A 56,659-nucleotide genomic window follows, 5' to 3' on the forward strand; every position below is an offset into this window, starting at 1 on the left:
AAGCGGCCGTAGATCTCGGCGTGCCGGGCCTCGTCCATGGTCTGGGTGGCGGAGAAGAACTTCGCGTCCATGTCCGGCGCCGACTCCACGATCCGCGCCGCGCACACCATGGCGCCCTGCTCCCCGTGCAGGAACTGGCTGAACTGCCAGGAGGCGTGGTGTCGGCGCAGCTCGGCCCGGTCGCGCTCGGACATCTTCGCCCAGTACCGGCTGTCGTACACGGACATGGCCTCGTCCGGCGTCCCGAGCGCGTCGCACGGATCGACCTCCAGGTCCCAGTCGATGCGCTTGGCCCCGTCCCACTGCTTGTCCTTGCCTTTCTGGTAGAGGGCGAGCAGCCGTTCGCGGCCGTCGTCGTACTCCCAGCTGAACCGGGCCGCGCCGAAGGCGGGCACCTCCCAGTGCGAGGCGCCCGGGTCGTCGGCGTACAGGTCGAAGGTCGGCATGCACGGCAGGCTCTCACACAGGGGCGCCGCATGATCACCCCAGACCTGTGCCGGGGCAGCGGGGTCCCTGGGGCTTCGCCAGGAAGCACCGGAGTTGTGGCCAAAGGCTGATCTCCGGTGGGGAGTCCCTGCGGCCGTCGGTCGCTTGCAGGAGTGTCCGGTGCACCGACCACCGCATCGGCGCGGCCAGATGAACGTGTAGCGGCGCGGCAGCAAAGCGCCGCTGAGATTGATCTTGTACGAGCTCCTGGAGGGCGCCCCGCCCTTCACGCACCCTTGTATGCGGGTGGCCAATGACCGCACGGCCTTCAGTCATCGCGGCCGGAGGAAGAAATGCTTTCGCCGTTGGGACTTGGTCCCGGCATGATCTGACCGTGCACGAGGACAAGGACCATCGCAGGCGAACGCGGTACACGCTGTCTGAGACGGAACACGGGCAGGCCTGGGGCGTTTGTGCCGAGGTGGAAGGGCTGTTCGGTGAACCCCAGCGCGGGACCTATGAGCTGTTCGGCTGGGTTCCACAAGCAGAAGTGAGCGGCTGGGTCGCCAACCGAGTGTGGCTGGTGCCGGATGACGATCCACTCGAACATTGGCTGTTGCAGGACGCGGAGAGCCTGGGCCAGGTCCTTGGGACAGACAGTCTCGTACTGACTGGTCTGGACGACTACGAAGGTCCACCTGAGGGACACAGGGGGCGCGTTCGGGTGCACGACGGGCGCCGCTGGCTGGGCTCCTGCCGGGAATTCACCCGCATCCTGCCGCTCAAACAGTCGGCGCCCCCGCTCGTCTTGCGGGGGCTTGCCCAGGGAGATCAGCTGCGGGCGGCACTGTTGAAGGGCACCCGGCGGGCGCTGGACCTGGAGCAAGCCGCTCTGGAGATACGGGACGACCAGGGCGAGCCGCTCACCGAACGCCTGTTGTGGGGCAGAGTCAGCGCCTGGCGCCCATCCTCCTACGGGACGGATCTGATCGACCTGGAGCTCGACGGAGCGTTCTTCACGCCCGTTCCGCAATACGTGCAGTCCATCTGGGAGCGATGGCTCGCTGGTCCACCGGACAACCAGGGTGCCTGGGCCGACCTCGACACCCGGCGCCGCTGGGCATGGCTCGACCTCGTCCGGGAGCGGGCCTGCCGACGCACCCACCGTGACCCGTCGCCTGGTCACGCCTATGAACTGGACGGTCAGCACATCACCGACGAACCGGGCCTCTACCTGGCGCTCGGCGAGGCCGTGAACGGGCCGGGTGGCTACTTCGGCGGCTGCCTCGCAGCCCTTGACGACTGCCTAGGCGGGACCTTCGGCTACACCGCACCCGCAACCCTGATCTGGCGGAACGCCGCGACCGCACACGCACACCTGTCCCACACTCTGACACCGGACGGCGAGCCCTACGACCTCTTCGCCGAGGTCCTCGAGGTCTTGGCCGAGGGTGGCATGCACGTCACCCTGGTGTGAGTAGCGGGTCGGTCGCGAGACAGTTGCCACGACGGTTCCGCACTATTGCGCGCCGTGTCATTGTCGGAGATGTCGTACGGTCCGCGGGTGTTGAGCAGCAGAAGCTGCAACAGATCGTGCGCCGCGGCAGCACCAACTCGGTGCGCTACCGGCGCGCGATGATGCTGCTGGCTCGGCCGGCGGGAACCGGGTGCCGGTGATCGCCCAGCTGGTCCAGGCCGAAAGGACACCGCCCGGGATGTGATCCACCGGTTTGACGAGATCGGCCTGGCCTGCCTGGACCCTAATTCGTTGGTAGCGGCACCGGCGCGGCTTCTTGGAGCACTGCCGGACTGTTCGAGTACGGGACTGTGACGCCTTCCTGGACCCAGGCTGATTGAGAAGCCGTATCTCAACCGAACTGGATCGTGTGATTCCTGCTGGTCAGGCATGGGTTCGCTCGGAGTGAGGGAAGCATGCGGCGTCTTGTGTCCGCTTGATGGTCGAGGGGTGCGCGGTGGCGTCGGTGCTGGGAATGTTGGAGGAGCGGGAGGCGGCTGCCCGGTTCCGGGTGGAAGGGCTGCGGGAGGAAGTCGCGCGGCTGGCTGGGGTGTTGGAGGCCGCGGAGATCGAGCTGGACCGGCGGGTGATCGCGCGGGAGGAGCTGGTCGAGGCCCTGGCTGTCTCTGCGGCTGAGTCCACTGCCGTGACCGGGGCCGGGGCGGAGCGGGAACACGTGTCCTCTCCTGTGCCGGGCTCGACGGTGCCGCCCTGGCGGGACGGGTTGCCGGTGACGGTGCTGGCGCCGGACTATCAGCGGCTTCTGGGTGTGCTGGGGGAGGGGCGATCAGCGGGCAGAGGGCCTCTGAAGGCCAGGGAGATCGCGGTGGAGCTGGGCTTGGAGACAACGCCGGCGAAGGTCGAGTGGCTGCGCTCGAAGGCCAGGCGTCTGGCGGAGCGCGGGTGGCTGGTGCAGGAGTCGTCAGGGACGTTCAGCGCTGTCCGGCGGTCCGTGGCCTTGCCAGACGCCGGCCCATCCGCGTGATCATCGACCATCGGATCGTCGCTTCGCTGGTAGCGGGCAGAGTTTCGTAATCCCTCGCCAGGCGGCGGGAGTTCATCAGCCATGCGAATGTGCGCTCTGCCACCCAGCGCCTGGGCAGCACCACGAATCCCTTCATGTCGTCGGTGCGCTTGACGATCTGCAGGGTGAGGGCGAGTTTCTGCCGGCACCAGTCGACGAGGTCGCCGGTGTAGCCGCCGTCGGCCCAGACGAGGGTGATGTCGCGGTGCAGGCGGCGCAGCCGGGTCAGCAGTCCCGCGGCGGCGTCCCGGTCGCCGATGTTCGCGGCGGTGACCGCGACGACCAGGAGCAGGCCGAGGCAGTCGGTCACGATGTGCCGCTTGCGGCCCGGCACCTTCTTCCCGCCGTCGTAGCCGCGTGAGGCGGCCGGCACCGTCGCGGCGGCCCGTACCGACTGCGCGTCGATGATTCCGGCCGTGGGCTCGGCCTCACGGCCCTCGCGCTCACGCACCCGACCGCGTAGCCGGTCATGGAACTCGGTGGTCAGCCCGTGCTCGCGCCAGCGGCGGAAGAAGGCGTAAACACGGCCCCAATCGGGGAAGTCTGCGGGCATCGCTCGCCAGGAGATCCCGCCCGCGACCAGATACCGGACCGCGTCCAACATCTGACGGTGGCAGTAGCCCTCGGGCTGTCCGCCCCGCCCCTGAAGCCAGGCCGGCACCGGCAGCAACGGCCGGATGGCCGCCCACTCCGCGTCCGTCATGTCCGACGGATAGCGGCGGACCCGGTCCGGATGATCGGCCGCATTCCCGTACACGTGCGCGAGGCAATCACACGATCGGGAGCCGAAGTTGAGAACAGCGGGCGTAAGCGCGTACAACTGCGACAACAGGGCCTCCTGGTACTGCTCGGTTCGGTTCGCACCTCCGAGCTACCAAGGGGCCCTGCCTTCATGCGCCGACCGCCAGAAGATCACCCCGGCGAGAAACCTGTTCGACCTGCACGTTCCATGATCGGTTGAGATACGGCTTCTATAGGAGCTTCTGTGAGGATTGATCATGGCACCGCTCGGCGCCTGACCCACCGAATGACTGACGCCTCGGCTGTCCTTTTCTGGAACCGTCGGCCAGCCGGGCGGTGCCGTCATGCACGCGGCCGGTCGGGCATCTGTGACCTCATAGGAGCCCGGCCAAAGGTCCCACCACAGTCTTGTCCAGCCGCCCGGCCGGCCCGTGCGATCCCTCGCGCATCGCACGGAAGGACAGCAGGACCCAGCATGTCAGACCAGATCTCGGTGGTCGGCGGCGTGGACACCCACACCGACTTCCACCAGGCCGCAGTGATCGACTCCATCGGCCGCCACCTCGCCACAGCGGCATTCCCCACCACCCCCGACGGATACCGCCGCTTGCTGGAGTGGCTGCGTACGCACGGAGAGGTCCTGGCCGTCGGCGTCGAAGGGACCGGCGCCTACGGCTCCGAACTGGCCAGGTTCCTGCGGGCGAACGAGGTCACCGTCGTGGACGTGGACCGGCCCGATCGCAAGGCCCGGCGGGCCAACGGCAAGTCCGACCCCGTCGATGCCTACGCAGCCGCGACCGCCGTCCTGTCCGGCCGCGCGAGCGGCCGGCCGAAGACCCGCGACGGCATCGTCGAGGCCATCCGGTCCCTACGCGTGGTCCGCCGCTCGGCCATCAAGTCCCGCACCCAGACGATCAACCAGATCCGCACCCTCATCGTCTCCGCCCCCGCCGAAGTACGTGAACGCCTGCGCGGTTTGCCCACCTACCAGCTGATCGCGCAGCTTGCCCGCTCCCGCCCCGGCATCGACCTCGCCGACCCGACCTGCGCGGTCCGGACCGCGCTGCGGCGTCTTGCCCGTCGGTATCAGCACCTCACCGAGGAGATAGTCGAGGCCGATGCCGAGCTCGAACCCCTGGTCGCGCAGGCCGCCCCCGGTCTGGTCGAGTTGGTCGGTATCGGCACCGAGACGGCCGCCCAGCTCCTGATCACGGCCGGCGACAATCCCGACCGGCTGAAGTCCGAAGCCTCCTTCGCCCACCTCTGCGGAGCATCACCGATCTCCGCCAGCTCGGGGCGGACCAACCGGCACCGCCTCAACCGCGGAGGAGACCGCCAGGCCAATCATGCACTCCACACGATCGCCCTCGTGCGGATGCGCTACGACCCTCGCACACGGCTCTACGTCGCGCGGCGCACGGCCGAAGGCATGTCAAAGAAGGACATCTTCCGCTGCCTCAAACGCTTCATCGCGCGCGACGTCTACAAGTATCTGACCAGCACGAACATCCCACAGAACCAACTCCTACAGACCGCTTGACGATCTATAGGAGCTTCCAGCTCGGACCCAAGCTTGGAAGGTAGGACAAGCTCAGCTTGCCGTTTAACCTCGGCGAGCGGGTTGCCTGTGCGTGAGGAGGACTTGTTGGTCTATGAGTTGTCGGGGCAGTCAGCCTCGGTCCAGGTCGCGACGAGATCACGGCAGACGATGGTGAATGAGCCGTTCCAGAACGCGATCTCGTGACTGCAACCGTTCTGGTGGGGCAGAACCTCGTCGAGGATTACTGTCCCGACGGTCGACCAGTCGTTGTCCCCGATGCTTCCGCCATCGAAGCTGGAGACCCCTGTGTAGCTGATGACAAGGTCTTCGTCGTGCTTCCAGCAGTTGTGCCTGAACTCGATCTCCATCTGCTGGTCATCAGCTCCGAGACCGCGGATGTGCTGGACCTCCAGGTCCTTCACACACCGCTTGCTGGAGAAGTCGTAGTGTTCTGGGGCAGTCGCGAAGCCCCGGGCCCCGACCGGCAGATCGTCAGCCAGCGAGGGCAGATGGTCCAGGTATCGAGCCGGGGATATGACGCCTGACAGGTTGCCGACCTGTGCGTCCAGGTTGATGTACTCCATCGTCCTTCATCCCTCCTCGCGGCTCAGCTGGCCGACGAATCGTCGCACGATCTCCATGCTGCCGGCCCGGAGATTCACGCTGCTGCACTCGGTTCTGAGCTGCGTCGGGGTTTGGCGCCGACCTTGTGGTGTGCGGGTCGCGTATAGAACTCGCCAGCGGCGAGGACGCGTCCGACGTCGTACCGGGTGGCGGGCTGTCGGTTCTTCGACCCGGGCGGCCTGCCGGGTCCGGGGCGGGTCGGTGTCGGTGCACCGGCTGGGGTGCCGGTCTTTGCACGCATGTTCCTGAACCCGCGACGGACCCGGGCAGGGGTGAGTCTGTTCGGTTCCGCCGGCCGCTCCCACGGCCGGCGCAGATCCCGCGTGAGCGGGCGGGCGAGGCGGAGCTGAGCGTGCGCACAGCTCGAACAGGGCGTCGCTCCGCGCGGTCAGGCACGCGTATAACTCCGACCGGAACTCCGCCACCACCGTGAACGCGTCTCGTTGAACCTCATTCTCGACCAGTCCCACGATCCCGGCCTCCGTGCTGCGTTGTCACTCAGCACAGGATCGGCCCGCGACCCCTCACACATCTGGTGAACTGGGGAAACACCGAACAAGTTCGAGCCCCGTTCGACGGCGGACCTTAAACGGCAAGCTCAGCGGCGGGATGTGCCGCAGGTGCCGGATCGTCGTCGCCGAGACCGAGGTCGACACCGCCCGGATCGCGATGAAGGACGGTGACCAGCTGTGGTTCGCCCGCCCGCACGCTGCCGCACTGGCCGTCGGACGCCTCATCTCCGGCAGCGCAGCGCTCCAAGGCCGCTTCGCCCTCAAACGCCGCCAAGCCTGCGCCCGCGCTACCTCCGCACGCCGACTGTCCGAGCACCTCCTTGACCCCGCCCAGCTGGAACTCTTCCCTGCCCCGCCCCGGGACTGGACCCGCCTGGACACCACCAGGCAGCCCACCCCCCCCGACGGCAGACAGCCTGGTCGCCGACTTCACCGCATCCATGCGCGGCCGCGGCTGGAACACCGACTTCTTCCGCGGCAGCATCAGAACCCTGCGCATCATCACGGGACACCTCGGTGCCGACCTTCCCGTCCACGAGAGCGACATCCGGGCCCTGGCCTCCACGAGAGCCGACATCCAAGGCGCCCGAGTCATCAACTACCTACGCCTACGCCTCCCGCTCGTCGCCCAATCGCCCAGCGACCCGTGCATCGCACGCGCCCGGCACCACGCCACCGCCATCAGCCACCCGCCTTCTCCACAGCGGTGCACACCTTCATCGACGTACTCCTCGGCCAGGGCAGCACCACCAGCCGAGCCCGCAGCCCCAAACGGTCGAGAACTACGTGGCCGCCATCCTGGACACCCTCGAAGCATGGACCGCCGACGGGCTCACCGACCCCCGCGAGATCACCAAGAAGCACATCGAAGACGTCCTGGAACCACTCTGCGGCGACCAAGCCCGCCGCCTGCACACCTCACTGCGCTCCTTCTTCAGTGCCGTTTCTCAATCTCCGGTATGGACCTTTGAGCGGGTCTGGGCTGGGGTGTGTCCGGGCCAACGGGGATGATCTCCTCAGGCGGGTGGTTTCGATGTGGTCGGCGGCGGTGTTGCTGCCCGCGTTACCCGGTCGCAGCAGGCAAGCGACCGGCTCACCTGTGCCCTCGCGGCCGTGGTCGACGAACCCGAACAGCGGATGATGCCGAAGGTCTCCTTCCAGGTCGCGGTGGCGTCCTGCTTCTCGGAGTGGGCCAGGACCAGCACGTGGTCGACGTCCACGATCACGTTGTCGCCCGCGTCCGGGGCCGCTTTGCGGGCCAACCGCCAGACACGGTCGCGGGTTTCGGCCCGTGCACGCCGGATCGCCGAAAGCGCACGCGGCCCGGTGCCGGCCAATGTATCGATTAGGCGGGAGACGGTCGGGTCGGAGGCCAATGGGCGGAATACGCCCGGCTCTGCCCGAAGCATCGCAACGTCGGCCAGACAGTCCCCGCCCAGCGCGACCGTGAGCGCCACATCCAGCAGGATCTTGCCAGGATCGTGCACCGCACGGTGCTTGCGCCACGGCAACAGCACCTCTGATAGCGCCTTATCCAGTCCGGTCCGGCGGATGGTCTCAAACAGCAGCACGGCCCCGGCCTGGGACACCACGGTCCGACCGTTGCCCTCGACGCCGACAGGTCGGTACGACTCGAAGCGCTTCTTCACCTGGAAAGTGCTCGCGACCGGCAGGACCTGCGACGACCCCTACCGTCGCAGGTCAGGAGCACTCTCGCTTATTTGATCAGGCCTCGGACAGGTTGCCTTGCGACAGCGCGAGGTCAGTCTTCGATGTGGATGTTGACTTCTCGCCCGTGGAGGGGGGTCAGATCCACATCTTCGTTGATCATGTAGTCGATTTTCAGCGTGCGCAGGTTGGGCAGGTGGGCGACATCCTCGAAGGAGTGGATGTTGAACCAGTCCTCCTCACCGCCCCACCACGGGTCGAGCTGGTGGTAGATCCGGTCGGACGGTGCCACCCACAGGGTGGTGACATGTTGCAGCTCTTCTGCGGTGAGCGGTAGTTCGGCGAAGTACCGCAGCACTTCGGGAATGGGTCCGTCCTCCCCGCTGGGATCGAGGATCTCCCGTTCGGGCCAGCTTTGGGCGAAGGCTCTCACGTCGAAGGCGGGTGACAGCACGTCCTGCTCATACATCAACTCATTGATGACGGCCAACTTGAAATTGAGGTCGCGGAAAGGGACACCGCTGTCTGCCGGTGCGGTCGTTCGGGCCGGGGGGCGGTGGCTCTCGGTCAGAGCCCTGGCCAGTTCGGTCATCGTCGGCGTCGTCCGGGCCAAGTCGACCAGCATCTGGGGGATCAGCCGCCGGGCCGGAGCGCGACGCAACGTTCCGATCAGGTCCAGCCCACCGTCCTCGAACTCGAGCAGTGAGTCCCGTACAAACATGTCCAGTTGGGCATCGGACCAGTGCGTCGCCCGGGGCCGCACTTGCTCGCAGAGGTCGCCGAGGCTGACGCAGCTTTTCCTCAGCAGTAGTTCTCCAAAGGTGGAGGCGGAGCGGTCCTGTATGTTCCCCCTCACCACGGCGGTGTCGATCAGGCGCGCCAGAACCACCGGTGGCCGTGGGTGGTGAAGTTCAGCGAGACGGACGAAGTGGTCCAGGTCGGTGGCAGTGGACACCAGTTGGGGCAGCATGTCGATGATCGAGGCAAGTGACTCCTCATCCCGACCGGCATGGTTGACCGCCACACGGACGAGGGCGTCTGTGTGCCGGGTTCGCTCACGTGCGCTGTCGTCTGTTTCGGGCCGGGCGTCCGTCGCGGTGGCCAGGGTGCCCAGCAGGTCGACGATCCCGGTGAGATGTGGGCGCAGCAAGGGAGCGTAAGAGCCGCGTTCCGGGTCGTTGAGCATCGTCGCAATCAGCCGTGCGAAAGAGGCGGATTCCCCGGGATCATTGAGGTTGTATCCGCACAGCATGTCCACCATGGCGCCGTACCAGGAAGCGGCAGAATCCGGTGTCCTGCGCACTGCCGTGCGCCAGGCACGGTTCAAGGCGTGATGAAGTGAAGCCGCCTTACGCGGCGGCGGTTCGGCGGCAGCGGCATCCAGGCTGGCCAGGAGGGCCGGCAGGCACGCGTTGCCGAACCGCTCGACTGTTTCGCCCAGCTGGCGGGCACTGTTCAGCCGCACCGCAGGGTCGCGGTCACGGAGCCGGTCGCTCAGCATCTCGATCACAGATTGCATGACGTGGACAGTACGGCAGTGCACCGGCATCACCACCGGATGGAGGAGCGTCCGCCTACCCGCGACCATGGGCTCCGCAGGGCATCGCTAGCACCACATCCAGCAGGAATCTTGCCGTGATCGTGCACCGCCCGCAGCTTGCACCACGGTGCCAGGGCCTACGATATCGCCTGATCCAGCCCTGACTTGCGGATGGTCTCCACCAACAGCACAGCCCCGGCCTCACCGACCATCCCAGGGCCGCCACCCTCCACGAGGAGAAGCGGGTAGGAACCGATACGCCTCTTCACCTGGGAAGTCCCTCTCACCGGTACGGGGACAAGGACCTCAACAGTCCTCATTCTCACTGGTCAGAGGCGCTCTCTGCTTACGCGATCAGCAGTCGGACAGGTCACTTCGTGAAAGCGCGAGGTTAAGAACCCGCGCCGATTGGGGCGTTGGGGACCCCCGGTTAGGAGGATCGGTGTGGCGGTCTCGGTGATCATGGAGTTGCGACGCTGTGTGATCATCGAGGAGACCCGTGCCCGTCCTGCCGTCATGGCTGGCCGAACCGCTGTGGGAGCAGTTCGCTGCGCTGTTGCCCGAGCGGCCGGCCTACGACCCGACTCATCCTCTGGGCTGCCACCGCCGGCGGGCATGGACCACCCACCGCTGGCACACCCGGCCCCACCGCCGCCCCTGAACCGCGAATTCGGCACGCCCCAGCCGCCAGCCTCAACCGGCAGACATCCAGGGCATGTCGGGCTGGCCCCCGGTCAGCAACCCACCAGCACCGCCACCTCCCAGCCGAACCCACCACCAGTCGGCCGTCCGGGGTGACCGCTACTGCGTGGACCGGTGCCGGGAACACCATCTCCGGCCCGAACTGCTGGCCCGAGTGCAGATCCCACACCCGCATCTCCCCCTCAGTATCCCCAGAAACGGCAATCGGTCGGCCGCCGCTCGCGCCGACTGCGACCGCAACCACCCTGCCCTCGTGGCCGGTGAAGCGTGGACCCACAGGCTCGCCTGTAGCCAGATCCCACACCTGCGTGGCCCCATCCGGATAGCCGGTGACGGCTACCTCACGGCCATCCACCACCCCACAGCCACCCCATCCAGCCCGTCGCCGCTTCCAGTGACAGCAATGGGTTGACCACCCACGACACCTACCGCCACGACCTCCACCTGCCTGGCCCTGGTACGCAGGCAGGAGGACGGCGGGAGGGTGGTTGCGGGCCGCTGCGCTGGTGTGGGGGTGCGTTGGCAGGCTGCGCGCACGACTGACCATGCCAGACGGCGCGAACGTCCCGCCCGGATCGGGCAGTTCAGGGGGCTCATGGCACGAAGCGTCCACTTTCGACCGCCACCCGATCACCCTTTCGTGTGCTTTTCGTTGATTTCATAAAGGTGTCGAGGTAGAGGGCCGAAAACGCCAACGGAGACAGCCAATGAGATTGGGGGGCCAATGCCGAAGAACTCTCCGTCGGGGGACGGGGCTCCGGTGGCTGAACGCCCGTACTTTGAACTGTGCGTGGGGAGCCTCCGCGTGACGCTCCAGCGTCCGTTGAGGCCGCCGGTCGCGCTGCTCACCGCTGTGTCGATGGTCGGTGGAGCGATCGGAGGGAGTGCATGGATCGGTCGTTAGAGCCAGTTCGGTTGGTCGTTCACACGGTCGGGAACGGCCCAGAGCAGTCCTGATCGTGGTCGGCCCTATCACGGCTGTGATCGGTAGGGGAGGGCTCATCCCTGACTGATATGCCGCAAGGTGCCCAACTCCTCCCAGAGCCAGGCCCTCTACGCAGCCGCAGCCGCCAAGGCCCTTGAGGAGGCTACCGATGTCGGGCGCGGCGGGCAGTTGCTGCGTCTGCAGGGGGCGAACGGCGGCGCCAGGCCACCCCAGTGGCTAGACGAACTACAGGAACGTCAACGTGCTCGTGGAGTCGACGATCACCGCAAGCCCGCGGCTCACATCCCGCGGCCGACGCGCCGGGTTCGCCAAGGTCACGCGGGCCCCATGGGCTGAACTGCACGGCTGCACAAGACTATTCATCGGAAATCAGGGCCGCGGCCACGCCTTGAGCCCTGGAACGATGTCTGGGACTGGTCGCAGCGCTGGCTGGCCGGCAGCCGCTGAGACTGCCGGCGTGCCCGTACCTGTGGGCGCGTGGGCACCTTCGCCATACGCCGACACCGGTCGGTGGTGCGGTCCTGTGGTCGGTGGGTGTGCGGTCCTGTGGTCGGGGCTGTGGTTCGGTGTTGGTGTCTGCAGTTGCGGGGGTGTTGGGCGGGTGCTTACAGGAGCGCGTGGAGGTGGTCGAGGAGGTAGCGGACGAGGCCGGTGATGATGGCGCCGAGCGCGATGCCGGGCAGGTCCGGGTGCTGGCGGTGGGTGGTGTGGAGCGTGCGGGTGCGGGTGCGGGTGCGGGGCATGGTGGTGTCCTGACTGTGTGTCGGGTAGAGGTAGCCGGGCCCGGCGTGTGTCCACCATGCGGGCGTGTCGGCGGTCCTGGACGAGTTGCGATGGCTTGTCAAACGGGGGGCGGGTTGGGCGCAGTTCAGGGACACGGGCCAGGACGCGCGGGCACCATGGTGCGATGAAACGCGACCGGCCGGGGCGGGAGGAGGGCAGGCCTGTCGCGGGGAAGAGGCTGATTGCCCGTCCGGTTGTGCCGCCGGGGCCTTTGCGCGTGCTGAAGGACGTGGTCTACGAGGCGTACGTCGCGGCGGGTGCGCCCACTTTGGACGTGATGGCCCAGGTGATCGGGGCGGACGATGCGCTGGCTGCCTGCCCTTCTAGGGACACGATCCACCGCATCATCGGCGAGCCGGCCCTGCCCGCGAAGCAGGCGGATGTCGTGGCGGTCCTGCGCACGCTGGTGGGCATGGCGGGTGGCGAGGCTGGAGAGGCGGGCCGTCAGGCGGCTGCGCTGTGGACGCAGGCCCAGCTGGTCGAGCCGCTCGGCCGCCCGGTCAGGGACCTCGACCCGTACCACTTGGAGGTTCATCCTGCGATCGCGGTGCGCGGCAGCGAGGGATTGCCGGCCTATGTGGAACGCGGGCACGACCTCGAACTGCGCGGCCTTCTCGCGCGGGCGGTGCAGGGGGAGAGCCGGCTGGTGCTGCTGGTGGGGACGTCGTCGTCGGGAAAGACGCGGGCCTGCTTCGAGGCCCTGTGGCAGCTGCCGGACGACTGGCGCCTGTGGCATCCCTACGATCCCGACCGGCCCCGGGCCTGCCTGGCCCACCTGGCGCGCGTCGGCCCGCGGACGGTGGTGTGGCTGAATGAGGCGCACCACTATCTGCTGCACCCCGAGCACGGCGAGGCGATCGCTGCCGGGCTGCGGACGCTGCTGGAGGACACATCCCGGGCACCGGTCCTGGTGCTGGGCACCATCTGGCCGGGCCCCGGGTATTTCGATGACCTGCGCAGAACCCCGCATCCCGGTGTGATCGCGGCAGAGGGCCAAGGACGGCTGGCCGTGCCCCCAAGGGAGCGGGATCCGTTCGGGCAGGCCCGGATCCTGCTGGCCGGGCGCGACCTGCAGGTACCCACCGCCTTCACCGCGGCCGAGATCGAGGAAAGCAGGCAGTCACCCGACCCGCGCCTGGCGGCGGCCGCCCACAGCGCCCGGGACGGTCTGATCACCCAGTACCTGGCCGCCGGGTTCGAGCTGGTGGCCCTCTACAACGAAGCAACCGCCGGCCCCAGGGCCCTGCTGGATGCCGCGATCGACGCCCGCCTCCTGGGCCACCCGCCCAGCCTGCCCCTCGCGTTCCTTGCAGCGGCGGCTGAGGCCTACCTCACGGACACCGAATGGGAACTGCTCCCGGACAACTGGTGCGAACAGGCACTGGCGCAACTGACCGCGCCGGTCAAGGGAGTGCACGGTCCGCTGCACCGCCAAAAGCGCCCCCGCGGCGCAGCCGGACCCCTCGTGCCGGCAGCCGGCCCGGCCTACCGGCTGGCCGACTTCCTCGTCGACCACTTCAGGCTCGCCCGCCGCGCTGCGCCGGTGCCTGCCCTGTTCTGGCAGGCCGCCGTGCGGCACTGCGCGGACGACGCCGCACGCAACCTCGCCTCGGCGGCAGCCTCCCGGTCACTGACGCAGACCGCCTGCCGGCTGTGGGCGAAAGCAGGCGAACACCGGAAGATCGCCCGCCAGCTCATCGACACGGACCGCCTCGACGAAGCCATGCCCTGGCTGGAGCGGGCCCACATGCTGGGAGACAACGCGGCCGCCCGGTCGGCCGCCGAAGAACTGATGCGCGCCGGACGGCTGGATGAGGTTCCGCACTGGTTTCACCAACTTGAGGGCCTCGCCCCGGTACAGGCCATGCGGTGGACCGGCGCCGTCATGGCCGAGGCGGGCCGGATCGACGCAGCTCTCAACTGGTTCGAGCGCGCGGCGGCGGCAGGAGACACCAGCTGTTTCCTTGCCGCGTCCGAGGTACTGGCCGACCACGGACGCCTGGCGGATGCCCTCATCTGGTGCGAACGAGCCATCGCAGCCGGCGACAGCCACGGATACGAGGCAGCGGTCGAATCGCTGATCGACGCCGGGCGCTTCGACGACGCCCGTGACTGGATCAAGCGAGCCGAACAGGCTGGCCACACCGCAGACTTCGCACCCATCCGGGAAGCGCTGGCGAACGCCCACGTGGCCCGCAACCGTCCCGCCTCCCCGGCACAGTCCGCCGAAGCCCTAGACGCCGCCGACCGAATGCCGACCGGCGACGCGCCAGGGCGGGCACGTCCCTACGGTGAGCTGTCCGCATGGGCGGCAGGCGCCGCCGCACGCACGGAAGCCCTGCCGATGGCCGAGGCCAGACGGCTGGCAGCGGAAGGCGAACTGGACAAGGCACTGGCGATGGCCGGGGAAGCGGCCGCGCAGGGGGAAGCCCATGCCTTGTACTGGGCAGCCCAGCGCCTGGCGGACACCGGCCGCTGGAAGGAGGCGTTTTCGTGGTGCTCACGGGCTGTCGCAGCGGGAAGTGAACTGGCCGCGCACCTGGCCATCGTCAGTCTCGAGGAGCTCGGGCGTACCAAGGAGGCCGAACAACTCGAGCGCTACGGATGGGACACCACAGGGGACATCGCAGCCCCGTGGAGGCTGGACGTCGACCCGCCGCCCGGGAGCACCCCGATCTGACTAAACCGCGCCCCTGCGGGCCGGTTGGCCTGCCAGGTAGGCGGCCTTGGCCCTCTGCAACCTGAGGGACAACTCGCGGGCCGTTGATCACCCCGCACCAGGAGACAACACGGTCCATCTGGACGTCTCGATCAAGAGGTCCAGCGGCTCGCTGCAGAGTGGAGTACGTGTTGCGCCTGCCGCGGCACCCCTGGGTCATGTCCCGCCGCGTGGTGTGGTCACTGGCCGAGCTGATTGGGTTCCGGCTGGAGGTAGCGGGCGGTCGTCCTCAGCCGGTTCGGCGGTGAGGAGTTCGGCCATGGACCCTTCGGAGAGGTAGCGGCGGTCGAAGACCTGTCATTCGTCGTGGAGTTCGGCCAGGACGGCGGCGGCGAGTCGGTCGAGGGCGGCGGGGTTGGGGAAGACCTGGACGACGTCGGCCCGCCACAGCGTTGAACGCACGGTCCCGACCGACGGCGTCGTGATGGTGGCCCGCCAACGCCTGCGCGTCGGACGCACCTACGCGGGCCGGATCGTCACTATCTACGTCGAGGACACCCATTTATGCATCACCTACGAAGGCGCCGAGATCCATAGCCCGGAAGATAGATAAGAACATGGGCCAGGCGCCAGGGAAGATGGGAAGGCGATCCTGGCTCGGTTGGGGACTACCGTTGTCCGGCGAACTGCGATTCTGGCCCGGATTGCTCAGCTTGATGCTGAGATCGAGGCGGGTGTGGACTGCTCATCGACGACCTGCTCAAGAGGCACTGGGGGTGTCTCGTCGATCAGGTAGCTGTTGTTCTGATCCGTGGCCGATCCTTGCTGGTGGATGCCTTTCGTGGCCAACTGCTTTGTTAGCGTTGCCCCTTGAGTGAGGGGGAAGACAGCACGTGACATCGACTGCGTTTTGTATCGGCGGGGACCTGAAAGTACGGCGGTTGGGGTTCGGGGCTATGCACTTGCCGACGGAACTGGGCCCGGCCCGCGAGACCTCTCTCGCGGTCGCCCGGCGGGCCGTCGAGTTGGGTGTCACGCTGATCGACACCGCGTATCTCTATGGCGGGGGAGCCAATGAGGAACTCCTGGCTGAGGCCCTGCACCCCTACCCGGATGGACTGCTGATCACCACGAAGGTTGGCGTTGCTCGATCGGGCTCCTCAGGCGAGTGGAAGCTCGACGGGCGGCCCGCCGTGCTGCGGGAGCAGGTCGAGCAGGCGCTCCGCCGACTGCGTGTTGAGCGGATCGAGCTTCTTCAACTGCACCGCATCGATCCCGAAACGCCGCTCGCCGACCAGGCCGGCATGCTGCGGGACCTGCAGGCCGAGGGCAAGATCGGCCGGATCGGACTGTCCGAGGTCACCGTCGACGAACTCAACCAGGCACGGAAGATCGTCGACGTGGCGAGCGTGCAGAACCGATACAACCTGCTCGACCGCGAGCACGAGCCCGTGCTCGCGGCCTGCGAAGTGGCAGGAATCGCGTTCCTGCCGTGGCGACCCGTCGCCTGGGGAAAGTCGGGGGCGAGGGCCGAGGTCGCCTCCGTGGCGACCGAGCTCGACGCCACCCCCACGCAGGTCGCGCTCGCCTGGCTCCTCGGCCACTCACCCGTCATCCTCCCGATCCCTGGCACCGCCCGGATCGATCACCTGGAGGAGAACCTCGTTGCGGAGCGTCTCGAAATGACCTCGGTGCACCGCGATCGCCTCGACCGTCTGCCCGAAGTAGCATAGGGCTCCGCCGTTTCGGTCATGACCGAAGCCAGCAATCGACGAGATGCGCCTCCAGTGGCTTGTCGCCGCCGGGATGGCCGGGGACTTCAAGACGCTTGAGCAAACCCAGGAGCCAGGATGAGGCCGCGGTTCGGCTGCCCGACGTCGTCACGGCGCTGGAGGAACTCATGGACGCTCTGCGCACCGCCCGCGGCAGCACCTGAGATTCGCGGCGCACTGTCCCTGGAACCGATCTCATCACGGACGATCGAACGGCTTGACGCCCTCCCGAACCCCGGCTGACCAGCAAATCCACCCATCCCGACTAGCCTGGACCACCCCTCCGGAGCGATGGAACCCGGCGCCCACCCGACGCGACAGCCGTGCCCTCACCCCGCCCAACAAGCCGAAACGGCCCGCCAGATGAACCAACGAGCCGTCACGAAAGATCGAGTCAGTCAGGTCGTGTACATCACCACTCCGCGCTTGGAATGCGCTGCCTTCGCATAGAAGGCAGTGAGTCCCTTGAGTTCGGCAGCGATGATTCCCGGACCTTCATCTGGTGCGATCAGCTCAAGTTCGTAGACTTCGTGCTCGTCAACCAGCTCTTCGAAGTTTGCTTCTCTGACAGCGGTTTCAATAGTCCTCATGTCAACTGCGGTGAGATGGGCGGCGAGCTCGGTGGCCTGGCTGTGTCAGTTTCTGCGGGCTCTGGTCCACTTCGTGTGGTCCGGTGACGCTCGGTCACGCCAACAGGATTCGTTTGCGTAGGAGTTCGAATCCTGCGCGGCTGAACATTTGGCGCTTGAGCATCTTAAAAGTTACGTGGAATCTGCCGGGGTGATCATGTCTCTCCGGTGCAACCACGGACTTGGGAGATGTGTTGAGCGGCACGACGGTGCTGATGGAGAAGTGGCCGGTACTCGGCCGGCACGAGCAGGCGGCGACCTGGCTGACGGTCTGGGCGGATCTCGGACGTGCCCCCCCGCACGATCGATGCCTACGCCCGCGGGCTGGCCGAGTACCTGCTGATGTGCGAACGGGAGAACGTCGACCCGGCCACCGCGAACCGGGCGCATATAGCCGCCTACGTAAGGGAATTGACATCTCGGCCTAACCGTCGAGGGCCCAATGTGGTCTCGATCGACTCGGGGGCAGGGCTGGCCAACGCCACCATCCAGCAGCGACTGGTGCCCGTCCGCCTGTTCTACGACTTCCTCATGGAGGAAGGCATGCGGGAGTCTTACCCGGTCGGCCGGGGCCGCTACACCCCTGGGCGCCAGCGGGGCGGGCAGCAGCGCGGGCTGGTGCCGCGGCTGACGAAGCTGCCGTGGATCCCCAGTGAACAGCAGTGGCTGGGGATCCTGCAGGTCGCGCGCAAGGAGCCGGTCCGCAATCGGGTGATGCTGGCCCTGGCCTACGATTCCGCGTTGCGGCGAGAGGAGCTGTGCTCGCTGCGGACCGATGACCTCGATCCGGCCCACCGGACGCTGAGGGTGCGGGCGGAGACGACGAAGAACCGGCTGGAGCGAGTGGTGCCGTACTCGGCGTCGACCGGCGTGCTGATGTCGGCCTACCTCGCCCACCGGGCCACGGTCAGCCGGGCCACGGGGCCGCTGTTCCTGTCGGAGTCCCGGCGCAACCACGGGCAGCCGCTGACCTTGTGGACCTGGTCGAAGGTGGTCCGCCGGATCGCTCTGGAGGCCGGGGTCCCGCGGTTCTCGACCCACACCACCCTTCACCTGTGTCTGACCGATCTGGCCCGGATGGGCTGGGAGTTGCATGCGATCGCGACCTTCGCCGGCCACCGCAACACCGATTCCACGCTCCAGTACATCCACCTGTCCGGCCGGGACCTGGCCGACAAGCTGGCCCGCGGCATGAAGCACATCCATGCCTGGCGCATACAGATGCTCACGTCTGCGGACGGCACGACGGCGGAGGTGTCGCGGTGACCGCACCACTGCCGGCCATCGCCGCCGAGGACGGGGCCGGACGCTGGTCCTGGCCGATTTCTCCGCCCCGCGACGACGGCGCGGTGGCAGTGCGACCTGCTGATCCGCTACTTCACCCTCACCTCGGCCGACGAGGCGTTCCTGCGGAAGTTCCGCCGATCCCAGAACGTGCTCGGCGCCGCCGTGCAGCTGTCCGCTCTGCCCTGGCTGGGCTTCGTCCCCGACGACGTGCCCGCCGCGTCGCCTGCGGCAGGCGTCGACCTTGGCGACGTTCACGCCGAACGTGTACGGATTACTCGATACCGGCCGCCAGTTCAGCGGCCAGGCGGCGTTGGTGGCCTGCGATCCGGCTGATCCGGTTGGCGGTCAATACCCCGACCATGTTCCCCTGGCGGTAGTAAACGACCTCAAGGCGCCGAGGCTGCACGTCGTCCTGGCGGGCAAGGAAGAGCACCTGCTCGACAACCGCCTCCAGGCGCTCGCCGCCGACGTGAAGGGCATCGCCATCGCGGTGTGGGTGAACACCCTGCCCCGGCTCCAGCGCGGCGAGCCCTGGTACGAGATCGGCGTCGACGACCCGGACCGGCGCCGCCAGCGCTAACCCGAGCCCGTCAGCCGCTGACGCCGCGCACGACGCCGGGCAAGCCCTGCGCGCGAGGGGCTTGCCCGGGGCCCGGCTACACCAGGGCGGGGTGGGCGTGATGACCGCGTCGACCGACGCCATCGTGTAGAGCGCGACGTCGACGGCCCGGCCCGGGAGGTGCCGAAACGGACCTCGATCGATTCGGCGGGCCTGATCCACTTCTTCGGCAGCATCGGCGTCCGGTCGGGCAGTAACGGCTCGATTCACGCCCACTGCGCGTCAGCCAACGGCACACACGAACAACGACCGACGGGGCTGGCCGGAACGGTGCTGCTCGTCAGGCCGTCGGCTCGCTGGGGAGCCGCCACAGGTCCCGCACGAGCGCGTACGAGGCACTGAGGAAGATCACAGCTCCAGCCCCGATCCAGAGAGCCGACGCCCCAGAACGGTACTCGCGAACGGCAAGAGCGAGCAGCAAGGTGCTGACAAGAACGCCGAAGACCGAGATCAGAGCGCTGATGCGGTTAGTCACATGGACATCATCGACGACAACCTCGGGCGGCGGGAGTGATCCAAACGAATCGCCCTAGAGCGTGTTTGAGATATCGATCAACGTGGCTCAGGTCTTGATCGACATTTCGAGCACCGCATAGCGTCAGGATGGTGGAAACAACGCACCGGCCCGCCGCCCGGGTCATCTGTCTGGACGCTGCCCATCGCCTGCTTCTTTTGCACTGGCGTGATCCGTTCGACGGGACGTGGCTCTGGGAGCCACCCGGTGGCGGTATCGAGTCTGGCGAGACGCCGCTGGTGGCGGCACGACGAGAACTGGCCGAGGAAACCGGACTCGACCCGGCTGCGGTGCTTGACCGGTCGGTGCTCGTCGACCGTGATGTTCAGTGGAACGGCAAGCGGTACATCGGGACGGAGCACTTCTTCGTTGCGCAGTTCGCCGACGAGCAACCATCGCTCGTCCGGACCGGCTTGCTCCCCGATGAGCAGGTCAACCTGGACACGCACGTCTGGATCGAATGGTCGGATCTGAGCTCGCTGCCAGACCCGGTTGAGCCGCCACAGTTGCTGGCCGTGCTCGGCACCCTGGTGCCAGACGGTCCGTGGCGTGATCGGGATCGTGCATGACAGGCGGTCACAGCGCCTGCCGTATGAGGGTGAGTTGGACGGTCGACTCGTAGCGGACAGCGAGCTTGTCGTACCTGGTCGCGACGCCTCGTGCCTGCTTCAGAAGGCCGATCCGGCACTCGACTTTGTGTCTGCGCTTGTACATTTCGCGGTCGAATCCAGGCGGGCGGCCGCCGAGGGAACCACGCCGGACTCGGTGTCCGGCCTGGTCCTGCTTCTCTGGGATGGTGTGCGCGATCCCGCGTTTGCGCAGGTAGGAGCGGATCTGGCGGGACGAGTACGCCCGGTCGGCAAGTACATGTTCTGGCCGAGTGCGGGGGCGTCCACCGCCGATCCGGGGGACACGGATTCGATCCATCACCTGCTCGAAGACGGGTGCGTCGCCCCGCTGGCCGGCGGTGATGACGGCTGCGAGGACGTGGAAGGAGGCGTCGACGGCGAGGTGAATCTTGGTGGTCAGCCCGCCGCGCGAGCGCCCCAGGCCGTGGTCGTTCGGCTCGGCCGCGAGGCCGTTCGGACGCGTCCGGCCCGGATCGTCAGCCCCTTTTTGCGGGCCCGGCGGCATGCTGGTGGGCCCGGCAAACAGTGGAGTCGACCGAGACTTCCCACTCGATGACCCCCTCGGCATCCGCCTTGACCTGCAACTTCTTCAGGACACGGGTCCAGGTCCCATCGATCTGCCAGCGTCGGAACACCGCATACGCGGTCTCCCAGGGGCCGTATCGCTCGGGCACGTCCCGCCAAGGCGAGCCGGTCCGGGCCCGCCACCAGATCCCGTCGAACACCTGCCGCCGATCCCTCGGAGGCCGGCCCATCTTCGGTATCGGCGGCAAGACCGCTTCCAGCCGCTTCCACTGCGCATCCGTCAGATCGCCACGAGACATCTGAAGATCGTTTCATGACCTTGATCAACATCTCAAACACGTCCTAGCCCCACTGCTCGTGGAGCACCTGCCTGACCGGCTCGATACCCGCGCCGGCGAGAACGCCCGGATCGTCGAGGATGAAGCCGCCTGCCGCTACCTGCAGCGCCTCGCCGCTCTACACGCGGGCCTTGTCCAGGCCGCCGTCGGCAGCGACCGCTACGAGGTGCGGCGCGCCGTCGAGATCGGCCACCACCAGCTGTTCGACTCCGCAGACCTGCTCCAGCGCCACGACACCCGCTCGGCCTCCAGCGAGCTCATCGCCCGGGAACGGCTGATGCTTCAACTCGCCGTCCAGACCGGACAGATCGTCACGCCCATGCAGGGCGACGCGGCGGCTGCCCGGCACGACCGGTTCGGCGGGCAGCCGCCGCTGGGTCCCTATCCGCCCGGGCCCCGCCCGCGGCCCCAGCTCTCAGCCGAGCACACGACCCCCGACCTGCCGACGAAGGAGGAAACGAACATGCCCCAGGACGGTTCCGAGCAGCCCACCCGCGAGGTGTACCTGCTCTTCGCGCACGAGGCCTACTACCCGGCCGCCGCCCAGGAGATCAACACCTCCCTCGTAGCCGCAGCCTCCCTGCTGCACCCCCGTGTCCGGCAGCCCGACGGCGCCCGCATCTACGAACGCCTCACCCGCGGCCGCCGGCCCGGCGAGATCGTGCCGCTTGCCACGCTCACCCACGAACTGGACGGCGGCACGCGCTGGCCGGAGGTCGGCGACTGGGAGGCGGTCACCGCGGATCTGCTCCAGCTCATCCAGGACCACGAATGCGACGCCCTCAGCCTGGGCCTGCCGGACATCGCTCGTGCCCTGGTGTGCTCCGGCCCGCACGGCGAGGTCCGGGTCTACAACCCGGTGGCCGAGCGGTATCGGGCGTACGGGCCCGCCGACCGGATCGAGGTCCTGGTCGAGGTCGGCCGACAACTGGCCTGGGCGGAAGCAGGGTGCGCATTGTGGCCGGGCGACGTCCTGCTGGCTACCGCTAGTCCCGTAGAAGGCACGTGATGTTCGGCTGGAGGCCAACGGCGGCGCATCATGCACACCAAAGCGTCTCTCCCCTCAGCTTGAGTCTTAACTTCGAATCCCGTCGAGGTGCGTCCCGGCTTGGGGTCCTGGCCGAGCCACAAGTCTGGATCGGGGCCCTGGGGTGGGTTGGCAAGGTGGGCCAGCGAGCACCCCAGCGGCCCCCTACTGACGGAGGATCGGAAAGTGAGCTGTGGGAGCCAGCCCGCTGTGTCACCGTCTGTGCCGTTAACGGCATGAGGGGGGCAAGTGATCAACGAATCGACGAGGCAGGCCCGGCTACGGCTCGCACGGCAGCGTCCGGGCGTCAGTAGGGTTCGGTCGCGTGGGCTTGCCGAGGCGCCCGACGAAGCGCCGCAGGGGACTTGGCAGCGCATCCGGGCAGTCAGGTGGGCGCACTTCATCACCGTGACCGGCACGGCACTGGCTGCCCTTGCGGCGATCGGCGGGCTGTGGGCGACAGCTGTCGCGACCTACTGGAGCCAACAGACGGCCAAGAACGATTTGGAACAGTCGAGGGAGGATAGCGAGCAGGAAAAGCGCAGTCAGGCCAGCCACATCACGTTCTGGATCTCGCGGGGCGGGCAACCGCAGCTTCACGTCGTCAACAGGTCACCGGACGCCGTCACGAACCTGCGTCTTTGGCAAGGCACAGACTCAGTTGAGTTCAGATTCTTCCTACCGGACGTGCCTCCGTGTACCGAATTCATTCTCACTCCTCAGGAGACCACCTCGGTGGATGGGAAGCGCTTCAGTCCCTCAGACCTTGAGAGCCTCTTCACGGAGCTGTACTTCGTTGACCGGTCGGGAACTGGCTGGGAGAGGAGCCCGAGGAAGCTCAGCCCGAGGAAGCCCATGGAAGACAGCAAGGCTGGATTTCATCAGCTGGCCAGCCGCGTGGAATACCCGGACAGCTGGCAATCAACCAAGCCGACAAAGCTATGCACTGAGGGGTGATCGCGCGCCGCCGCCCAAGAGCCAACACTGGCTGGCTTCCTGCGCGACGTGCTGTCCGCGCGAGCGCTCAGGAAACGGCGATGGCCGGTGCCGCGAAGCCGTGCGGCTTCGCGGCGGAGAGGTGGCTGGCCTCTCCATACCGGCCATCGTGCGGCGTCTGGCCCGCCGGGAGTTCGTCGATCCCTTAAACCAGAGGCCGCGGTCTTACGGTATCCCGCTCGTGACGCGGGTCGGCGCGCTGCAGTCAGGGCGCCGAGGACCGGCGGGCGGCAAGATCCTCGAGGCGGGAGCGTCTCCAGCGCTGCTGGCGCGGACGTCCGGCGCTGCCCCGGCGGTACTCGAACCCGTCGGGCTGCTCGAGATCGGGCAGGAGTCCGTGTCCGAGCGCGCTGATGAAGCTGTCGGCATCCTTGTATCCGAGGATCCGGGCCGCTTCGGCGGCGCCGGCCAAGTCCTCGTTCTCGTCCTGGTCGGCAGCCGGCAGGACACCGCGCTGTCGGGCGGCGGCGACGGCGGTGGCCCGGCGCCACTTCTTACGGGCACGGCCGCGACTGCCTTCCTCCTTCTCCAGGGTGTCCGGCTCGGGCAGTTCCGGGATGCGCCCCTGATAGAGGGCGCTGGAGAACGAAGCGACACTGCCGTAGCCGAACAGACTCGCAACTTCGGCGGTACCGAGCAGCTCGTCGGGGTCCCCGTCGGCCGACACCGGGGGCAGCGCGGAGGCCGGGGCGGAGCCGCGCCGGCCCTTGCCGGGCCGGTTGCTGGCCCAGGCGACGATCGTGCCGCGGCGCCACATCGGGACGTCGACGTCCTCGTCGGGCTCGGGGAAGTATTCGGGCCTGTCGCGGAAGTAGGCGTCGATGGTGGAGGTACGGGTGTAGCCGAGGAGCTTGGCCACTTCCCGCTTGGTCAGCAGCTCGTCCTGGTCGGCCTCGAGTACCGCGGCCGGCAGCGTGCGCTTCTTCGGGGCGCGCTTGGCGAAGAACGCCGCGACCTCGTCGTGGCGCCAGAACCGCTTGCGGCCCTCCGTGTGCGCGACCGCGGGGAAACCGCTGTCCGGGTCGTTGCTCCACTCGCTGATCCGGGGCTTGCTCGTGCCGAACTCGGACACGATCTGCGCGGTGTCCACGAGCCGCTCGGCGGGAGACATCGAAACCCCTTTGGAAGGATCGGCAAGGCTGGCGCCCGGTCCGAGCGCGACAGGTTCGATAATGCCAAAGCTGATGGGTTCGTGTCCAGCCCAGCGCGAGAGACGGCTACAGAAAGTCCTCGCCAAGAAGGCAGACACCGAAGAGCGCGGCGCGTTCTTCCAGCTCCGTGTAGGCCATGGCGGCCGGCGCGGCATCCCAGGTCGCGAACGCGAGCGCGGAGACCGCCTCGCCGCGTGTCATCCCCTGCTCCCACGGCGTACCCAGGGCAGCGCACCGCTCGGCGAGCTGGGCGTCGGACAGGCTCGCGGCCTCCTGGCGGATGCCGGACTGAACGTCGGCGACGCCCTCGCACCAGGCGCGGTGGCCCCTGGCGAGAAGGTCCTGCAGCGCGTCCCGGTCACTCAGGTCCTGTGCGCTGGCGGCGAGGTCGAGAAGCAGGGCGGTGGGGTTGGTGTCCATGGTCATCTCCTTCATCCACTGTAAGGGGACGTGTGCCGGGCCGGGTCCGAACAGATCGGCCCGGCACACGCGGGTGTCAGCTGTGGGCGGTGCAGCCGTCGCACAGCGCACGGCCGTTGTGTCGGGCCATCTCGGGTTCTTTGCGGGGGTCCTTCTTGAGCGTCTCCCGGACCTGCTCCTGCAGGGCGGTGAACTCTGGGCCGTCGTCCGGGCAGACGACGCCGGGGGCGGGTGCCCCGCAGGTGTTGACGTGGCGGATCAGGTCGGTGATGCGCCAGTCCGCGCGGAAGCTGTCGCCACGCACCTGCTCAACCTCGGCGTACAGGTCAGCCAGCCGCGGCCGCCGGCCGACAGAGAGCAGCACGTCAGTGCGGGAGGCGAAGACACACAGCGAGCACGAGAGTCGTTGACCGGACTACCGAAGGACACGCCAGACATGAGCGCATCCCCTGCCTGGCTCAGTCGGTAGACAAGCATCCGAATGACGAAGGAACGCAACGGAGTTGAACGAGCAATCCCGTGATGTCCGCGCCATCCAGCTACCGCGGTTGGGGCGGGTGGCTGCGGATCCAGGTGTTGTGCCCTGGCCGGTCTTCGATCACGAAGAATCTCCGCCTCAAGCGCACCCCCACCGATGGACGGCCGCGACTGTTTGACCTTGGCATGCCCGTCTTCACCGACTCCTCGTCGAGGAAGATGAAGTCCTCCTGATGGATCCCAGAGGGCGCAGCCAGGAGGCCTGTGGCCACTGTGGGCGGCGGGAGGCCGCCAGTGCCTCGTCTAGATCATGGCGGCCGGCCAGGGTGTGAGGGTGTTCGGGGCCGAGGACGCGGGTGCGGTCGTTGAGAGTCTGCCTCAGCAGGCGCACCGCTTCGGCGTGCTCGCCCGCTCGGGACAGGGCGAGTCCTAGGCGGTTGCGGCTGGTCAACGTGTCGGGGTGTTCGGGGCCGAGGGCGCGGGTGCGGTCGTCGAGGGTCTGCCTCAGCAGGCGCACCGCTTCGGCGTGCTCGCCCATTCGGGACAGGGCGAGTCCTAGGCGGTTGCGGCTGGTCAACGTGTTGGGGTGTTCGGGGCCGAGGACGCGGGTGCGGTCGTCGAGGGTCTGCCTCAGCAGGCGCACCGCTTCGGCGTGCTCGCCCGCTCCGGACAATGCATTGCCAAGGTTGTGGCGGCTGAGCAGGGTGTGGGGGTGATTAGGGCCCAAGACATGAGTGCGATCACGGAGGGTCTGCTGGTGTAGGCGCACCGCTTCCGCGTGGTCGCCAATCTCGTCCAGCGCGAGCCCGAGACTGTTCTGGCTGGCCAGGGTGTGCGGGTGTTCGGGGCCGAGGACGCGGGTGCGGTCCTCGAGAGTCTGCCGCAGCAGGTCAACCGCCTCCGCATGGTCACCCATTGCGTCCAACGCGCATGCTAGGTCGTTGCGGCTGGTCAAGGCATCCGGATGATCAGGGCCCAGGACACGAGTCCGGTCGTGGATGCTCCGCCGCAGCAGACGCACGGCCTCCGCGTGGTCGCCCATCCCGAACGTGGCATTGGCGAGGTTGTTGCGGCTGGTCAGGGTGTCGGGGTGATCGGGGCCCAGGAGGCGGATATCGGCACCGAGGACACGCTGGTGCAGCACACGGGCTTGGGCGAAGGCACCGGCGTCCTGTAGCACCATTGCGAGGGCGTTGAGAGTGGAGCGGATTGCCGCAAACTCGGGCGGGCCGGGGTGGTCGAGTAATAGCGGAAGGTGGGGAGCGAGCAGAACCGCAGCAGGCCAAGCAGGGTGACCGGCCTGGCATACGTCTTGAGCGGCCACAGTCAACCGCTCTGCAAGTGCGCGGTGCCATGTTCTGAGGCTGCTGGTCTCCGTTCTGAGGGCGAGGGCGTTGATGTCCCGGATCAGCGGGTGCAGCACCACTTGTGCCGGACCGCTCGCGGCTGCGAGGCCAGTGATGTCAGAGGCGGAGGGGAGGCCAAGAAGACCGTAGCGGTACAGACCGGCGAACGCTGCTTCCAGCTCCACCGGCGTGACCTCCCGCCCCGTCACAGCGGACAGCAAGTCTGGGGTGATGAGAGCCAGCGGGACGGGGGCCTCGGCCAACAACGCCAGTAGCCGTAGCAGGGGGCGGGCCATGGCAGTGCCCTCTCGTGCCAGCTGATCCAAGGAAACCTCCCAGGTGTGCCTCACCACGGTCCGGGCGACCTGCACGTCAGAGGCACCTGGGTGCTCTGCTCCCAGCAACTGGGGAAGTTCCTGCTCCAGCGCCTCGCGATAGCTGGCGAAGGTGCGGTGTCGGCTGGTCGGCCCGGCGAGGTAGGTGCCAACTGTGCGCAGCGCCAGTGGCAGGCCACCCAAGCGAGATGCCAGATCCCGGGCCTGATCAGGCGTTCCTGCCCCGGGGGCGGTATCCAGGAGGACCTGCCCCGCAGGATGTGTCGGCAGCGGTTTCAGCTGCAGCAGTTCCGCGCAGGGTCCCCAAGTCTGCTCGCTCGTGTCCCGGCTTGTAACCACCAGCAGCCCTCCGCCGTGTGGGCGCATCCAGCCGCGGTAGTCGGCCAACCGCTCCTGCGCCGGTCCGATCTCCTGCGGTGCGTCGGCGTTGTCCACTACCACCAGCCAACGTCGTTCTCGACTTAGCTGCTGCCAGACCACGTCCGGAAGGCTCGCCTGGCCCACCCTTGCTGCTTCCAACTCGACCTCAGGGAGCCCGCAGGCCAGCGCGACCTGCACCATCTGCTGCGTCAGCTCTGCGGAGTTGCGCCAGTGGACCCAGAAGACCTTCCAACCCGCCGCCTCAGCGCGGTAAGCAATCTGCGCGGCCAGTGTTGTCTTGCCCAGTCCGCCGGCCCCACACAGCACCGCGAACCGACCCCGGGGACGACGCAGCATTTCCAGTAGGACCGTCAGCTCCTCCTTACGCCCCCTTACGCGCTCGACATGTGGGGGACGCAAGGAGGAAGACGCGCCTCCGGCCCGCTGGCGGACCTGCACCAGCAGCTGCGACGTGCCCACGGCGGCGTCGAGCCGCCGCTCCCACAGCAACAATCCGACGCTGGCCACCGCCAGCACCGCAAAGATCGGCCAGATCACCCACGGACGCGCCGCCCAGTCAGGCACTGCAGCGCTGGCGTAATTGGTCACCGGCCCCAGCACCGCCGCCAATAACGCAGTCACTGCCGTGACCGCTGACCCCGCCCACGCACCACGCCTACGCCTCAAGGCCACCGCCCCCGTTCACTGTTAGCAGGATGGCCGTCGCTGACGTTCTCTATGCGTGAGGTTGTAAGCCTGAAGCGCTCTGGCTCTCTTTCCGCCGGACAGCTGAGGTGCGAGGCAGCCAGAGAGCCGGGCCGCAGCCGCGGAGCGCCGAGCGCGATGAGCTGGGCGGCGGCGTACTCACAGCCCTGCTCCTGGCGGCGGATCTTCTGCGCCGTCCAGTCGTGGAAGACCGTGCCGTCCGGCAGGAGCTTCACTGTGCGTGCGGTTGCGCGGCCGGCGTACACCGTGTTCGTCGCCGCGTAGATCGTCCCGACGTGCCCGGGCATGACCAGCACGCCGGAGGCTGTCCGGCGCGGGACGGGGTCGGCGAACGAGTTATGGGGGTCATCATTCTGTCCGTTGTCCGCTCTGAGTGACTCCTGACCCACCCTGCAGCCCGTACACGAGAGTCCGCACCAGCGCCCGGCGCGGACTCTCACGTTTTCGGCACTTCGGGATGCGGCCCGCCGCTGCCGAAGTCGATGCTCACGAGAACGGGAGGCACACCAGGACCTCACCGCGACCCAGCGGACGATCAACCGTGCCCTGTCAGCGGCCCGAGCACCGGTCGAACGAAGCGTCGCAAGACTGAAGTCCTGGCGCGTCTTCCGCAGAGCCCGCTGCAGCCCCAACCGCATGACGGTCATGGCCGCTGCCGTCCTCACACTGGAGCGTCAACGCTGAAAACGCTCCCTACGTTGTTCTGCGGGAGGCGGTGAGCCCTTCGTATGGTTCACCCACCCAGGGGCGTTGGGTGTGGTTGAAAACGCTCTGCCGCTTGTGGCTTTCACTGATTGGCCGCCCGGTGCCCCACGACGACCCGGCTGCCAATTAGGAATTGCGAATGATCGCTGAGTAGGGAATCGACAGCGAGGTCGTCCGTCGGGAGGCACCCGCACCACACCGCACGGAGGTACCACATGGCCGGGATCTGGGCCGGCATCGACGCAGGCAAGACCCATCACCACTGCGTCGCAATCGACGAGAGCGGCCACCGGCTGCTGTCCCGACGCGTCGCCAACGACGAACCCGAACTCCTCGAACTCCTCACCGATGTCCTGGCTTTGGGCGGCGAGGTGACCTGGGGTATCGACCTTGCCAACGGCGGAGCCGCCCTGGCCATCGCGATCCTGCTCAACCATGACCAGCCGGTGCACTACATCTCCGGCCGGGCCATCCACCGTGCCTCCGAGAGCTACCGCGGCGAGGGCAAGACCGACGCCAAGGACGCCGCCGTCATCGCCGACCAGGTCCGCGTCCGACGCGATCTGCACCCTTTACGCGCCGACGACGACACGGTCACCGACCTCAAGATCCTCACCGGTCGGCGCATGGACCTGGTCGCCGACCGCACCCGCACCGTCAACCGGCTCCGCGCCCAACTCACCGACATCTTCCCCGGCCTGGAGCGGGCACTGGACTTGACCAACACAGGCCCGCTCATGCTGCTTACCGGCTACCAGACCCCAGCCTCCCTCCGCCGGACAGGCAGGAAGAGGCTCGAGACCTGGCTGCGCAACCGCAGGGTCCTGCGCGCTGACCGCCTGGCCGAGACGGCTCTGGAAGCCGCCGGCCGCCAGCACACAAGCCCGCCCGGCGAGAAAATGAGCGCCCAACTCGTGCACACCCTGGCGGCGGAGGTGATGGCCCTCAACCAGCAGGTCGCCGAGCTCGACAAGGCGATCGAGGCCCGGTTTCGCGAACATCGGGACTTCGAAGTGATCACCAGCATGCCCGGCCTGGGCGTGATCCTCGGTGCCGAGTTCCTGGCCGCGACCGGCGGCGACATGAGTCTCTTCGGCACTCCTGACCGCCTCGCCGGCTTCGGCGGCGTTGCTCCCGTTCCCCGCGACTCCGGCAAGATCAGCGGCAACCTCCGCCGCCCACGACGCTACAACCGCCGACTCCAACGAGTCTTCTACATCTCCGCGTTGTTCAGCATCCGGCACTGCGAGGACTCCCGCCGGTTCTACGACCGCAAACGCTCCGAGGGCAAGCGCCACATCCAGGCTGTTCTGGCCCTGGCCCGCCGCCGCGTCAACGTCCTCTGGGCACTCCTACGCGACGGACGGACCTACGAGACGGTGCCTCCCACCGCTCACACGGCTTGACAGACAGCATTAGGAATCACTGTTACCCGCCCGGCGGCCTCGGCCAGTGTCACCCCCGGCGTTGAGCCACGCCGACGAAGCGCAGTGAGCCAGGTCGCACGGCAGCAGCTCTTGCGGTCGCAGAAGTACCGGCGTACCCGCAGCCGGACGATGACCCGGCGCGATCCCAACGGCCGCTCATCCAGTAGCGCCGAGCCCCCCATGTCCCAACCAAGACAAGATCCCGCGTGCCAGACACCCGGCACAGTCGGCCACTCACCAGTAGCCAGGAACAAGCACATCAGCAGGCCCAGAGCCACGCTCAGACGGCTGCAGCATTCCCGGTCACCGAGATCCGAGCCGCGATGCGGACTGTCCAAATGGAGCCAGCCGTAGGGAAGTCAACCCTGGTACCGGCCGAAGCCGCTGACGATTCGTCACGTGAGGTGGCACGCCTGTGCCGATCCGGATCAGTGGCTGAGAATCGCCCTTTCCGGCCGCGATCAAGTGACGTCAGAATGCCTGTTCGATGAACGTCCCGTGCTAAGGGACCGGATCACAGGGGGTGGGGGAGTGGCTGGACGTCGTCCAGGGCTCGTAGGCAGAACCGTTTTGGCGTTCGCGTTGGCCGCGTCGCTCGCTGTCGTCGGCGGCAGCGCGCAGGCCGGCACGAGCGCGATACCGATATGTCCGACCGCGGACGAGCTGTCGGTCTACGAATTGCCGACAGGCCTGAACGCGCACACCTGCGATGTGGAAGGCCTTGTCGTCACCTATGACGGCACCGGGATAGAGATGCCGGAGGCCGACACCGCCGTGAGCATCGACGCCCTGTCCGAAGACGGTACAGAGCACGGATTCATGCTGATCGTCGCCGCGGACGGCAAAGTCTCCTACGACCTGTCCACGGCCAACACGGAGTCGCCCACCGCAGGCGAAGACCGTGCCGATGTCGTGAGCCCGCGGCTGACGCCGGGGGATCTGACAGAGGAATCGGACTCACCGGTGTCCGAGCCGCCCACACCCGACGGTCTCGAGGTGGGCGAGGTGGACGCCGCGAGCTCCCCCGGCGAGTGCCAGGACGGCGCCTACTCGACGCTGGACCGGAAGGAGTACGGCATCTACAACTGGTACCTCGGGGACGGGGCCTATCCCGCGGGCATGACACGCCTTCAAGCGCTGGAGTACTTCGAAGGCTCCATCGGCCGGATCACGGCCAGCACCAACAACTGTGGCCTCACCGACCAAGTACCCGCCAAGAGTCACTACGCGGGCACGACCACATATGAAGCGGACATAAGTGACCACGGGACGTGCACCGCTCGGGACGGCAAGAGCACGTGGGACGCCGGCGACCTGGCCGCCGGGACAGTCGCCGCGACCTGCGCGCACACATGGCCCAACCCGCTCGGCAAGAACGACCTCCGGGAAGCGGACGTGCGGTTCAACATCGCGGACTACGACTTCACGAGGAATCCGACGAGCACCTGCTACGGCCTGTACCACGATGTTCTCAACACGGGCACGCACGAGGCCGGTCATGTCTTCGGTCTGGGCCACGTGGGCTCCGGGCATTCAAATCTCACCATGTACACCAAAGCGGACCGCTGCGAAGTGAAGAAGAGGACACTCGGTAAGGGCGACGTCATGGGGCTTCGCAGCATCTACTAGGGAGACTCCATGAGCTGGGTCGGACGACATGCGATCGCGGCGGGACTGGCAGCCGTGGCGTTCACCGCGGTCGGATGTGGATCAGAAGGTTCGGAAGGTGCCGAGGCGAGCGGCGAGAGTGTGTGCGCGAGCGACTTCTTCTACGAAGGCCGCACGTACATCAGGCTCTCGGACGTCGAGTTCAAGGTCGGACAGAAGCTCGGCACCGCCACGAGTCCGGCGTGCCGTGACACCAATGACCGAGCCGCCGAAGTGCCGGAGTCCTCGGAGAACGCCTATGCGGTGAGCGGCATTTCTCCAGACGTGGTCATAGCGATCGGGTCATCTCCTGAACAGGCGGAGGCCTTCAGGGTCCTCCGCTCCGACAAGAAGATTCCGCCCGAGGTGCAGGAGTTGATCGACGGATCGTGAGCCGAGGCGTGGCCAAGGGCTTCGCCCGGCGGCCCGCGGTACCCCGCTGCGGTTCCCCATGAAGCGCGCCAAGCCATCCTCCACGACGACGCCGAACCCTGTCCCGGCACGCTGACCGATGAGTTGATGCTAAACCCCGGGGCGAGTGCCCCGGGGTTGCTGCATTTGCGGGTGCCGGCCTGCTGGGGCACCGTGCCGACGGACTCCAGGTCGTCCCACAGCGTCCACGGCCCGCGGGCGAAGAGCCGCTCGGGGTGGCGTGAGTCGTCCAGGACCGTGAAGCCGTCGGCCTTCAGGTGCCCGTTGCGCGCCAGCCGGACGAAGCGCACGCTGTGCTCGCGCAGCAGCGGGAGCATGAACTCCTCGCACAGCAGCCGGGTTTCGGGCCACTCGCTGCCGTTGGCCATGTAGAGGACGGCGGTGCGCTCCAGGTCGATCCCGTGCGCGGCGGGGTCGGTGAGCATCCGCGCGAGGTAGGCGGTGGAGTCGGCGCCGAGTCCCCAGTTGATGACGGTGTCCAGATCGTCGGTGGTGCTGAGGCCGGGCAGCGACGGCCTGTACGCGGTACGGGGCATGGCGGTCCGTCACTCCTTCTGGGGCTGGCCGCTGCCCGGCGGTGAACGGCGGGCACGGGGGGTGGGGATGTCAGAGCAGGGCGAGAGCTCGCGCGGGGTTCGGGACCAGGACGGCTCGCTGCTCGGCGAGCAGGCGGGCGCTGCCGTCGGCGCGCAGGTCCTCGGTGGCGGGCGGTGCGAGCAGGGTCCGGTTGAGGTCGGCGGCGACCTCGGCGGTGTGCATCGCCGCCTCGGCGTGGTCCATGGCCTCGATGAGGATCACCGCGCGCACGAGCGCGGCGAGCAGGGTGGCGCTGGTCCTGAGCGTTGCGCCGCTGGCTTCGGTGCCGGGCCGGTAGAGGCTGACCACCGCGCCGCCGGTCGCGGGGATGGAGCTCAGCAGCGGGGCGTGGTCGTGCGGGTGGGAGCGGTCCAAGCCGCGCGGCAGGACGGCGAGCGTTGCCCGTCCGGCCAGGGCGGCGGCCCGGTGGGCGGCCGAGTCGACGCCGTACGCGAGTGTCGCCGTGACCGTGTGCCCGGCCTCGGCGACGGCGGTGGCGAAGGCCCACGCACGGGTGATGGCCTGCTCGGTCGCGTTGCGGTTGCCGGTCACCGCGACGGCTCGGGCGGTGAGCTGCGGCAGTTGGTCGCCTCCGCGGGCCCACAGGCCCAGCGGGCAGTCGGGACCGAGGTCGGCCAGTGCCGCGGGCCAGACTTCGTCCGACGGGATGACGAACTGGCAGGACAGCTGCGCGTTGTCGAGTTCCTCTGTCGGCTTGTACTGGGCCAGGCGTCCGCTGTTGTCGTGGCGGACGCGCTGCTCCCAGACCTCCTGGGCGGAGAACTGGGCGAGTTCGGCGGCGAGCTGGGCGGGGGTGAAGTGGGCGGCGAGTGCGGCGCGTTCGGGCAGGGCGGGGCTGGGCACGGCGAACCTCCGGGACAGGGCGGCGTGCCGGCGGGCATGCCGGTGCCGCGATGGACGGGTGCTGGATCGAGGGCGCGGTCAGCGCCTGGTGCGGCTGGGCGCGGTGACGGCGTCCCAGGAGGGGCGCGGCGCGGACCGCCACCAGTCGGTCTCCGGCGCGGCGGCCGGGACCGGGGCCGGGCGGGCTGCCGGGGCGGGACGGGCCGGTCCGGCGCGGTGAGCGGGCGGGGGCACGGGCGCGGCCGCCGCACGCGGGGCCGGAGCGGGGGCGCGTCCGGCGAGGACGGCGGGCAGGGTGTCGTCGACGTAGACGACGTGGTGGGCGAGGTCCACACCGACCTGGGCGGAGTCGAGATAGAGCACGTTGTCGCGCAGGGCCACGTTCCCGGTGGCGATCACGTGCACGGCGTCGGTGAGGCATTCGGCGACGTGCCGGGCAAGAGGGCCGGTGACGGTGCAGATGACCGGGACCGGTTCCCCGTCGCGCCACTGGCCGCGTGCACGGTCGTACTCGCGCGGGACCTGCATCACGGTGAACCGGGCGGCGGGCGTGCCGCGTTCGGTGTGGCGCAGCTGCACGGTTCCGTACACGTGGCCACGGACGGCGGCGGCGGTCTCTCCGCTCATGGAGGTTCTCCTCGATGCGACGAACGTTCTGGCAGCGCCCGGGAGCCATCCGGACGAGTTCCATAATACTGCAATGAGGGCGGGTGTCATCTCCTTTACCTTCGGGACGGGAGCCCGCCCCCGGCGAGGCCGGCCGCAGTCCTACGCGGCTTGCCTTCCCCGTCACCTACGCGGAGGTCTGCTCTGCGGCGGGCTTGGGCTTCCGGCGGGGGCCGGGGCCCTCGCAGCAGGTCGCCGCACCCGGGTTGTCCCACCGGCAGGCCGGGCAGTGCCACAGCACACCAGCGGCCAGGGCTGCCGCGCGGATCGCCGCCCTCTGCCCCTCGTCGGCCGCGTTCAGCAGCTCGTCCAGCAGGGGCGGCCGTGGCGGCCCGGCCTGGGGCGGTGCTCAGAACTCGCCGAGGATCCGGAGGCTGACGTGCCAGCGGCCGGGACCGGCCTGGCTCTCTGCGGCAGCCGTTGCCGGCCTACCGACGGAATTCGCTGACCTGCTGAAACGCGGCCCCCGGGCGGTGGGCGTCCCGTGATGGAGTGCGGAGTTTCCCGGTGAACCCGGTTCGCGGGTGTCGTCGGTATGGGTGGTCAGGGTCGGTTCCCAGATTGGGAACTGGCTGGTGGCGAAGACTTCGAGCGTGGTGAGAAAGAGCTCGAAGGCGGCCGCGAAGCCCCGTACGAACCGCGCGCCGAGCCGCCTGGGACAGATCAAGATCGGTCCGATCGTGAACCGGCTGCGGGAACTACACGAGCTGGGCGGGGACCCGGCATACGAGCGGTTTCCGGCCTCTGAAGGCTGTTCCGCGTGCTGGAGCACGCGCAAACCTGAGCTGGCAAGTTGAAGCAGCCGACGGACAGCCCGGTCAACGTCGTAGGCGAAGCCGCAGTTTTGCGCACAACGTTTGGCAGTACCTGCGCGAGCAGGCCGACACCGGTCAACTGAAGGCCATCGAGGACAGCCGATCCGCCGGCGTGCCGTGGGGCCGCTTCACCGAAGTGCTATGCGTGACCTCCAAGCAGGGCGCGTACAAGAAGGCACGGAGGATGAAGGCCGAGCCCCATGACCGTAGCCGTCCCGGACAGGCGGTCGAAGGCAAAGATCAGGGAAGCGCGGCCACAACCTGGCAGTTGATCACCAGCGCCCCTGCACTGGGCACAGAGCAGCTGCGCCGGAGCGGAAATGCTTCGAACTACACAGCGAATCAAAACAGTTGGGCGACCATGGAGTGAGAGCCAGCTCGGCGCGTCCGCAGCATTCGACATCTCTGAGGGAGCCATGGCCGATCCATCCAGGCCGAAGCCCAGCCCGACTCACGATCACATGATGGCGCGAGTGCAGACCGTGGGTGGCCCCGGCTGCTTCCCGAAGGCGATCATATTTCTGATCATCGTTGCCGTCGGACTGGCCGTGGAATACGGCACCCTAATCGGCAGTGACGGCGGGCCTGGCGGTCAGAAGACGTACGTCGAAGCGATCGGCCAGGCACGCAAGCAACTCTTCGAGGGCCAACTCGTCTACACGGACGCTCGATCTTTGGAGCTTGTGGCAGGTGCGGAACCGCGCCAGTACCGCGTTGAGGTCCTGGGCAGTTGGCGCCAGACCAGGCCGGGCGAGGCGCAGGCCCCGATGAGTGCGGGTGCGCAGATTGGGGTGAGGTTGCATTGCTCAGGTGTCAAAGTGCAGTGCACGCCACTGTCGTCGGAGCGCCAGAGTGTCCTTTCCAGCAACGACAGGGCAACGTGGATGTGGGACGTGAGCGCACAGCGTGCCGGGAAAATCAGCATTGCTCTAACCGTCACCGCCTACTTCCGCCAGAGCAACACCGTTCTCATCGAGAAGCCGCCTGTGACGTCGCGCGTCAGCGTGGAAGCACAGCCCGACCCAAGCAGTTGGTCCTGGGTCAAAGACCTGTGGGAGTGGGCCGCCGCTGCGATCACTAGTCTGGGTGGGCTCGCTGTGTCTGTCAGCGCCATCGGTGCCGTGGTCGTCATGGTGATCCGCCGGCAGCTTCCGGGAGACGATGAGCCCGTGCGCGGTGGCGGCCCGCGACTCCGGGCCCGGTCGGCACGGGCGAGCCCTTCACGTCGCGGCCGCCCGCGCACGGAACCCACTGCGGTAAGGAGTCTTCGACCCAGCCGCCGCAGAGACGCTCAACGCGAGCCGTCTGAATGATGTGCATACCGTGCACTTCACACGCTGTGACCAACGAACGATCAATTGAGGGACTCACGACCCCCACCAAGTAGAGACTGTGAACCAGCGCGGCCAGCTTGGTCGAGGCACTCAGTCACCAACACGCGGCGGCCGTACCGCCCGCTAGCCCCGCTCCGAGGATTCCGTCACCTCGGGAGCCGTATTTCGTCGGTTCCCCTTGCCTGGCGAAGGTCGTCCTCGTAGCTGTGGTCGATCCACTCCAGCACGCGCAGCTCGGCCTCCGTCGCGGTGGAGGCGTCAATCGCGAACGTGGTGGTGGCGGAGGGCCACCCCTCGTCCCCCGGACGCTCGAACACCGTTTCGCTCACGCGCTGGGCATGCCAGGCGGTCTCCGGGTCCTGGGGAACGGGCGGGAGGGTCACGGGGTAGTCGGTGGGCATGGAGTCCTCATTCTCCTGGTAGCCGCGCACACTGATGCGCGGCGTGTGGCCTGCGCTTGGCGGACCGGGGTCTCAGGGCTCCAGGTCCAGGGCGGTGCGCAGCAGGTCGAGCAGGGCGGCTTGGTCGGCGGGCAGGACGGCCTCACGCAGGATGCGCTTGCGCAGGATGGGCACGTCCAGGCTGATACCGACCGGGACGTCGGGCATCTCCTGGTGGGGGACGAGCCGGTAGTGCCGGGCGGCGATCATCCAGGCCTCGTACCGGTCGGCGGGCCGTCCGCTGCGGGCGGTGTGCCCTTCGTCGGGGTGAGCTCGGGGCACGGGCAGGACGGGTCGGTGCAGGGGCGGCCGGCTGGGTGGGAGGCGAGCACCGGGCGCGTGCGGTAGTGCGTGGCGGTGCCGTTTACACGAACTCCCGCGGGTTCCCTGGAGGGTTCTTGTCGCTGGTGGCCGCACAGGCCAGGCCGCGACGGGTTCGTGAGACTGATGGGAGATTCTGGCATTCGGTCGGGATTCTTGAAGGTTTGCTGATATCTTCAACGCACTGTCGCTCCTGGTGAAGTGAGTGAGGACTCTGTGGCGCTAGCGACGGTGCGCTCGCTGGGTTCGCCGCGAAGCCTGCGCACGGAGCAGGAGTACGAGGACTACGAGCAGGAGCTCGTGGACCAGTACCTGCTGGCGTCCGTCGGAGCCGGGGTCGAGGACGTCACGATCGCGGGCGACCGGGCGGTCCTTTTCGAGCTGATCCGGTTCGTGGGCCGGCCTGTGTGGACCGTGCAGCCGGACGACGCCGACCGTTTCCTTGTCCACCAGCGCAAGGTCCGAGGCCTGGCGAAGGGCACCGTGCACAACAAGGCGGGCTCGATCGCCCAGTTCTTCGACTTCCTCATCGCCCGCTACCAGGGCGATGTGCATGCGCTGACCGGACACGTGCTGGTCCAGCCGATCGACGAATTCAACCGCCCGGCCAGGGCGGACTACGGGTCGCCGCGCATTCCGCCGTCTTCCTCGGAGGTCGGCGACCTGTTCGCGGCCTGGCGGACGTCGCTGCCGTCGGCGCGCAAGTACCTGCCGGCCGCCCGGGATTACTTCGCCGCGTCGCTGTGGCGGCGCGCCGGGCTGCGGATCGGCGAGACCAGGATGCTCGACATCCGCGACTGGCGGCCCGACCTGGGCGAGTACGGCAAGCTGCACATCCGGCACGGCAAGGGAAGCCGCGGCCGCGGCCCCAAAGCCCGGCTCGTCCCGGCGATCAACTCGGTGGACGCACTGGTGAACTGGTGGTTCACCGACGTGCGTCACCAGTTCGGCGACGACTACGCGGACCCCGACGCGCCGCTGCTGCCGAGCGAGCGCCGAGATCCGTACACCGGCTGGTGCCGCCGCGTGGGCGACGACGCTCTCCGCTCCGGGCTGGCCAAAGCCGTTGGGCTGCACCTGCCGTCCTGGTCCGGCCGTCTGACGCCGCACGGGCTGCGACACTTCTGCGCGTCCGAGTACTACGCCCAGGGGCTGGACCTGAAAGCGATCCAAGAGCTCCTCGGACACGAGTGGCTGTCCACTACGACACGTTATGTCCATGTCCATGACGACCACATCGAACACACTTGGGCCGCGGCGAACGAACGGGTCGCCGCCCGGCTCGGGGCGAGCAACGGGAAGTGACACGGTGCGCTGGAACCTGCGGATGACGGCCGCGGAGCAAGGCATCTGGAAGTCCACCGAGATGCGCCGCCGCCTGGCGGAGGCCGGACTTGAGATCAGCGCGGGGAAGATGTCCGCGCTGTGGACCGGCACTCCGACGACCGTGCGCCTGGACGACCTGGAAATCATCTGCGCAGTCCTGGGCTGCACAACGGGTGACCTGCTGATCCACGAGCCCGAGGTCGCGGCGGCCCGCCGCCCGGCCAGGCCGGCCGAGGCAGAGGCTGGCGGGACCAACTCGGTCACGCCTCGGCTCGGACGCAACCGCACATTGCCGCCGGCGTGACCGCTCCGCGAACGTGCCCTGGATGTGGGCTGCGACCGGTTGCACACACCAAGGCCAAGTACTGCTACGGCTGCCGCACACGCGGCTCGCACACACCACCGCCGTGCCGTCGTTGCGGCTCGCCGGACTACTACACGGCCGGACTGTGCCAGCGCTGCCACAAAGGCGCGCCGGCGCTGCCCGACTCGTGTCAACGGTGCGACGCGTGGGGCCTGTTCAAATCGACCGGAGGCACCTGTGACGCCTGCCGCGACTGGGCCAGACGCCATCCCGGCGAAGGCACATGCACCTCCTGCGGACGGACCGCGTCGCTCAACCCGGCAGAGGAGTGCCGCCTGTGCTGGCGTCGAAGCCGGTCCTGGGCACGTGACCCGGCCGACCCCGACCGCCTTGAAGCCGTCACCGGCGGCCACCAGCTCTTCTTCCACGGCATGGAACAGCGGCTGGCACTGCTGGTGCCGCCCCACCGCCGTCCGCCACCCCGGCGCTTCCGCACCCGCCGCACTCGTTCGCGCAGGCGTCCGGTCTTGCGACCGATCGCCCCTGTTGTCCACCGCCAGCTCGTCCTGTTCGACGCTCGCCGCGACTACGGGCGCCTGCGCACCCTGACGGTGCCCGACCCCGTCATGCCCGAGCTGCTGGAGTCCCTCGAAGCCACGTGTCTGGACCTTGGCGAACAGCGCGGCTGGACCCGCGACCTGACTGGTGCGGTCAACCGTGCTCTCAAGGTCCTGCTGGCCACCCAGGACACCCCTGGAGGACCCGTCGACGCCACCCGCGTGGACATGATCCGCGAACTCGCGCTTCCAGTCCGCCCGACCATCGAGGTTCTGGACCACGCCGGCTTCCTGACGGACGACCGCTCGCCGGCCGTCACCGCCTGGGTCGAGCGGAAGACCGCTCACCTGCCCGCACAGATACGCAGCGAGATCGCCGAGTGGGCCGACGTCATGCAGAATGGCAGTACCGTCGCGCCGCGGCGTCACCCGCGTTCCCACAGGACGACTCGCAACCACCTCTACGCTGCCCTGCCCGCGCTCGACTTCTGGGCGACGACCCGGCAATCGCTCCGCGAAGTCACTCGCGACGACGTTGTTGCCGTACTGCCCGTTGGCGGGACCGACCGCAGCGAGATGGCCTCCAGCCTACGGTCGATCTTCCAGGTTCTCCACGGGCGCAGGCGCGTGTTCACCAACCCGACCACGCGGATGAAGGTCGGCATGCCCGAGCCTCGAACTCCGGTGTCGATGGACGTGCCGGTGCTGCGGCGCCTCGTCAACGATTCGGATCCGGCGAGGGCCGCCTGTGGAACTCTTCTGATCTTCCACGGACTGCGTCCGCTCCAACTGCGCACGCTGTCCGTCACCGATGTCATCGACGGCCGGCTCGCCATCGAGGGCAGGAAGATCCTCCTCGCGCCGCAGGCGCGAGCCGCTCTGAAGGGCTACCTGGTTTACCGCGAGCAGAAGTGGCCCAACAGCGGCAACCCACACCTGTTCATCAACCAGGCGACGGCCGGACATCTGACGCCCGTGACAGGGAAATGGATCAACAAGGTACTCGGCACTTCCGCCCAGGCTCTGCGGGAAGACCGCATTCTCGACGAAGCGCACGCCAGCAACGGGGACGCCCGACGCCTTGCTGATCTCTTCGGCCTCACCGTCAACGCCGCTCAGCGCTACACGGCCACAGTCGATCACGTGAGCTTTGCCGAACACCGTCGGCGACAGGGACAGTCCGCCATCTCGTGAGCTCATTGCGTACCTAGCCATTCAAGTTCGACCCGCTCTGGGCCGACTGGCGGTCGGTCCAGAGCCACTTCGTCAGCCGGTCTTTTTCGGCTTCAGGGCACGGCATGGGCCGGGGCCTTCGCAGCAGGTGGCTTCGCCGATGCTGACCGTGAACACTGCTCCTGTTTCCGACCCCGGCCGCACGGTACGCCTCAAGCTCTCCTCGAATGGCTTGAATCACGGAGAGACCGCCGCGCAACTCAGTGCCCTCTTGGGAACCTTGGTGCCGATGGACGGCAGCTGTATGAGGGGTACCGGCCGGCACGCTCTAGTCACAAGGTGTAGAGCGGCGTTGGTCGCTTTGCCCGGCGGGCTGTGCACCCGCTTATCTCGCCCTAGAGTAGTGCGGATTGGGATGGTCTGGTGCAAGGAGGGGCCGTGGCAACGGTGGTGGGTGCGCACGGCGTTGGCAAGCAGTTCATGGGCGAGGACAGTCTGCTCAAGGACTGGCTTCCGTCCATACGGGACGGCTTGCGCCGAGCGGGCGGTCCTTCGCTCGACGCGGGCGCGGTGGCGATGGCTTTCTACGGTGATTTGTTCCGCCCTCCGGGAGAGTCGCTGGCCGTCGGCGATCCCCTGTACACCGCGGCCGATATTGAGGAGGGCTTCGAGCAGGACTTGCTGTTCGCCTGGTGGCAGGCTGCAGCGGAGGTGGACGAGCGGGTGGTGGCGCCTGGGGCGGACACGCTTGCGCGCACTCCGCGGTCGGTGCAGGCTGCGTTACGTGCCCTGTCCGGGTTCCGATTCTTCTCCGATATCGCCTTGCGGACGCTGGTGTTCGACCTGAAGCAGGTCCGCCGCTACCTGACCGAGCCTGAGCTGCGCGCCGCAGCGCGGGAGCGGGTGGCCGCGCTGATCGGACAAGACACAAAGGTGGTGGTAGGCCACTCACTGGGATCGGTGGTCGCCTACGAGGCGCTGTGTGCGCTGCCGGGCCACGGAGTGCGGGCGCTCGTAACCCTGGGATCTCCGCTAGGCATCCCGATGGTCTTCGATCGCCTGCTGCCCTCTCCCGGCCGATGGCCCGCGGAGGTTAGGCCCGGCGGGGGAGGGCTGGCGTGGACGAACGTGGCTGACCGGGGTGACGTTGTCGCGCTGGTGAAGGACCTGCGGGCGTTGTTCGGCGAGCAGATGTGCTCTGTTCTGGTGAACAATGGTGCACACGCTCACGACGCCACCTCCTACCTCACCGACAAGCTCACCGGAGACGCGATCGCCGGGGGCTTGGATGCCGGCTGAGGCCGAGCCGCGCAAGTTCCTGATCGCTACCGCCACTGCCCACTACAAGAACGCGCGCGCCTGGGACCGCCCCGGCCTGGTCCAGGCCCGCTTGGACATCATCGACCTGTTCTGCCACCGCTTTGGCTACCAGCACGTCACCGATCTGGGGCTGGACCCTACTGAACACCAGCTCACGCGGCGCCTGCGCGAGTTCTGCAAGTCCTCCGAGCGCCGCGAGGACGATTTGGTCACGGTCTATATTGGTGGCCACGGCGAGGTCCTGGACGAGGACGCGGGCGGTGGCCACGTCCTGCTTACCCACGACAGCGAGCCGGAGGACATTGCTGACGCCCTGGCGACCGAGACTCTGGCACGCAAAATGCTGGCGGACACCAAAGTCCGCCGACTGCTGCTGCTGTTGGACACCTGTTACTCCGGTCAAGGTGGCAACGAGGTCGCCGTCGCCGCATTGGAGCGGATGAGTAGGCGGTGGGGTGCGACACCTGGGTCCGGCCTGGTGATCGTCTCCTCCGCGCAGCCCTTGGAGCAGGCCCAGACCGGGTTCTTCCCGCGGGTGCTACGCGAAGCCGTTGAGGACATGGCCACCGCCGGCCACGGCCCGAAGGCGCTGGCGGTGGAGGCTGTGGTCGCGCGGATGAACACCGCACCCGGCCACCAGCGCATCGGCCTGACCCAGGTAGGGCTGACCGGCGAGGTACCTCCGTTCCTGCCCAATCCTCACCATGCACCGCGTCTGACGGAGGTGGACCTGGCCATACAGCAGGACGCCACCTGGCAGCGCGAGGCCGACCGGCGCGACCGCGAACTGGACAACCGACTGCTTCTGCGCGCGATGGGATACAGCGGCGACAACGCGGGCTGGTGGTTCGCGGGACGTGGCACTGCCCTGGCCGACATCACCGCCTGGCTCATGGCATCCCACCGCGACAGCGCGGTGGGTGTGAGACCCGCCCTGGCCGTTACTGGGGGTCCGGGCTCCGGCAAGACCGCGGTCTTGGGCATAATCGCAGCCCTGGCCCACCCGGAAGTGCATCGTTCCGTGCCGCTGTCCTCCCTGAACTTAGACGAGCGGACTGTTCACGCCGCCCTAGTGGTCGATGTCGCGGTCTACGCACAGGGCTTGACCAACGACCAGGTCCTCGACGCCCTCGCTGCAGCAGCCCAAGTCACCGCGAACACCCCCGGCGAACTCCTCGACGCTCTCGACCGCCGCAGTCAGCCACTCTGCGTCCTGATCGACGGCCTGGACGAGGCGGCCACTCCTGACGCCTTGTGTATCACCGTCTTGCACCCACTGATTACCCATGGAGCCAGCCGAATCCGGCTGCTGCTGGGCACGCGTCCCCACCTGCTGCCCCGCCTGGGCTTGCGTCGCGAAGAGCAGATCGACCTCGACGCGGACCGCTACGTGGACTCGGAGGCAGTGCTGACCTACACCGTGCGTAACCTGATCCAGGCCCACTCCCGGTCCCCCTACCGCCAAGCTCTCCCTCGGGTGACCCTCTCGGTGGCGAAAGCCGTCGCTGCGGCGGCAGGTGGGTCCTTCCTGGTGGCTCGCCTGGCGGCCAGCACGTTGGCCGCCACCTCACGCATCCCCGAGGTCAACGACCATGCCTGGCGCACGAGCTTGCCCAAGCACGCTGGCCAGGCCATGGCCGAGGACCTCGACGCCCGCCTGGGCGTGGACTCGGCGCGCGCCACTGACCTGTTGCGCCCGCTGGCCTACGCTCAGGGCCAGGGCCTGCCCTGGGAAGACCTTTGGGCGCCCATGGCCAGTGCCGTCAGCGGCCGCCGCTACACCGACCGCGATATCCGCTGGCTGCTCTACGCAGCCGGTTCCTACATCATCGAGGCCGTCGAGGATGGTCGCTCCGCATACCGCCTGTACCACGAGGCCCTGGCTGAGCACCTCCGCAACAGCATGGACACAACACGTGTCCATCGCGTTATCGCGCGTGTCTTGGCCGAGCAAGTGCCCTATGGCACTGACGGTACTCGCGACTGGGCTCACGCCCACCCCTACACCCTCCACCATTTGGCCGCCCACGCCCGCGAAGGCGGCGTCCTTGATGAGGCCCTCTCCGACGTGGAGTACCTCGTCCACGCCGATCCCCACGGACTCGTGCCGCACCTGCATACAGTCCGAGACGAACGGGCCCGGGTGGCAGCAGCCGTATACCGTGCTTCCGTAGGCACCCATCGCCAAACCACCCCCGAGCAGCGCCGCCAGATCCTTGCCCTCGATGCGGCCCGATACGACGTCCCAGCCCTCCAGACGAGCCTCAACAGCCGAGCCCAGCCAGGGCAATGGATCCCCCTGCATTCCACCGGTTCAATGGTGTCTCCGGTCCTGCGTAACATCCTCACCGGCCACGTCAGTACCGTGAACACCATCGCCTGCACTGTGCTCGATGGCCGAGCCGTCGCCGTCAGCGCCTCGCACGACACAACGGTGCGGATCTGGGATCTGGCTACCGGCCAACCCGTCGGCCAGCCCCTCGTCGGCCACACGGATGCCGTGCACGCCATTGCATGCACCGCGCTCGATGGCCGACCCATTGCCGTTACCGGCTCCGGCCCCGAGCACGTCACGGATGTCCGCGATGACACGGTGCGGATCTGGGACCTGACAACGGGACAGCCCCACTGCCGACCCCTCACTGGCCACACCGGCAGAGTGACTTCTGTTGCCATAACGGTCCTCGACGACCGCCCCGTCGCCGTTAGCGCCTCGATGGACAAAACGGTGCGGATCTGGGACCTCGCCAGCGGCCAATCCCACAGCCAGCCCATCACTGGCCACACCGAGGCGATCTATGCGGTCGCCTGCACCAAACTCGACGGCCGAGCCGTCGCCATTACCGCTTCCTTCGACCGCACGGTGCGGATCTGGGACCTAGCCACCAGACAGTCTCTCGGCATCCTCACCACCGACCACAACGACCTGATTTCCCACGTAGCCACCACCGTGCTCGACGGCCGACCCATCGCCATCACCGCTCCCCACGGCCACTCGGTGCGGATCTGGGACCTGACAACGGGACAGCCCCACCGCACGTCCCTTGCCGGCCACACCAGTGACGTGAACGACATCGCCTGCACCGTGCTCGACGGCAGGACTGTCGCCGTCACGGCTTCCCACGACGACACGGTGCGGATCTGGGACCTGGCCACCGGTCAACCACTCCGCCAGCCCCTCACGGGCCACAGCAGCACCGTTACAGCGGTCGCCACCACGGAGCTCGACGGCCGACCCGTCGCCGTCACCGGCTCGCACGACACAACGGTGCGGATCTGGGACCTGAGCGCCGACAACCCACAGCCCCAATCCCTGAACCGCCGCCCAGGCCATACCGGCATGGTGCGCGCGGTCGCCACCACCCTCCTGGACCACACGCCCATCACCGTCACGACCTCCGACGACGACACGCTGCGGGTCTGGGACCTGAAAACCGGCAAGCTGCATCGCCAGCCCATCACCAGCGGAAGCAGCATGGTCTTCGGCGTTGCCGCTACGGAGCTCGACGGTCGCCCCGTCGCCGTCACCACCTCCATCGACCAAACAGTGCGGATCTGGGATCTGAAGACCGGAAAGCTGCAACGCCAGCCCCTCACCGGTCACACCGACATGGTTACAGCGGTTGCCCTCGCAGAGCTCGACAGTCGACCGCTCGCCGTTACCGTCTCCCACGACCACACAGCGCGGATCTGGGACCTGACGACCGGCCAACCCCACGGTCGCCCTCTTGAGCATCCCGACATTCCTCACGCGGTGGCGTGCACCGTGCTCAACGGCCGACCGGTCGCCGTTATTGCCTGCTGGGACGGCACGCTACGCACCTGGGACCTGAGCACCGCCCAACTGATGACCAACACGCCCACCATCGACGTCGGAAGAATGAGGGAGGTTGCCACCACAGAATTCGGCGGCCATCCCGTGGCCGTCACCGCCGCAGAGAGCGCCTTGCAGATCTGGGATCTCACCACCGGCCATCCCGTTGGACGCCCGATGCCCAGCCACAGCAGCGAGGTGACCGCCCTCGCGTGCACCTGGCTCGACGGCAGCCCGATAGGTGTCATCGCATGCGTGGACGGCTCCATATCAATGTGGAACCTGATCAACCGGACGGAGGAAACCCGCCTATGGGTACCGGCGCGCGTTGAAGCCGTGGCGGTACAGGGCTCCAACACGCTTGTCTGCACGTTCGGCAGCGACGTTGCTGTGTTCGGACGGTCACCTCACTGAGGTGTGTTTGATCCCGCATCGCACGATGCGCGTCCGGCCGCGCCTGGCGATGTTCTCGGGGGAGACGCTGTATCCCTCATCAGGGCGGTTGTCGCGCTTGAGGCCGTAGTAGACCTCACAGCCTCGCGGTCGTCGGCAGGCGCCTGGTCGGGGAGGCCTTCCTGGCCGAGTAGTTGTCCTAGACTCCGCGCACGTACTGGGCGAGATCCGTCAGCACGGAGTCTTCATCGGCATGGAGCGTCACTACGTCCTCGTGGCGGTCCCATCGGCGCAACCGCACACCTGGCCCGCCAAGCGGTGAGGGGCTTACAGGTCCTGACTGGTCGGCGCCCAACTTGCAGCCGTACGGGATCGGGTGGCTCTGGCCCTCGCGGCAGACGTGGGACTCATGACGTGCTCGTGGGGGAGCCACCCAAGATTCGTGAACCCGAGGTTCTAAGCTGAAGGCCACGCGCCTCGGCACGTGGGTTCCGTCGGATCAGTGCTTCGGAAATCGCGAACTGACGGGGGATGAGCATCGGGCAGTTGGCTGCGGTGTACGGCTGGCACTCCGGGTGCAGCGCGGGCTCGGGGGAGTAGCCCTGTTGCTGGTCGGCGGGGCGGACGATGATGAAGAACCGCTCTTGGAGCGGCTGGGAGCAGATCTGGCACAGGCGCTGGAGGAGGGTGCGGCGGGCGCGGTCGGCGTCGAGGCTGCCGAATACGGCGTGCCCGTTGTGGATCAGGGAGACCCACGGCACGACCAGACCGCCGGCCAGGGGCCGGGCGAGGCAGCGCACGGGTACGGCTGGGCTCATCGAAGTCACGGTCCCTTCTGGGTGGTTGCTCGCAGGCGGGCCGGGGGCCGGGCCCGGAAGCCGAGGGCTGGATCAGGCTTGAGGAGAGGTGAGCCAGTCGGCGATGGCTTCGACGCAGCCGGTCAGCTGGGCGACGGGCTGGGTGATCAGCTGCCGCTGCACGCCCTTGTTGTCGACGGACACGGCGCACCAGTGGTCCGAGGGCCCGGTGGGCGCGCGGTCCACCATCACCTCGTCCTCGTCGCTGAAGGAGTCGAGGACGTAGAGCACCACGTGGGGAACGCCCACCGGGGGGAGGGCGTCTGCGCCCTGGGGCAGGCCGATGACCAGCCACGAGTTTCCGGCGTCCTCGTCGGTGTGTGCGGAGAGTCCCCACGCGGCAAGCGCCTGGCTGGCGATGTGCTCGGCGGTGTCGATCGGCGCGGTGCTGCTGCTCACTGGATGGCTCCGATGCTGGTCGGGCGGATGGCGTGGGGGCCGGTCGACCCCTCAGTCCGGGTGCGGTAGGGGGCTTGGTCCCTGCGGGCGAGGCTGGCGCGGGCCCGGGGGCAGCACGCTGCGCTGCCCCCGGGCGGTGCCGTCTAGGAGTCGGCCGGGTCGGTCAACTCGATGCAGGAGGCCGGGACCTTCGCGAGCCGGTACCGCTTCTCGTCCGTGGCGACGCGGAACTTGCTGCGGGGGTCCAGGCGCAGCCGCTCGGTGGAGGCCTCGTCCAGTAGGAAGTCGAAGCGGCTGCCCGTGCGGTTGGGCTGCTGGACGGTGCCGGTCAGCAGGCGCAGGCAGGCCGGGGTGATCGTGGAGGTGATCCGCCGGTGCGGCCGGGAGTGATGACCGGGCGCTGGTCGGCGTCCAGCTGGAGCAGCCGGTCCGTGGCTGCCTCCTGGACGACGGCCACGGACACGACGTCGGGCAGCTCGCGGATGAAGGCGCGGACCTCGGCAAGGGTGGGCATGGTTTTGTCCCCTCTCCTGTTGCGTGGGATGGGCCGGGCGTCCGTCACGCCCGGCGGAACCGGTGACTGAAGGCGGGCCGGGGGCGGGCACCGGCTGTTGCGGTGCCCGCCGGGTGCACGGCGGTCAGCCGAGCGGGTAGAGCACCAGGGCGGCGCGGGCGTTGGCCGGGATCTTTGGGAACAGCTCGCGCAGCTCGGCGTCTGCCGCGAGCTCGCTTTCCAGCGGGTAGACCTCGCCGGTCAGGTCGTAGACGGGGGAGTAGCGGCCGTGCGCGTACGTGCTGAACGGCGAGTAGAGGTTGCCGTCGGTGTCACGGGAGAGCACGACCAGGGTTTCGCCCGGCACGCTGGCCCATTCGTTGCCGACGAGCTGGCGCAGCACGTTGAGGGTGAGCGGCTGGTCTCCCTGGTCTTCCCCGTCTTCCGGCGGCGTGGGCTCGGCAGGGGCGGAGTTGGGCATGGCGGACTCCATGGGGGTTTGATCGAGAGTGGTGGGGCGGCCGGGCACCGTCGGTGCCCGGCCGCGTCGTGCGCGGGAGCCCTGGCGGGAAGGTCAGGCGGCGGGGTCGCCCTCGGCGTCGTCGCCCCGGTGCGCGGCGACGGCCTGCTCCTCGACCTCGGACAGCCGGTAGCTGCCCTTGTCGTCCTGGCCGAGCTTCTCCAGGAGCAGCAGGTAGGCGGCCTGCTGGGGGGTGGGGTCCTCCCACAGGAAGCGGACCTGCATGCGGGCGTCGTTCCAGCCCTTCGGATCGCGCATGTCGCGCTCGAAGGAGGCGGCGACGTGCGCGAACAGCACATGCGCCGTGCGGGCCTTGGACAGGGTGACCAGATCCGACAGCCGCGCCCGCTCGAACGGGCTCTCGGGGAGCTTCACGCCCAGGAAGCTGGCCACGTCCTCGGCCTCCTGCCGCCCGGCCCACTTGCCGTAGAAGGGGGGCAGGTCCAGCAGAACCCCGAGGGCGAACCGCCAGGCGTCCTCCGGCAGGGCCTTGCTGCTGCGCGCGAGCCGGGTGACGAACTCCTTGCGGGGACCGGCGGCGGCCTTCCAGGCCCGGTTGCAGGCGGTGGTGCGGGCCCGCTCGGCGGCCTTCTCCTCGTCCTCGGCCGTCTTGGTCGGCTTCGGCTTCGGGCGCACCTTGTGGCCGTACTCGGCCGGGTCGGCGCAGTACCAGAGGGGCTGGTTCTCGTCGTCGAGCCGGGCGCTGTGGCCGGGGCATCCCTTGTGGTTGTCCTCGTCCAGCGGCCTGCCCAGCGGCGTGGTCAGCTCCGACAGCGGGTGAGCGGTGTCCTTCTCCCCGTACGCCAGTTGCATGGGCAGCAGGGGGATGTCCGCCTTCTCCAGGGCCGCGACGGCCTCCTTGCGGGCGGTGCGGTCGTCCTGTTCGGCCTTGAGCAGCGCGAGTTCCTGGTCCCAGTGGCCGCGCCCGCCGCCCTCCTCCGCCTCGTCGCGGGCCAGCGCCTTGAGCAGGCGGTCCTGTGCGCGCGGCACGTCCTCGACCTCGGCGAGCTGGGCGATCTGTTCGAGATCCATGCCCCCGGCGGAGGCCCGGCGAAGGGTGGCGTCGTCGAGCTGCTGGGCCCGGCCGAGCCGCTTGCCGGTTCCGCGCTTGAGGCCCAGGGCGCGCGCGGCCTGCTTCTGCTCGACCTCGTCCATCCCGATCAGCGAGAGTTCGGCGGCCTTCAGGGTGTCCTTGGGGGACATGCCCTGGCGCTGGTGGTTCTCGATCAGGGACAGGAACTGCGTCCAGGCGTCCCGGCCGACCAGGTCGGCGCGGACGTACGCCTTGATCTGCCGCTTGGCGTGGCCTTCCGCCTCGGCGGTGGCGTTGGCGATCTGCGCGGCCTGGGTGCGCCGCCAGCCCTTGAATGCGCCGTACGTGCCGTCCGTGCGGGGGCGGACGCTGACCGGGACCTGGACGCCGACGGCCTTGACGGAGTTGATCAGGTCGGCGTCGGGCTCGGTGTCGTGCTCGCGGGCGTTGAACTCGTCGCGCACGATCGTGTCCGGGTCGAGCAGGACGGCGGTCAGGTTCTCCTCGTCGGCGTCGACGGGGACGGATTCGGCCGTCTGGTCGGCAGTGGTGGCTGTGGCCATGTCTGGCCTCCTTGTGCTGGGTTGACGGACGTTCAGCGGTGCCGAGAGAGAGCCGACATGTTCCATAATACTAAATTCACGGGGTGGGGCAACTGAATTTCTCGGCGCTGCCCCAACCGCAAATATGCAGGTCAGGGTCTCCGGCGGCGACGGGCCGCGTGTACGGAGCAGGCGTACACGGCACGTGTTCCGCCCCCGATGCGGGGGATGGAGGCCACCTGCTCGGCGCAGGGCAGGCCGCAGTCGACGCACCGCTGGTCGTCATCAGCCGCGGGGGCCGGCGCGTGCGGCGGGGGCAGGGTGGATCGGGGCATGGCGGAGCCTCTTTCGTCTTCGGGACAGGGGGAGCCGTACGCGCCCTGTGTGGGCAGGGCGTTGACGGTTACGCGGGGTCGGTGCCGGTGGCTTCGCGGCGGTGCTGTTCGGCGAGCGCGCGGGCGCCCAGCTGCGATTCGACCGTCAGGCTCCAGCCGCAGGAGCAGGACGCGACGGTGGAGCTGTCGTACATCTGCCCGCCCTTGCGCTCGCGCCCCAGTCCGGTGGAATCGCGGCGGTCGAACGGCCGGTGCCAGCCGGACGGCTGGCCGGTGCGGGTCAGGTGGCGGGCCTCGGGCGCGCACAGCAGACGCAGGCCTGCGTCTGCCACGGCGGCGACCCTCCACTGGTCCCACTCGGCACCCTCCAGCTGGCCTGCGAGCTCCGCGCGGGTTGTGCTGCGCAGCTCGATGCGGCCGTCCGGCCAGACGCGCGTGGACGCGCCGGGCACGCTCCAGCCGACCGAGCCGTCCAACTGCCGGGGGATGCCGTTGCGGTGGTCCGGCGTCATCCGCGCGAGCAGCCGGACCGAGGACATGGCTGCGGACGGGCGGTGGTGGTCGGCCGTCTCCGGCGCGGCTTCGGCGATGGCGGCCAGCCAGGCCGGGGCGAGCGGGTACGCCTCCGGGCGCAGGGTCAGCAGCGCGGCGCGGTCCCGGCCGTTGCCGGAGCGCACGGCGGCCCGGACGAAGTCCGAGGAGCGGGCGTACCTGCGCACCGACACCGGGCCGTGCCCGGTGGCGAACCAGGTCTGCTGGCGGTCGGCGAGCGCGGACAGGTCTGCGGTGTCCACGGGGTGTGGGCCTGGGGCACGGCGGCGGTCCTTTCGTGTGCGGTATCTCCCGGAGCGGTCGCGTCAGCGGCGGGGGCAGCGGTCGGCGAAGTGCCAGGTGAAGGTGCGCCCCGAGGTCATCCCGTGCGTGGGGCAGCCGGGGTCAAGGACACAGCCGCTGCAGCGCAGGAGCGTGCAGATGCAGCGCGGGTCGGCGTCCAGGTGCGCGTGTACGTCGGGTTCGGGGTCGGGGAACATGGTGGCCTCCTTCGCTTCGGCCGGGCTTCATGGGGGGCTCAGTCCTGGACGGGGCCCTTGGCCTGGTTCTCGGCGCGCCACTGGGTCAGCTGGCCGACGCACGCCGCGCTGTCGGCGAGGCAGTCGTCAGCGGTGTCGGGGGAGGGGTGGCGCACCACGTCGATCGCCTGTCCGTCCGGGTCGTACAGGCGGGCCGTCCACCCCCGGCTGCCCCTGGCACTGCCGTGGTCCTCCGGCGCGTGCCGGGCGGAGCCGTCGTCGTCGACGTGGATCCTCCACCCGTCGACCAGAGGCACGAGTACGGCGGTGAAACCGGGGCCGGCGGCGCTGATCAGGCTGCATCCCTGGAACGCGGCGAGTTCCAGCGCGCGGATGAGGATCTCGCCCGCGCAGGCCGGGATGTCGCGGGCAGCCACCGGTGCGCCGTCGAGACGCTCGCGCAGGGCGGTGACCAGCTCCAGCGCCGCCGTCGTCCCGGCCGACAGCCGGACGCCGCTGGAGCCGTCGGTGAGGCTGGTGTGCAGCTCGGCGAGGACGGCGGCAGCCGTGGAGGCGCCGGGCAGGTGATCGACGATGTTGGTGTGGATCAGGAAGAGCCGTTCCGCCCAGTGCCGGGCCGGGCGCTCGGGGGTGCGGTCGCAGAACTCCTGGCAGGTCAGGTCGTACGCCCCCGTGATGCCGTCGCGGGTGAGGGTCCGCATGGTGCGGGCGGCGGCGACCAGGCGCGCGGGGTCGGCGAGGGGGAAAAGGTCGCGCTTGTGGGTGCCGTGCGCCTCCCACAGGACCCCGTCCCACAACACGGCCAGTTCTACGGCGCGTTCGGCCCGGTGGGCGAGCCGTGCCAGCTTTCGGGGGTCGCTCTGGGTTCCCAGGGTGAGGGCTGCGCCGGCCTCGCGCTGGAGCGTGTAGGCGTGCTGGGCGTGGGTGGTGAGCAGCGCGGCCGCGCTGGGCAGGTCCACAAGAGGGCTCCTCGCTCGCGATTGATAGTCAAGTTCCATAATACTTAATTGGTGAAGCGGGGCAACGGCCTTCTCCGCATCGCCCCACTCCGAAGCGCGCAGATCAGGGTCCGGATGCCAGGTCGAACTGGACGTGGACCCCGTCTGCCGTGATGGTCACCTTCCGGCCTGCGCCGTCCAGGAGCCGCGCGTAGGCCTGCATGTCCTCGTTGTAGCGCTCGACTTCGCGCGCGGGCGCCTCGCGGCGGTCTCCGGGCCGGACCGATCCCCAGGGCTCCAGCACACGCGCCACCCTGGCTACCCCGGGATTCCCGCCCGGCTCAAGGATGAGGAATCCCGGCGTCTGCGTGTAGTCGACGTCATCCAGGCCATAGGGCACGTGTCCGGCGGTGGCCAACTCAATGGCCAGCTGCCGGAATTGACTCGAATCGATCAGGTGCGACCACAGCCCCGGCAGGTCCAAAGACGCGACTCCGGCGCGCCGGGCGGCGTCCTCCTGGCTGTTCGCGCTTTCGGCGATCCCCTGGGCCCACTCCCGGTCGTCGTACGTGCGCACGCAGGCGCCGGTGAACTCGTCGACCAGGTCCCACCCTTCACCCTGGGCGGCGGGGGCGAGCCGGAACCGGGTGTCGGTCTGCTCGGCCGGGGGCTCGGCGAAGAACACGTAGCTGCTGCCGTGCGGCTCCGTCGTTATCAGTCCGGCCCGGCGCAGGGCGTCGGCCATGAACGGTGCCGCGGCGCGGGAGGGCCCGTCGAGCGTGTGCCACCAGGCGACGGCACAGCGGGCGGTTAGCCCCAGCGGGCGGCGCACCGGCTGCTCGGAGATTGCCACTCCGCCCCGGGGGCGGTCGAGGAATCCGGACAGGGCGGCGTCGGCGCGCTGGAGCGTGGCCGGCTGCGGGGCGGTGTGCTCGCGCAGCTCGGCCAGGGCGGCGGTGTGCGCGGGCAGCAGCCGCTGCCGGATGTGGTCGGCCGTGTGCCTGGCGGTGGCCTTGGCCTGGGTCTCGCTGGGGCGCGGGCGGGGCTGGGCGGTGACCGTGATGGGCTTGACCTCGATGCCGTGCACGGTGGCCTGTTCGGGCAGAACCGCGGTGATGGTGATCCGGGTCCGGGGGCGGTTGGGGGCGAGTTCCAGGGCGCGGCCGTCGGCGCAGACGATCCGCACCTGGCCCGGGGCGCCGTCCTGCTCGGTGCGCTGGGCGCCGAGCTGCTCGGCGACGTCGCGGGCGAGGGACTCCAGGCCAGCGGGGGTGGACAGGTCCATCAGTGGCTCTCCTTCCGGGCGGTGCGCTTGCGGCGCGGGGGCTGGGCATCGGGGCGGTCGGCGTGGCGCTCGGCGTCGGCGCGGAAGTCGTCGGCGGTGTATCCGGTGTCGCACCAGGGGCGGCAGAGCTGCCCGGGCGCGACTTGGCAGGTCTCGCACTCCTCGTCGAAGTCCTCGGGGCGAAACGGCGGCAGGCTCACGGGGTGTCCTTGATCTGTTCGGCCACCCTGCGGGCGGACAGGACCGGTGTGGTCGTCGCCAGCTCTCCGCAGCTGGCCTCCCAGATCTGCGCCGCATTCGACGTGGAGATCTGGAAGTTGGTGGCCGGGCTGATCCGCCACGTGCGGCCTTGCGGGTCGGTGACGGTGTAGGTGAGGTACTGCGGGGCGTCCTGGCGGCCGTTGTCGCTCCAGGTGAGGCCAGCGGCCGTGAGGGCCTGGCCGAGCTGGGCGCAGCGTTCGGGGGTGGCGTGGTCGAACGATGCCACGGGTGTCTCCTCGCTCGTACACGATCCGACATGTTCCATAATACGTAATAGATGGGGTGGGGCAACTGCTTTTCCGGGACTGCCCCACCCATCCGGTGCCCCCTAGGGGCGCATGAGCACGTTGTTCCTGGGCGGCGGGGCGGCAAGTGCCTGGTGGTCGCGGTAGTCGGACACCTTCACGTAGCCACCCGGCATCGTGTCCAGGCGCAGTTGGTCGGGCCCCCCCTTCTCGATCACGCCCGGGGGAAGGCTCTCGATGTCGTCCGCCTCAACCTGGTTGGCCCAACCGGTCAGGTTGTTGCCGAACAGCCGTCGCCACTCCAGCAGGATGGGGAACAGCTGCCCGAGGTCGTCGACAAGGGCGACCGCACGGGCCTCGTGCGGACCGGGGCACTCGGCGAAGGTGGGAGCGTCGGGGCGGGTGCGCTCGCCCAGGGTCATCAGCCAGCGCACGATCAGACCATCTCCTTGGTCCCGGGGTGCGCCTGGGCTCCCCTGCGGCGGGTGCGGCCGCGCTGCTGGGCGCGCAGAGACGCGACCTCGGCCCGGTACTTGTCCGCGCGGGCCCTCTCCTCGGCGGCGCGCTCGAAGTAGTAGGGAGCCTTCCACTCCAGCACGTAGATGTCCCGGGCCAGCGAACCCTTGTAGTCGGCCAGCATCAGCAGCGTTACGGGATGCGGGTGGGCGGTGAACCAGCGCAGCGCGGTCCACCAGGCGGCAACGGAGGCCTTCAGCGCGGGGCGGGCAGCCTGCGACTCTGCCGCGCAGCGGACGGCTTCGGCTTCGGCGTGCGCGGCGGCCCAGTTGAGAAACCGCAGCAGGCGGGGCGTCTCGCGCAGCCTGGACGCATCCAGGATCAGGGGCAGGTCGTCGCGCTGGGCGACGTCGTCGGCGCACGCGCGCAGAACGGCGGTGAGCGTCGCGGCCGCCTTCGGCGATGGCTCGTTCCCGGCGGCGGTCGACAGCGGATACACGGACACCTCGGGGTAGTCGCCGTAGTCACCGGGGTAGCGGGTCAGGCTGCCGTGGTATCCGTTGCGGCCGTGGGCGAGCCGCGGCAGGGCGTCGTCGGGGGCGGTCGTCTCGAAGGCATTGACCGGGCCGAGACAGGCGCGGACGGCGGTGAACTGGTCCCAGTAGCGCGGATGGTGGGTTCCGGTGACGTGCACGCTGCCGCGCATCGCCCCGTGCAGCTCGAACACGACGGCGTCCGTGCGCCGGGGGCCGGCGGTGGCGCGCACGATGCCGGTGGGCGTCTCGATCGTGAGGGCGTCGGTGGTGGACATGGGCGCTTCCTCTCGCGGTGGGGCGGACGGCAGGTGCGGGGAGTGGCGGTGCTGGCCGGAGCGGCCGTCCGCCCCGTGGGGCGGACGGCGTCGGCGGGTCACTCCTGCGGCTGCTTGTGGCGGCGGAGGTTGCCCCGGTCGGTGAGGGAGGTTTCCTTGCCGCACGGGCACTGGGCCATGCGGCGGCCGTGCAGATGGCGGAACTTCGGGCCGTCGCGCTGGCGTTGATGGTGCGGAGGGTGCCGGGGACCGGCTCCTTGTTCGTGCAGTAGCCGTCCGGTGTCACGGTGGGCTTGTCACTCATGGGCGTTCTCCTCGGTGGGCTCGTCGGGGTGGTACAGGGCGGGCGCGGGGTAGACCAGGCGCAGCGGCGCGGCAATGCCGAGGCAGGGCATGACCGCTTCCTGGAGTTCGCGGGCCTCCATCGGGTGCAGCCACCCGGCCCGTACGGTCCAGCCACACGCACGCGCAAAGGGCTCGTCGGCGGTCGTGGCCACCAGGACGGCGTGACGCACGGTGCTGTACTCCAGGGCGAACGTCAGCAGCGCAAGGAACCGTAGGTACTCCTCGGCGGAGTGGGTCACGCGCAGCGGCGCAGCTCCGACGGACAGAGACAGTTCGGCGGAGACGGTCGTGTCGTTCGTGCGCTCGGCAACGATGCTGAGCTGGTGGCTGCCCTCGTCCAGGGCCAGCAGCAGGGCGGCGAATACGTTGACGGCGCGGCCCACGGCGGAAGCCGTGACGACGTCACCGGTCCGGGTGGCCTTGGGCTCAGGCATGGGCGGCCTGCCAGGCCTTCGTGTTCCACTCGCGGGTCAGGTCGTCGGCGTACGCGACGTCGCGCGCGGCCTCGGCGTCCAGGGCGGCCACGATCACGACGCTGCCGCTGATCCGGTCGGCGCACGGTTGGGCTGCCTCGGCCTGCTCCTGGCGCCTGGCCTCCTCCTCCGACACCTGTTGCACGAGGTAGATGCGCCGGTCGCTGGTGAAGATCACGATGTAGCGGCGGAAGTCCTCGATCCGCGACGGGCGGGCCGGGCCGGTTGTCGTGTCGGCCAGCGTCGCGCGGGCTTCGGCCAGCAGCTTCGCCACTTCCTCGGTCGCCCTCACGCCCGCGTTCCGCTGGCTCTGGTTGCGGCCGTAGTAGACGCGAGCCTGGACGCGGACGGGGGCGAACTCCACCGGGGCGTAGATGCTGATCATCCGGCGGGCGTAGGCATCGCGCTGGTCCCGCTCGGCCTGGGCGGCGCGCGCGGTGTCGGTCACCTTGCCCTGCGTCCAACTCAGCGCGGTCGCAGCGCACGACGTGCCGTAATACGCGACGTCTTCGGCGGTGCCGTCCTCGTTCCCGTCGGCGTCCAGAGGCATGAGCGCGACGGTGCGCTTGAGTCCGCGGCGGCCGCAGCAGCCGCACGTGTCGTAGTCGTCGACGATGCCTTTGATCGTCCACTTCGCGATGGGCATGAATGGCCTTCCGTGGGGCGGTGGGTGGGGCGGTGTGCGCAGG

At 68.6% G+C, this 56,659-nt stretch carries 55 protein-coding genes and 6 pseudogenes; 25 read left to right on the plus strand and 36 right to left on the minus strand.

The genetic code is table 11. The annotated features are described in order from the left end of the window. Window positions 1-446, minus strand: a 446-nt coding sequence (locus ACZ562_RS35490; protein WP_471188119.1) for a ferritin-like domain-containing protein, incomplete at its 3' end; no start/stop codon positions are given. Between the two features lie 374 nt (window positions 447-820). Here ACZ562_RS35490 and ACZ562_RS35495 point away from each other — a divergent pair. The 3 genes and pseudogenes from ACZ562_RS35495 (at window position 821) to ACZ562_RS35505 (ending at window position 2,927) form a co-directional block, all read left to right on the plus strand. After that, window positions 821-1,903: a barstar family protein gene (locus ACZ562_RS35495; protein ID WP_471188121.1), complete on the plus strand. Its 1,083-nt coding sequence runs from the start codon at window positions 821-823 to the stop codon at window positions 1,901-1,903. Window positions 1,904-1,962: 59 nt separating this feature from the next. Then, window positions 1,963-2,188, plus strand: a pseudogene (locus ACZ562_RS35500) (helix-turn-helix domain-containing protein); the annotation flags it as partial. Window positions 2,189-2,381: 193 nt separating this feature from the next. Then, window positions 2,382-2,927: a hypothetical protein gene (locus ACZ562_RS35505; protein ID WP_471188262.1), complete on the plus strand. Its 546-nt coding sequence runs from the start codon at window positions 2,382-2,384 to the stop codon at window positions 2,925-2,927. Here the strand turns inward: ACZ562_RS35505 and ACZ562_RS35510 are convergent. Further along, window positions 2,875-3,723, minus strand: coding sequence for an IS5 family transposase (locus ACZ562_RS35510; protein WP_471188124.1), 849 nt, complete (start codon window positions 3,721-3,723; stop codon window positions 2,875-2,877). The genes ACZ562_RS35505 and ACZ562_RS35510 overlap by 53 nt on opposite strands. A 459-nt stretch (window positions 3,724-4,182) precedes the next feature. Between ACZ562_RS35510 and ACZ562_RS35515 the strand changes: the two genes are divergently transcribed. Then, complete coding sequence (locus ACZ562_RS35515) at window positions 4,183-5,247, plus strand: IS110 family RNA-guided transposase (RefSeq protein ID WP_471188127.1); 1,065 nt, start codon at window positions 4,183-4,185, stop codon at window positions 5,245-5,247. A gap of 110 nt (window positions 5,248-5,357) precedes the next feature. On the opposite strand, the gene ACZ562_RS35520 is transcribed toward ACZ562_RS35515, so the two are convergent. Both ACZ562_RS35520 and ACZ562_RS35525 read right to left on the minus strand, forming a co-directional pair. Then, window positions 5,358-5,831 (minus strand): hypothetical protein, encoded by a 474-nt coding sequence (locus tag ACZ562_RS35520; protein ID WP_471188130.1) that lies wholly within the window; start codon window positions 5,829-5,831, stop codon window positions 5,358-5,360. A gap of 74 nt (window positions 5,832-5,905) precedes the next feature. After that, window positions 5,906-6,229 (minus strand): annotated as a pseudogene (locus ACZ562_RS35525) (NF041680 family putative transposase); the annotation flags it as partial. A gap of 940 nt (window positions 6,230-7,169) precedes the next feature. Here ACZ562_RS35525 and ACZ562_RS35530 point away from each other — a divergent pair. Continuing rightward, complete coding sequence (locus tag ACZ562_RS35530; protein ID WP_471188270.1) at window positions 7,170-7,394, plus strand: hypothetical protein; 225 nt, start codon at window positions 7,170-7,172, stop codon at window positions 7,392-7,394. 6 nt (window positions 7,395-7,400) lie between these two features. On the opposite strand, the pseudogene ACZ562_RS35535 reads toward ACZ562_RS35530, so the two are convergent. From ACZ562_RS35535 to ACZ562_RS35545, 3 genes and pseudogenes are all read right to left on the minus strand, one after another. Then, window positions 7,401-8,032: pseudogene (locus ACZ562_RS35535) on the minus strand (transposase); the annotation flags it as partial. Between the two features lie 113 nt (window positions 8,033-8,145). Next, a complete protein-coding gene (locus ACZ562_RS35540) occupies window positions 8,146-9,570 on the minus strand; it encodes a DUF6892 domain-containing protein (RefSeq protein WP_471188132.1) in 1,425 nt (474 codons plus the stop codon). A gap of 73 nt (window positions 9,571-9,643) precedes the next feature. After that, window positions 9,644-9,860 (minus strand): annotated as a pseudogene (locus ACZ562_RS35545) (IS1380 family transposase); the annotation flags it as partial. A gap of 230 nt (window positions 9,861-10,090) precedes the next feature. Between ACZ562_RS35545 and ACZ562_RS35550 the strand changes: the two are divergent. After that, a pseudogene (locus ACZ562_RS35550) lies at window positions 10,091-10,204 on the plus strand (IS5/IS1182 family transposase); the annotation flags it as partial. A 1,640-nt stretch (window positions 10,205-11,844) separates the two neighbouring features. On the opposite strand, the gene ACZ562_RS35555 reads toward ACZ562_RS35550, so the two are convergent. Further along, window positions 11,845-11,982 (minus strand): hypothetical protein, encoded by a 138-nt coding sequence (locus ACZ562_RS35555; RefSeq protein WP_471188135.1) that lies wholly within the window; start codon window positions 11,980-11,982, stop codon window positions 11,845-11,847. Window positions 11,983-12,239: 257 nt separating this feature from the next. Between ACZ562_RS35555 and ACZ562_RS35560 the strand changes: the two genes are divergently transcribed. Further along, entirely contained in the window at window positions 12,240-14,702 is a 2,463-nt protein-coding gene (locus tag ACZ562_RS35560; protein WP_471188138.1) for a tetratricopeptide repeat protein, read from the plus strand. A 218-nt stretch (window positions 14,703-14,920) separates the two neighbouring features. Here the strand turns inward: ACZ562_RS35560 and ACZ562_RS35565 are convergent. Continuing rightward, a pseudogene (locus ACZ562_RS35565) lies at window positions 14,921-15,131 on the minus strand (IS256 family transposase); the annotation flags it as partial. A gap of 443 nt (window positions 15,132-15,574) precedes the next feature. On the opposite strand from ACZ562_RS35565, the gene ACZ562_RS35570 reads away from it, so the two are divergent. Then, entirely contained in the window at window positions 15,575-16,414 is an 840-nt protein-coding gene (locus ACZ562_RS35570) for an aldo/keto reductase (protein ID WP_471188141.1), read from the plus strand. Window positions 16,415-16,851: 437 nt separating this feature from the next. Here the strand turns inward: ACZ562_RS35570 and ACZ562_RS35575 are convergent, their stop codons facing one another. Continuing rightward, window positions 16,852-17,043, minus strand: coding sequence for a hypothetical protein (locus ACZ562_RS35575; protein WP_471188144.1), 192 nt, complete (start codon window positions 17,041-17,043; stop codon window positions 16,852-16,854). Between the two features lie 327 nt (window positions 17,044-17,370). Between ACZ562_RS35575 and ACZ562_RS35580 the strand changes: the two genes are divergently transcribed. The 3 genes from ACZ562_RS35580 to ACZ562_RS35590 all read left to right on the plus strand — a co-directional run bounded on the left by ACZ562_RS35580 (window position 17,371) and on the right by ACZ562_RS35590 (window position 18,949). Next, complete coding sequence (locus ACZ562_RS35580; RefSeq protein ID WP_471188147.1) at window positions 17,371-18,348, plus strand: tyrosine-type recombinase/integrase; 978 nt, start codon at window positions 17,371-17,373, stop codon at window positions 18,346-18,348. Between the two features lie 102 nt (window positions 18,349-18,450). Next, on the plus strand, window positions 18,451-18,702 hold the full coding sequence (locus ACZ562_RS35585; protein WP_471188265.1) for a DUF4158 domain-containing protein: 252 nt from the start codon (window positions 18,451-18,453) through the stop codon (window positions 18,700-18,702). Next, window positions 18,611-18,949 carry a hypothetical protein gene (locus ACZ562_RS35590; protein WP_471188150.1) on the plus strand — a complete coding sequence of 113 codons (339 nt, stop codon included), beginning with the start codon at window positions 18,611-18,613 and terminating at the stop codon, window positions 18,947-18,949. The genes ACZ562_RS35585 and ACZ562_RS35590 overlap by 92 nt, the downstream gene beginning before the upstream one ends. 319 nt (window positions 18,950-19,268) lie before the next feature. Here the strand turns inward: ACZ562_RS35590 and ACZ562_RS35595 are convergent, their stop codons facing one another. Next, the gene (locus ACZ562_RS35595; RefSeq protein ID WP_471188153.1) at window positions 19,269-19,463 is read right to left on the minus strand and encodes a hypothetical protein; all 195 of its coding nucleotides are present in this window, start codon (window positions 19,461-19,463) and stop codon (window positions 19,269-19,271) included. Between the two features lie 128 nt (window positions 19,464-19,591). Between ACZ562_RS35595 and ACZ562_RS35600 the strand changes: the two genes are divergently transcribed. Beyond that, window positions 19,592-20,071, plus strand: coding sequence for an NUDIX hydrolase (locus ACZ562_RS35600; RefSeq protein ID WP_471188156.1), 480 nt, complete (start codon window positions 19,592-19,594; stop codon window positions 20,069-20,071). 7 nt (window positions 20,072-20,078) lie between these two features. Here ACZ562_RS35600 and ACZ562_RS35605 read toward each other — a convergent pair. Next, window positions 20,079-20,955 (minus strand): IS5 family transposase gene (locus ACZ562_RS35605; protein ID WP_471188159.1). Its coding sequence is split into 2 segments (ribosomal slippage): window positions 20,079-20,610 and window positions 20,609-20,955, totalling 879 coding nucleotides; the frame shifts between segments, so codons are not numbered across the junction. Window positions 20,956-21,013: 58 nt separating this feature from the next. On the opposite strand from ACZ562_RS35605, the gene ACZ562_RS35610 reads away from it, so the two are divergent. Continuing rightward, a complete protein-coding gene (locus tag ACZ562_RS35610) occupies window positions 21,014-22,003 on the plus strand; it encodes a hypothetical protein (protein WP_471188162.1) in 990 nt (329 codons plus the stop codon). 267 nt (window positions 22,004-22,270) lie between these two features. Continuing rightward, complete coding sequence (locus ACZ562_RS35615) at window positions 22,271-22,978, plus strand: hypothetical protein (RefSeq protein ID WP_471188166.1); 708 nt, start codon at window positions 22,271-22,273, stop codon at window positions 22,976-22,978. Window positions 22,979-23,222: 244 nt separating this feature from the next. Here ACZ562_RS35615 and ACZ562_RS35620 read toward each other — a convergent pair whose 3' ends face one another. The 5 genes from ACZ562_RS35620 to ACZ562_RS35640 all read right to left on the minus strand — a co-directional run bounded on the left by ACZ562_RS35620 (window position 23,223) and on the right by ACZ562_RS35640 (window position 28,119). Beyond that, window positions 23,223-24,128, minus strand: a complete 906-nt coding sequence (locus ACZ562_RS35620; RefSeq protein ID WP_471188168.1) for a helix-turn-helix transcriptional regulator — start codon at window positions 24,126-24,128, stop codon at window positions 23,223-23,225. A 106-nt stretch (window positions 24,129-24,234) separates the two neighbouring features. Further along, complete coding sequence (locus tag ACZ562_RS35625; protein ID WP_471188171.1) at window positions 24,235-24,588, minus strand: hypothetical protein; 354 nt, start codon at window positions 24,586-24,588, stop codon at window positions 24,235-24,237. Between the two features lie 76 nt (window positions 24,589-24,664). After that, a complete protein-coding gene (locus ACZ562_RS35630; protein WP_471188173.1) occupies window positions 24,665-24,952 on the minus strand; it encodes a hypothetical protein in 288 nt (95 codons plus the stop codon). Between the two features lie 309 nt (window positions 24,953-25,261). Continuing rightward, complete coding sequence (locus ACZ562_RS35635; protein ID WP_471188176.1) at window positions 25,262-27,715, minus strand: tetratricopeptide repeat protein; 2,454 nt, start codon at window positions 27,713-27,715, stop codon at window positions 25,262-25,264. Between the two features lie 74 nt (window positions 27,716-27,789). Then, window positions 27,790-28,119, minus strand: coding sequence for a hypothetical protein (locus ACZ562_RS35640; RefSeq protein WP_471188178.1), 330 nt, complete (start codon window positions 28,117-28,119; stop codon window positions 27,790-27,792). Between the two features lie 103 nt (window positions 28,120-28,222). Here ACZ562_RS35640 and ACZ562_RS35645 point away from each other — a divergent pair, with 103 nt between their 5' ends. The 4 genes from ACZ562_RS35645 (at window position 28,223) to ACZ562_RS35660 (ending at window position 32,004) form a co-directional block, all read left to right on the plus strand. Beyond that, window positions 28,223-28,516 (plus strand): transposase family protein, encoded by a 294-nt coding sequence (locus tag ACZ562_RS35645; protein ID WP_471188268.1) that lies wholly within the window; start codon window positions 28,223-28,225, stop codon window positions 28,514-28,516. A gap of 236 nt (window positions 28,517-28,752) precedes the next feature. Next, the gene (locus ACZ562_RS35650) at window positions 28,753-29,943 is read left to right on the plus strand and encodes an IS110 family RNA-guided transposase (protein WP_471188181.1); all 1,191 of its coding nucleotides are present in this window, start codon (window positions 28,753-28,755) and stop codon (window positions 29,941-29,943) included. Window positions 29,944-30,534: 591 nt separating this feature from the next. After that, window positions 30,535-31,593, plus strand: a complete 1,059-nt coding sequence (locus ACZ562_RS35655) for a zinc metalloprotease (protein WP_471188184.1) — start codon at window positions 30,535-30,537, stop codon at window positions 31,591-31,593. Between the two features lie 9 nt (window positions 31,594-31,602). Next, entirely contained in the window at window positions 31,603-32,004 is a 402-nt protein-coding gene (locus ACZ562_RS35660; protein WP_471188186.1) for a DUF6281 family protein, read from the plus strand. 645 nt (window positions 32,005-32,649) lie between these two features. Here the strand turns inward: ACZ562_RS35660 and ACZ562_RS35665 are convergent. Both ACZ562_RS35665 and ACZ562_RS35670 read right to left on the minus strand, forming a co-directional pair. Continuing rightward, complete coding sequence (locus tag ACZ562_RS35665; RefSeq protein WP_471188189.1) at window positions 32,650-33,483, minus strand: DNA-processing protein DprA; 834 nt, start codon at window positions 33,481-33,483, stop codon at window positions 32,650-32,652. Between the two features lie 78 nt (window positions 33,484-33,561). Then, window positions 33,562-34,110, minus strand: coding sequence for a single stranded DNA-binding domain-containing protein (locus ACZ562_RS35670; RefSeq protein ID WP_471188191.1), 549 nt, complete (start codon window positions 34,108-34,110; stop codon window positions 33,562-33,564). A gap of 999 nt (window positions 34,111-35,109) precedes the next feature. Here ACZ562_RS35670 and ACZ562_RS35675 point away from each other — a divergent pair. Continuing rightward, window positions 35,110-35,334, plus strand: a complete 225-nt coding sequence (locus tag ACZ562_RS35675) for a hypothetical protein (protein ID WP_471188194.1) — start codon at window positions 35,110-35,112, stop codon at window positions 35,332-35,334. 46 nt (window positions 35,335-35,380) lie between these two features. Continuing rightward, window positions 35,381-36,277 (plus strand): hypothetical protein, encoded by an 897-nt coding sequence (locus ACZ562_RS35680; RefSeq protein WP_471188196.1) that lies wholly within the window; start codon window positions 35,381-35,383, stop codon window positions 36,275-36,277. Between the two features lie 167 nt (window positions 36,278-36,444). Here the strand turns inward: ACZ562_RS35680 and ACZ562_RS35685 are convergent, their stop codons facing one another. Both ACZ562_RS35685 and ACZ562_RS35690 read right to left on the minus strand, forming a co-directional pair. Next, entirely contained in the window at window positions 36,445-36,699 is a 255-nt protein-coding gene (locus ACZ562_RS35685) for a hypothetical protein (protein ID WP_471188198.1), read from the minus strand. Between the two features lie 72 nt (window positions 36,700-36,771). After that, complete coding sequence (locus ACZ562_RS35690) at window positions 36,772-37,020, minus strand: hypothetical protein (RefSeq protein WP_471188201.1); 249 nt, start codon at window positions 37,018-37,020, stop codon at window positions 36,772-36,774. A gap of 255 nt (window positions 37,021-37,275) precedes the next feature. Here ACZ562_RS35690 and ACZ562_RS35695 point away from each other — a divergent pair, with 255 nt between their 5' ends. From ACZ562_RS35695 to ACZ562_RS35715, 5 genes are all read left to right on the plus strand, one after another. Then, the gene (locus ACZ562_RS35695; protein WP_471188203.1) at window positions 37,276-38,364 is read left to right on the plus strand and encodes a tyrosine-type recombinase/integrase; all 1,089 of its coding nucleotides are present in this window, start codon (window positions 37,276-37,278) and stop codon (window positions 38,362-38,364) included. Window positions 38,365-38,368: 4 nt separating this feature from the next. After that, window positions 38,369-38,689 carry a helix-turn-helix domain-containing protein gene (locus tag ACZ562_RS35700; RefSeq protein ID WP_471188205.1) on the plus strand — a complete coding sequence of 107 codons (321 nt, stop codon included), beginning with the start codon at window positions 38,369-38,371 and terminating at the stop codon, window positions 38,687-38,689. Window positions 38,690-39,468: 779 nt separating this feature from the next. Next, window positions 39,469-40,440 (plus strand): hypothetical protein, encoded by a 972-nt coding sequence (locus ACZ562_RS35705; RefSeq protein WP_471188208.1) that lies wholly within the window; start codon window positions 39,469-39,471, stop codon window positions 40,438-40,440. A 417-nt stretch (window positions 40,441-40,857) separates the two neighbouring features. Continuing rightward, window positions 40,858-41,718, plus strand: coding sequence for a hypothetical protein (locus tag ACZ562_RS35710; protein WP_471188210.1), 861 nt, complete (start codon window positions 40,858-40,860; stop codon window positions 41,716-41,718). After that, window positions 41,708-45,967: a caspase family protein gene (locus ACZ562_RS35715; RefSeq protein WP_471188212.1), complete on the plus strand. Its 4,260-nt coding sequence runs from the start codon at window positions 41,708-41,710 to the stop codon at window positions 45,965-45,967. The genes ACZ562_RS35710 and ACZ562_RS35715 overlap by 11 nt, the downstream gene beginning before the upstream one ends. 386 nt (window positions 45,968-46,353) lie before the next feature. On the opposite strand, the gene ACZ562_RS35720 is transcribed toward ACZ562_RS35715, so the two are convergent. The 15 genes from ACZ562_RS35720 to ACZ562_RS35790 form a co-directional block, all read right to left on the minus strand. Then, window positions 46,354-46,764, minus strand: coding sequence for a hypothetical protein (locus tag ACZ562_RS35720; protein ID WP_471188215.1), 411 nt, complete (start codon window positions 46,762-46,764; stop codon window positions 46,354-46,356). 72 nt (window positions 46,765-46,836) lie between these two features. Further along, window positions 46,837-47,202, minus strand: coding sequence for a hypothetical protein (locus ACZ562_RS35725; RefSeq protein ID WP_471188217.1), 366 nt, complete (start codon window positions 47,200-47,202; stop codon window positions 46,837-46,839). 328 nt (window positions 47,203-47,530) lie between these two features. Then, window positions 47,531-47,716, minus strand: coding sequence for a hypothetical protein (locus ACZ562_RS35730; RefSeq protein ID WP_471188220.1), 186 nt, complete (start codon window positions 47,714-47,716; stop codon window positions 47,531-47,533). Window positions 47,717-47,840: 124 nt separating this feature from the next. Further along, window positions 47,841-48,176 (minus strand): hypothetical protein, encoded by a 336-nt coding sequence (locus ACZ562_RS35735; protein WP_471188222.1) that lies wholly within the window; start codon window positions 48,174-48,176, stop codon window positions 47,841-47,843. Between the two features lie 93 nt (window positions 48,177-48,269). Next, window positions 48,270-49,811: a ParB/RepB/Spo0J family partition protein gene (locus ACZ562_RS35740; protein WP_471188225.1), complete on the minus strand. Its 1,542-nt coding sequence runs from the start codon at window positions 49,809-49,811 to the stop codon at window positions 48,270-48,272. A 382-nt stretch (window positions 49,812-50,193) separates the two neighbouring features. After that, window positions 50,194-50,919 (minus strand): hypothetical protein, encoded by a 726-nt coding sequence (locus tag ACZ562_RS35745; protein ID WP_471188226.1) that lies wholly within the window; start codon window positions 50,917-50,919, stop codon window positions 50,194-50,196. A 63-nt stretch (window positions 50,920-50,982) separates the two neighbouring features. Further along, complete coding sequence (locus ACZ562_RS35750) at window positions 50,983-51,156, minus strand: hypothetical protein (RefSeq protein ID WP_471188229.1); 174 nt, start codon at window positions 51,154-51,156, stop codon at window positions 50,983-50,985. A 38-nt stretch (window positions 51,157-51,194) separates the two neighbouring features. Beyond that, window positions 51,195-52,115: a hypothetical protein gene (locus ACZ562_RS35755; RefSeq protein ID WP_471188231.1), complete on the minus strand. Its 921-nt coding sequence runs from the start codon at window positions 52,113-52,115 to the stop codon at window positions 51,195-51,197. Window positions 52,116-52,218: 103 nt separating this feature from the next. Beyond that, complete coding sequence (locus tag ACZ562_RS35760; RefSeq protein WP_471188234.1) at window positions 52,219-53,379, minus strand: hypothetical protein; 1,161 nt, start codon at window positions 53,377-53,379, stop codon at window positions 52,219-52,221. Then, window positions 53,379-53,579 (minus strand): hypothetical protein, encoded by a 201-nt coding sequence (locus tag ACZ562_RS35765; RefSeq protein ID WP_471188237.1) that lies wholly within the window; start codon window positions 53,577-53,579, stop codon window positions 53,379-53,381. The genes ACZ562_RS35760 and ACZ562_RS35765 overlap by 1 nt, the downstream gene beginning before the upstream one ends. Further along, window positions 53,576-53,866, minus strand: a complete 291-nt coding sequence (locus ACZ562_RS35770; RefSeq protein WP_471188240.1) for a hypothetical protein — start codon at window positions 53,864-53,866, stop codon at window positions 53,576-53,578. The genes ACZ562_RS35765 and ACZ562_RS35770 overlap by 4 nt, the downstream gene beginning before the upstream one ends. 102 nt (window positions 53,867-53,968) lie before the next feature. After that, on the minus strand, window positions 53,969-54,319 hold the full coding sequence (locus ACZ562_RS35775) for a hypothetical protein (RefSeq protein WP_471188243.1): 351 nt from the start codon (window positions 54,317-54,319) through the stop codon (window positions 53,969-53,971). 2 nt (window positions 54,320-54,321) lie between these two features. Then, a complete protein-coding gene (locus tag ACZ562_RS35780) occupies window positions 54,322-55,152 on the minus strand; it encodes a hypothetical protein (RefSeq protein WP_471188246.1) in 831 nt (276 codons plus the stop codon). Window positions 55,153-55,448: 296 nt separating this feature from the next. Next, entirely contained in the window at window positions 55,449-55,931 is a 483-nt protein-coding gene (locus ACZ562_RS35785) for a hypothetical protein (protein WP_471188249.1), read from the minus strand. Beyond that, window positions 55,924-56,616, minus strand: coding sequence for a hypothetical protein (locus ACZ562_RS35790; protein ID WP_471188251.1), 693 nt, complete (start codon window positions 56,614-56,616; stop codon window positions 55,924-55,926). The genes ACZ562_RS35785 and ACZ562_RS35790 overlap by 8 nt, the downstream gene beginning before the upstream one ends. Between the last annotated feature and the right edge of the window lie 43 nt (window positions 56,617-56,659).

The organism is Streptomyces sp. NPDC040410 (genome assembly GCF_055595715.1).

Coding starts and splice junctions, on each gene's coding strand:
- ACZ562_RS35625 (WP_471188171.1), bottom strand. CDS start 24,588: ATGGACACCAACCCCACCGCCCTGCTTCTCGACCTCGCCGCCAGCGCA.
- ACZ562_RS35750 (WP_471188229.1), bottom strand. CDS start 51,156: ATGTTCCCCGACCCCGAACCCGACGTACACGCGCACCTGGACGCCGAC.
- ACZ562_RS35780 (WP_471188246.1), bottom strand. CDS start 55,152: ATGTCCACCACCGACGCCCTCACGATCGAGACGCCCACCGGCATCGTG.
- ACZ562_RS35600 (WP_471188156.1), top strand. CDS start 19,592: ATGGTGGAAACAACGCACCGGCCCGCCGCCCGGGTCATCTGTCTGGAC.
- ACZ562_RS35730 (WP_471188220.1), bottom strand. CDS start 47,716: ATGCCCACCCTTGCCGAGGTCCGCGCCTTCATCCGCGAGCTGCCCGAC.
- ACZ562_RS35720 (WP_471188215.1), bottom strand. CDS start 46,764: ATGAGCCCAGCCGTACCCGTGCGCTGCCTCGCCCGGCCCCTGGCCGGC.
- ACZ562_RS35685 (WP_471188198.1), bottom strand. CDS start 36,699: ATGCCCACCGACTACCCCGTGACCCTCCCGCCCGTTCCCCAGGACCCG.
- ACZ562_RS35790 (WP_471188251.1), bottom strand. CDS start 56,616: ATGCCCATCGCGAAGTGGACGATCAAAGGCATCGTCGACGACTACGAC.
- ACZ562_RS35640 (WP_471188178.1), bottom strand. CDS start 28,119: ATGCCCGGGCACGTCGGGACGATCTACGCGGCGACGAACACGGTGTAC.
- ACZ562_RS35735 (WP_471188222.1), bottom strand. CDS start 48,176: ATGCCCAACTCCGCCCCTGCCGAGCCCACGCCGCCGGAAGACGGGGAA.
- ACZ562_RS35555 (WP_471188135.1), bottom strand. CDS start 11,982: ATGCCCCGCACCCGCACCCGCACCCGCACGCTCCACACCACCCACCGC.
- ACZ562_RS35520 (WP_471188130.1), bottom strand. CDS start 5,831: ATGGAGTACATCAACCTGGACGCACAGGTCGGCAACCTGTCAGGCGTC.
- ACZ562_RS35620 (WP_471188168.1), bottom strand. CDS start 24,128: ATGTCTCCCGCCGAGCGGCTCGTGGACACCGCGCAGATCGTGTCCGAG.
- ACZ562_RS35715 (WP_471188212.1), top strand. CDS start 41,708: ATGCCGGCTGAGGCCGAGCCGCGCAAGTTCCTGATCGCTACCGCCACT.
- ACZ562_RS35650 (WP_471188181.1), top strand. CDS start 28,753: ATGGCCGGGATCTGGGCCGGCATCGACGCAGGCAAGACCCATCACCAC.
- ACZ562_RS35670 (WP_471188191.1), bottom strand. CDS start 34,110: ATGAGCGGAGAGACCGCCGCCGCCGTCCGTGGCCACGTGTACGGAACC.
- ACZ562_RS35540 (WP_471188132.1), bottom strand. CDS start 9,570: ATGCAATCTGTGATCGAGATGCTGAGCGACCGGCTCCGTGACCGCGAC.
- ACZ562_RS35505 (WP_471188262.1), top strand. CDS start 2,382: ATGGTCGAGGGGTGCGCGGTGGCGTCGGTGCTGGGAATGTTGGAGGAG.
- ACZ562_RS35760 (WP_471188234.1), bottom strand. CDS start 53,379: ATGGACCTGTCCACCCCCGCTGGCCTGGAGTCCCTCGCCCGCGACGTC.
- ACZ562_RS35515 (WP_471188127.1), top strand. CDS start 4,183: ATGTCAGACCAGATCTCGGTGGTCGGCGGCGTGGACACCCACACCGAC.
- ACZ562_RS35740 (WP_471188225.1), bottom strand. CDS start 49,811: ATGGCCACAGCCACCACTGCCGACCAGACGGCCGAATCCGTCCCCGTC.
- ACZ562_RS35680 (WP_471188196.1), top strand. CDS start 35,381: ATGGCCGATCCATCCAGGCCGAAGCCCAGCCCGACTCACGATCACATG.
- ACZ562_RS35575 (WP_471188144.1), bottom strand. CDS start 17,043: ATGAGGACTATTGAAACCGCTGTCAGAGAAGCAAACTTCGAAGAGCTG.
- ACZ562_RS35785 (WP_471188249.1), bottom strand. CDS start 55,931: ATGCCTGAGCCCAAGGCCACCCGGACCGGTGACGTCGTCACGGCTTCC.
- ACZ562_RS35660 (WP_471188186.1), top strand. CDS start 31,603: ATGAGCTGGGTCGGACGACATGCGATCGCGGCGGGACTGGCAGCCGTG.